The 57671-nt window shown below is 47.5% G+C and carries 47 protein-coding genes (1 of these 47 only partly in view); 24 read left to right on the top strand and 23 right to left on the bottom strand.

Going from position 1 to position 57671, the window contains the following annotated elements:
- Positions 1-10 precede the first annotated feature (10 nt).
- Together nhaA (ACN081_RS05125) and nhaA (ACN081_RS05120) are read right to left on the bottom strand one after the other, a co-directional pair.
- Entirely contained in the window at positions 11-1402 is a 1392-nt protein-coding gene (gene nhaA, locus ACN081_RS05125) for a Na+/H+ antiporter NhaA (RefSeq protein ID WP_419107139.1), read from the bottom strand.
- Between the two features lie 200 nt (positions 1403-1602).
- Complete coding sequence (gene nhaA / locus ACN081_RS05120) at positions 1603-2934, bottom strand: Na+/H+ antiporter NhaA (protein WP_419107138.1); 1332 nt, start codon at positions 2932-2934, stop codon at positions 1603-1605.
- Between the two features lie 346 nt (positions 2935-3280).
- On the opposite strand from nhaA (ACN081_RS05120), the gene ACN081_RS05115 reads away from it, so the two are divergent.
- The 4 genes from ACN081_RS05115 (at position 3281) to ACN081_RS05100 (ending at position 6617) form a co-directional block, all read left to right on the top strand.
- Positions 3281-3808 (top strand): MarR family winged helix-turn-helix transcriptional regulator, encoded by a 528-nt coding sequence (locus tag ACN081_RS05115; protein WP_419107137.1) that lies wholly within the window; start codon positions 3281-3283, stop codon positions 3806-3808.
- Between the two features lie 173 nt (positions 3809-3981).
- The gene (locus ACN081_RS05110; protein ID WP_419102253.1) at positions 3982-4503 is read left to right on the top strand and encodes a ferritin; all 522 of its coding nucleotides are present in this window, start codon (positions 3982-3984) and stop codon (positions 4501-4503) included.
- Between the two features lie 195 nt (positions 4504-4698).
- Complete coding sequence (locus ACN081_RS05105) at positions 4699-5127, top strand: DoxX family protein (RefSeq protein WP_419107136.1); 429 nt, start codon at positions 4699-4701, stop codon at positions 5125-5127.
- 857 nt (positions 5128-5984) lie between these two features.
- Entirely contained in the window at positions 5985-6617 is a 633-nt protein-coding gene (locus ACN081_RS05100; RefSeq protein WP_419107135.1) for a superoxide dismutase, read from the top strand.
- A 97-nt stretch (positions 6618-6714) separates the two neighbouring features.
- On the opposite strand, the gene ACN081_RS05095 is transcribed toward ACN081_RS05100, so the two are convergent.
- From ACN081_RS05095 to ACN081_RS05085, 3 genes are all read right to left on the bottom strand, one after another.
- A complete protein-coding gene (locus tag ACN081_RS05095; protein ID WP_419107134.1) occupies positions 6715-7536 on the bottom strand; it encodes a thermonuclease family protein in 822 nt (273 codons plus the stop codon).
- 24 nt (positions 7537-7560) lie between these two features.
- A complete protein-coding gene (locus tag ACN081_RS05090) occupies positions 7561-8379 on the bottom strand; it encodes an NUDIX hydrolase (protein WP_419107133.1) in 819 nt (272 codons plus the stop codon).
- Positions 8380-8556: 177 nt separating this feature from the next.
- Positions 8557-8880, bottom strand: a complete 324-nt coding sequence (locus ACN081_RS05085; RefSeq protein WP_419107132.1) for a putative quinol monooxygenase — start codon at positions 8878-8880, stop codon at positions 8557-8559.
- Between the two features lie 149 nt (positions 8881-9029).
- On the opposite strand from ACN081_RS05085, the gene ACN081_RS05080 reads away from it, so the two are divergent.
- Together ACN081_RS05080 and ACN081_RS05075 are read left to right on the top strand one after the other, a co-directional pair.
- Positions 9030-9509 carry a polyketide cyclase gene (locus tag ACN081_RS05080; protein WP_419107131.1) on the top strand — a complete coding sequence of 160 codons (480 nt, stop codon included), beginning with the start codon at positions 9030-9032 and terminating at the stop codon, positions 9507-9509.
- Between the two features lie 19 nt (positions 9510-9528).
- The gene (locus ACN081_RS05075; protein WP_419107130.1) at positions 9529-11052 is read left to right on the top strand and encodes an MFS transporter; all 1524 of its coding nucleotides are present in this window, start codon (positions 9529-9531) and stop codon (positions 11050-11052) included.
- An 85-nt stretch (positions 11053-11137) separates the two neighbouring features.
- On the opposite strand, the gene ACN081_RS05070 is transcribed toward ACN081_RS05075, so the two are convergent.
- The 6 genes from ACN081_RS05070 to ACN081_RS05045 all read right to left on the bottom strand — a co-directional run bounded on the left by ACN081_RS05070 (position 11138) and on the right by ACN081_RS05045 (position 21348).
- Positions 11138-11980: an anchored repeat-type ABC transporter permease subunit gene (locus ACN081_RS05070; RefSeq protein WP_419107129.1), complete on the bottom strand. Its 843-nt coding sequence runs from the start codon at positions 11978-11980 to the stop codon at positions 11138-11140.
- On the bottom strand, positions 11981-12727 hold the full coding sequence (locus ACN081_RS05065; RefSeq protein WP_419107128.1) for a metal ABC transporter ATP-binding protein: 747 nt from the start codon (positions 12725-12727) through the stop codon (positions 11981-11983).
- Complete coding sequence (locus ACN081_RS05060; protein WP_419107127.1) at positions 12727-13734, bottom strand: choice-of-anchor M domain-containing protein; 1008 nt, start codon at positions 13732-13734, stop codon at positions 12727-12729. Before ACN081_RS05060 ends, ACN081_RS05065 begins: the two co-directional genes overlap by 1 nt.
- Before the next feature lie 33 nt (positions 13735-13767).
- Entirely contained in the window at positions 13768-15297 is a 1530-nt protein-coding gene (locus ACN081_RS05055) for an anchored repeat ABC transporter, substrate-binding protein (RefSeq protein ID WP_419107126.1), read from the bottom strand.
- 19 nt (positions 15298-15316) lie between these two features.
- Complete coding sequence (locus ACN081_RS05050) at positions 15317-19138, bottom strand: TIGR03773 family transporter-associated surface protein (protein WP_419107125.1); 3822 nt, start codon at positions 19136-19138, stop codon at positions 15317-15319.
- Positions 19139-19359: 221 nt separating this feature from the next.
- Entirely contained in the window at positions 19360-21348 is a 1989-nt protein-coding gene (locus ACN081_RS05045) for a M13 family metallopeptidase (RefSeq protein WP_419107124.1), read from the bottom strand.
- Between the two features lie 106 nt (positions 21349-21454).
- On the opposite strand from ACN081_RS05045, the gene ACN081_RS05040 reads away from it, so the two are divergent.
- Positions 21455-22444, top strand: coding sequence for an aldo/keto reductase (locus ACN081_RS05040; protein ID WP_419107158.1), 990 nt, complete (start codon positions 21455-21457; stop codon positions 22442-22444).
- A gap of 110 nt (positions 22445-22554) precedes the next feature.
- Here the strand turns inward: ACN081_RS05040 and ACN081_RS05035 are convergent, their stop codons facing one another.
- Positions 22555-23982: a sodium:solute symporter gene (locus ACN081_RS05035; protein WP_419107157.1), complete on the bottom strand. Its 1428-nt coding sequence runs from the start codon at positions 23980-23982 to the stop codon at positions 22555-22557.
- Between the two features lie 244 nt (positions 23983-24226).
- Positions 24227-25846, bottom strand: a complete 1620-nt coding sequence (locus ACN081_RS05030) for a thiamine pyrophosphate-binding protein (RefSeq protein WP_419107123.1) — start codon at positions 25844-25846, stop codon at positions 24227-24229.
- Positions 25847-26106: 260 nt separating this feature from the next.
- Here ACN081_RS05030 and speB point away from each other — a divergent pair, with 260 nt between their 5' ends.
- The 4 genes from speB to bsh all read left to right on the top strand — a co-directional run bounded on the left by speB (position 26107) and on the right by bsh (position 30771).
- On the top strand, positions 26107-27186 hold the full coding sequence (gene speB / locus ACN081_RS05025; protein WP_419107122.1) for an agmatinase: 1080 nt from the start codon (positions 26107-26109) through the stop codon (positions 27184-27186).
- Between the two features lie 14 nt (positions 27187-27200).
- The gene (locus tag ACN081_RS05020) at positions 27201-28457 is read left to right on the top strand and encodes a PLP-dependent aminotransferase family protein (protein ID WP_419107121.1); all 1257 of its coding nucleotides are present in this window, start codon (positions 27201-27203) and stop codon (positions 28455-28457) included.
- A gap of 512 nt (positions 28458-28969) precedes the next feature.
- A complete protein-coding gene (locus ACN081_RS05015; RefSeq protein WP_419107120.1) occupies positions 28970-29704 on the top strand; it encodes a glycerophosphodiester phosphodiesterase family protein in 735 nt (244 codons plus the stop codon).
- Positions 29705-29763: 59 nt separating this feature from the next.
- A complete protein-coding gene (gene bsh, locus ACN081_RS05010) occupies positions 29764-30771 on the top strand; it encodes a choloylglycine hydrolase (protein WP_419107119.1) in 1008 nt (335 codons plus the stop codon).
- Positions 30772-30805: 34 nt separating this feature from the next.
- Here the strand turns inward: bsh and ACN081_RS05005 are convergent, their stop codons facing one another.
- Both ACN081_RS05005 and ACN081_RS05000 read right to left on the bottom strand, forming a co-directional pair.
- The gene (locus tag ACN081_RS05005) at positions 30806-31429 is read right to left on the bottom strand and encodes a transglycosylase SLT domain-containing protein (RefSeq protein WP_419107118.1); all 624 of its coding nucleotides are present in this window, start codon (positions 31427-31429) and stop codon (positions 30806-30808) included.
- A 136-nt stretch (positions 31430-31565) separates the two neighbouring features.
- On the bottom strand, positions 31566-32996 hold the full coding sequence (locus ACN081_RS05000; RefSeq protein ID WP_419107117.1) for a hypothetical protein: 1431 nt from the start codon (positions 32994-32996) through the stop codon (positions 31566-31568).
- Positions 32997-33098: 102 nt separating this feature from the next.
- On the opposite strand from ACN081_RS05000, the gene ACN081_RS04995 reads away from it, so the two are divergent.
- The 4 genes from ACN081_RS04995 to ACN081_RS04980 all read left to right on the top strand — a co-directional run bounded on the left by ACN081_RS04995 (position 33099) and on the right by ACN081_RS04980 (position 37598).
- A complete protein-coding gene (locus ACN081_RS04995) occupies positions 33099-33554 on the top strand; it encodes a hypothetical protein (protein ID WP_419107116.1) in 456 nt (151 codons plus the stop codon).
- 48 nt (positions 33555-33602) lie between these two features.
- A complete protein-coding gene (locus tag ACN081_RS04990) occupies positions 33603-34877 on the top strand; it encodes a glycosyltransferase family 87 protein (protein WP_419107115.1) in 1275 nt (424 codons plus the stop codon).
- A 282-nt stretch (positions 34878-35159) separates the two neighbouring features.
- Positions 35160-36221, top strand: coding sequence for a lysostaphin resistance A-like protein (locus tag ACN081_RS04985; protein WP_419107114.1), 1062 nt, complete (start codon positions 35160-35162; stop codon positions 36219-36221).
- Between the two features lie 63 nt (positions 36222-36284).
- On the top strand, positions 36285-37598 hold the full coding sequence (locus ACN081_RS04980) for a M18 family aminopeptidase (RefSeq protein WP_419107113.1): 1314 nt from the start codon (positions 36285-36287) through the stop codon (positions 37596-37598).
- A gap of 34 nt (positions 37599-37632) precedes the next feature.
- On the opposite strand, the gene ACN081_RS04975 is transcribed toward ACN081_RS04980, so the two are convergent.
- Positions 37633-38196 (bottom strand): RBBP9/YdeN family alpha/beta hydrolase, encoded by a 564-nt coding sequence (locus tag ACN081_RS04975; RefSeq protein WP_419107112.1) that lies wholly within the window; start codon positions 38194-38196, stop codon positions 37633-37635.
- A gap of 205 nt (positions 38197-38401) precedes the next feature.
- Here ACN081_RS04975 and ACN081_RS04970 point away from each other — a divergent pair, with 205 nt between their 5' ends.
- Positions 38402-39076 carry a DUF6318 family protein gene (locus ACN081_RS04970; protein WP_419107111.1) on the top strand — a complete coding sequence of 225 codons (675 nt, stop codon included), beginning with the start codon at positions 38402-38404 and terminating at the stop codon, positions 39074-39076.
- A 70-nt stretch (positions 39077-39146) separates the two neighbouring features.
- Here ACN081_RS04970 and ACN081_RS04965 read toward each other — a convergent pair whose 3' ends face one another.
- The gene (locus tag ACN081_RS04965; RefSeq protein ID WP_419102279.1) at positions 39147-40160 is read right to left on the bottom strand and encodes a magnesium and cobalt transport protein CorA; all 1014 of its coding nucleotides are present in this window, start codon (positions 40158-40160) and stop codon (positions 39147-39149) included.
- Positions 40161-40257: 97 nt separating this feature from the next.
- Between ACN081_RS04965 and ACN081_RS04960 the strand changes: the two genes are divergently transcribed.
- The gene (locus ACN081_RS04960; protein ID WP_419107110.1) at positions 40258-41445 is read left to right on the top strand and encodes an MFS transporter; all 1188 of its coding nucleotides are present in this window, start codon (positions 40258-40260) and stop codon (positions 41443-41445) included.
- An 87-nt stretch (positions 41446-41532) separates the two neighbouring features.
- Here ACN081_RS04960 and ACN081_RS04955 read toward each other — a convergent pair whose 3' ends face one another.
- Entirely contained in the window at positions 41533-42825 is a 1293-nt protein-coding gene (locus ACN081_RS04955) for an adenylosuccinate synthase (protein WP_419102281.1), read from the bottom strand.
- A gap of 412 nt (positions 42826-43237) precedes the next feature.
- On the opposite strand from ACN081_RS04955, the gene ACN081_RS04950 reads away from it, so the two are divergent.
- Entirely contained in the window at positions 43238-47137 is a 3900-nt protein-coding gene (locus ACN081_RS04950; RefSeq protein WP_419107109.1) for a S8 family serine peptidase, read from the top strand.
- A 127-nt stretch (positions 47138-47264) separates the two neighbouring features.
- On the opposite strand, the gene ACN081_RS04945 is transcribed toward ACN081_RS04950, so the two are convergent.
- The gene (locus ACN081_RS04945) at positions 47265-47762 is read right to left on the bottom strand and encodes a DUF4870 domain-containing protein (protein WP_419103990.1); all 498 of its coding nucleotides are present in this window, start codon (positions 47760-47762) and stop codon (positions 47265-47267) included.
- Positions 47763-47913: 151 nt separating this feature from the next.
- Here ACN081_RS04945 and nadE point away from each other — a divergent pair, with 151 nt between their 5' ends.
- The 5 genes from nadE to ACN081_RS04920 all read left to right on the top strand — a co-directional run bounded on the left by nadE (position 47914) and on the right by ACN081_RS04920 (position 52297).
- Positions 47914-48738, top strand: coding sequence for an ammonia-dependent NAD(+) synthetase (gene nadE / locus ACN081_RS04940; protein ID WP_419103991.1), 825 nt, complete (start codon positions 47914-47916; stop codon positions 48736-48738).
- A 189-nt stretch (positions 48739-48927) separates the two neighbouring features.
- Positions 48928-50019 (top strand): ABC transporter ATP-binding protein, encoded by a 1092-nt coding sequence (locus tag ACN081_RS04935; RefSeq protein ID WP_419107108.1) that lies wholly within the window; start codon positions 48928-48930, stop codon positions 50017-50019.
- Positions 50016-50690, top strand: coding sequence for an ABC transporter permease (locus ACN081_RS04930; protein WP_419107107.1), 675 nt, complete (start codon positions 50016-50018; stop codon positions 50688-50690). Before ACN081_RS04935 ends, ACN081_RS04930 begins: the two co-directional genes overlap by 4 nt.
- Entirely contained in the window at positions 50687-51346 is a 660-nt protein-coding gene (locus ACN081_RS04925) for an ABC transporter permease (RefSeq protein ID WP_419103994.1), read from the top strand. Before ACN081_RS04930 ends, ACN081_RS04925 begins: the two co-directional genes overlap by 4 nt.
- A 12-nt stretch (positions 51347-51358) precedes the next feature.
- Positions 51359-52297, top strand: a complete 939-nt coding sequence (locus tag ACN081_RS04920; protein WP_419103995.1) for an ABC transporter substrate-binding protein — start codon at positions 51359-51361, stop codon at positions 52295-52297.
- Here ACN081_RS04920 and treC read toward each other — a convergent pair.
- Both treC and treR read right to left on the bottom strand, forming a co-directional pair.
- Positions 52294-53964, bottom strand: a complete 1671-nt coding sequence (gene treC / locus ACN081_RS04915; protein ID WP_419107106.1) for an alpha,alpha-phosphotrehalase — start codon at positions 53962-53964, stop codon at positions 52294-52296. The genes ACN081_RS04920 and treC overlap by 4 nt on opposite strands.
- Before the next feature lie 38 nt (positions 53965-54002).
- Positions 54003-54728 carry a trehalose operon repressor gene (gene treR, locus ACN081_RS04910; RefSeq protein WP_419103997.1) on the bottom strand — a complete coding sequence of 242 codons (726 nt, stop codon included), beginning with the start codon at positions 54726-54728 and terminating at the stop codon, positions 54003-54005.
- A 379-nt stretch (positions 54729-55107) separates the two neighbouring features.
- Between treR and ilvD the strand changes: the two genes are divergently transcribed.
- Positions 55108-56970 (top strand): dihydroxy-acid dehydratase, encoded by a 1863-nt coding sequence (gene ilvD, locus ACN081_RS04905; protein ID WP_419107105.1) that lies wholly within the window; start codon positions 55108-55110, stop codon positions 56968-56970.
- 115 nt (positions 56971-57085) lie between these two features.
- Here the strand turns inward: ilvD and ACN081_RS04900 are convergent, their stop codons facing one another.
- Both ACN081_RS04900 and ACN081_RS04895 read right to left on the bottom strand, forming a co-directional pair.
- Positions 57086-57376, bottom strand: coding sequence for a putative quinol monooxygenase (locus tag ACN081_RS04900; protein ID WP_419107104.1), 291 nt, complete (start codon positions 57374-57376; stop codon positions 57086-57088).
- 72 nt (positions 57377-57448) lie between these two features.
- Positions 57449-57671 carry the 3' portion of a putative quinol monooxygenase gene (locus ACN081_RS04895; RefSeq protein ID WP_419107103.1) on the bottom strand. 86 nt of this gene lie beyond the right edge of the window, so 223 of the gene's 309 nt are visible here — the last part of the coding sequence; the start codon falls outside the window, past its right edge — the gene reads right to left on this strand; its stop codon occupies positions 57449-57451.

Here is a 57671-nt window from a genome sequence, read left to right as displayed (position 1 = left end):
CGTTGTTCGATTAGCGGGTGTTTCGTCGTGACGCTGCCTTAATTCTGTCGATATCATCGCTGAAGACATCCGGGATACCGTCGGCATTCTCATCGATATTTTCTTTAATCTCAATATCTCGGTATGCCTTATTGCGTAGAGATAATAAGATACCGCTGATTAATGCTGCTGTAATAGAGCCGACGAGAATCGCAATTTTGGCGTCTTCTGTATGAGCGGAGCCAGCTGGAAAAGACAGTTCGGCAATGAGAAGCGACACCGTGAAACCGATACCTCCAGTAATAGAGATGCATAGAATGTCTATCCATTGGATGTCGGGGTCGAGATGCGCATTTTTGAGTCGCGTAATCAGCCAAGTTGTGAGGGTAATACCGATACTCTTGCCAAGAACTAGGCCTCCAATAATTCCTAGAGATACTGGGTCACGGAGGGCTTTGATGAGTCCCTCAGGCCCTCCGAAGGAGACTCCTGCTGCGAAGAATGCGAAGAGAGGAATGCAAAGGAGGGAGGATATGGGGCGCATTCTTTTTTCGAGCACCTCTGCTAAGCCTGCGTCGGCTTGAACGGCACGAGCTTGTTGAGTGTATTTTACGGGAATGCAAAAACCTAAAAGAACACCTGAAATGGTGGCGTGAATACCTGATTCGAGGAATAAAGCCCATGTTGCTATGCCAAGAGGTAAGAGGATAACCCAAGCCGCCCATGTGCGAGTGTGGAAGAAATACTCAAAACGATGAGCAATCCACAAATATGCGATTATCGGAATAATTGCAAGTAAAAGGTAACTTATCTTGAAATGATGAGTATAGAAGACAGCGATAATAAAGATAGCAATGAGGTCATCTACTACTGCTAGCGTCAGAAGAAAAGTTCTTAACGCTGAAGGTAAATGAGAGCCAACTGCCGTAATAACAGCTACGGCAAACGCAATATCTGTTGCTGTAGGAATAGCCCACCCATGGACTGCTGTAGGGCTGGAATGATTAACAGCAAAGAATATGAGCGCTGGCGCGATAACACCACCAAAAGCTGCTGCTACCGGAACAATAGCGCGTTGAGGATTCCTCAAATCTCCTAAAACAAACTCTTTTTTGAGTTCTAAACCAGTGAGAAAGAAAAAGACGACTAAGAGCCCATCTGCCGCCCACTGGCTAGTAGGCATCACAAGATGTTCAAACCCTGGGATGTGAAAACCTAATTCAGTTTCTCTAACACCAAAATAGAGCGATGAAGCGGGGCTATTAGAAAGGATGAGTGCCAGAACTGTGGCGCATAACAGTATGAATCCTCCGGATGATTCTCGCTTGAGAATGTGTGCGATACGCGATGATTCAGCGTACGTTCCGCGTGAGAAAACATCATCGGCTTGTTCGTTGTCCTCATCGTAAGCGGAACGTGTCATAGGGGGAGAACTTTCTGAAGAAATGGTGTGATGTGCTGCTATGTACTTTAGCCAATAGCACCAGAAAAACAGTATGTTTACTGATTAATTGCTGCATAATGTGCACTATCTCATGCGGTTTTGATAAGAAGGTCACAAAAAACCCGCACTGTAGAAAATCATTCCACGGTGCGGGTTTTCTCCATGTCTCAGGCGTTAAACTATCCGTCTGAGTCATCGGTGAAGACATCGGGGACGCCGTCACCATCAGCATCTACAGACTCTTTAGCCTCAAGGTTCTTATAGTACTTATTGCGAGATCCGAGAATCGCTGCACCGACAAGCGCTGCCAAGATAGAACCTGTAAGAATCGCAATTTTCGCGTGGTCATTATGCTCTGAACCAATACCAAAGGATAGTTCTGCAATGAGTAGTGAAACGGTAAAACCGATACCACCAAGTGCTGCTAAACCAAGAACGTCTACCCACTTAATATCGGGGTCGAGGTTAGCGTGACGTAGACGGGTAACGAGCCATGTTGCCCCGAAAATACCGATAATCTTACCGCCAACGAGAGCGATGATAATACCTAGGGCAATGGGGTCTTTGAGAGAACTGGTGAAACCGTTAAGACCGCCGATAGCAACACCTGCAGAGAAGAACGCAAAGACTGGAACGCAGAATCCTGCAGAGAATGGACGGACTCGGTGTTCCATAACTTCTGCTAGTCCATGATCTGCATCAGCTGCATGGGTGTGAGAAGTATGTTTTACGGGAATGGTAAAGGCGAGGATAACGCCAGCAATCGTGGCGTGAATACCAGAATTGAGGAATAGTGCCCAAACAATAGCACCAATAGGAAGTAGCACGAGCCATGATGTTGCCGGTTTCAGGTGGAACATCTTTTCACCTTTACGAGCAATCAGCGCGTAAATGATGATGGGCACAATAGCAATCGCTAGATAATGAATCTTCAACTCTGAGGTGTAGAAAATAGCGATAATAATAATCGCCATGAGGTCGTCTACTACTGCAAGAGTGAGGAGGAATGTTCGTAGCGCTGCCGGTAAGTGTGTACCGATAACAGCAAGAACAGCTACTGCAAACGCAATGTCGGTTGCAGCGGGAATTGCCCATCCACCGAGCGCTTCAGCACCTGAATTAAGGTTGATGAGGGTGTAAATGATGGCTGGAAGCGCTACACCGCCGGCTGCTGCCGCAACGGGGACAAGTGCCTTTCCCGGGTTGCGTAAGTCGCCAATGACAAATTCCTTTTTGAGTTCAAGACCCGCAAGGAAGAAGAATACGGCAAGGAGAGCATCTGCAGCCCAATGCCCTAGGGATAGCTTGAGGTGAAAGTCCCCAATGTCTTGACCTAGTTTGGTGTCTCGCAGGTTGAAATAGAAATCTGCAGCTGAAGTGTTAGCGAGAATCAGAGCGAGGACTGTAGCTCCGAGTAGGATGAACCCGCCAACAGATTCTTTGCGAAGAATCTCTGCAATGCGCTGTGACTCTTTGTATGAGCCGCGCGAAAGGACGGTCTGAGAAGACATATAGCTCCTTGTGCATGTGTGGTGTGACTTTGATACATTCCGTTTCGATAAGGGTTGTATGGAAACGAGCCGACCAGACTTCCCGGCACACCATGCTCTTGGGTGGATAGTTGGTATGAGCTTTTCAGCGGTATTATCCACATAGAGTGTTAGGTAGCAAGCTTATCATAGGAGAGAAAACGTCATAAATGATGACTTCTGTTAGTCTGGGCACCGCTACCATGAGAAAAGTCCACATATATGCCTCAAATATTTATGAAACAGACATAATGTCTTAACTAATCACTAAAATAGAAAAGGTTAGATTTTTTAGACTTCGGCCATTGGAAAGAACGGAGGCTTGAGCATGAGTACACCCCCATCTGAAGTATGTTCTCAGGACGCTGATACCGTAGCGTGGTTATCTGAAGAAGAACGCGAAGGCTGGTTGTTCCTTGCCTCTGTGATGTTTAGCCTGCCGGGAAAACTTGAAGCACAACTACAGCGAGATTCTGGTTTGAGCTTCGTCGAATATATGGTTTTAGCAGTCTTATCAGAAGCTTCTGAACAATGCCTAACCATGACTGAGTTGGCACATCAGACAAATACTCTATTGCCTCGGCTCTCTCGCGTTGTAACCCGTTTAGAAAAGAACGGCTATGTTACTCGTTCTTTGTGGAGTAAAGATCGTCGGGTATCGATGTGTAGGTTAGAGGATAAAGGCCTGAAGAAAGTACAAGACGCTGCACCGGGGCATGTTGCAGAGGTTCGTCAGCAAATTTTTAATAATTTAGGTCCTCGCCAGATTAAACAATTAGCCAAAATTGGTGAATCGGTTTTGGGGGATAAGCCTTCTGACGTTATTACGGTTAAACGTTCTATGCTCTTGGGCTAGCCTTAGTTGGGTGTGAGTGCTTTAGACTGAGATGTAATAGCTCGGTTTGAGGGGCTTTATCTTGTATCAGTCCTGATAGGAAGCTATTGATATTGCAGATTTGTCGTGTAGCTTTTCTGCACATAAAAACATGCCTTGGGTGCATGTGAGCCAATATATAAGGAGATTACCTAATGGCTAAGAACTTTTATGAGCTTCTCAGTGAACAAATTGGACATGAGTTCCACGCATCTCACCAGTATTTAGCGATGGCAGTATGGCTTGATTCTGAGGACCTGCCTCAGCTTGCTCGCCATTTTTATCGTCAGTCTTTAGAAGAGCGCGGGCATGCTCTGATGATGGTCCAATATCAGCTAGATCGTGGCCAAGAAATTCAGATTCCAGGTATTCCTCATGTTGAAAATAATTTTTCGAGTGTTTTAGAGATTGCTGAGCTTTCTTTGCAACAGGAGAAGACGGTTACTGAGCAGATTGAGGCTCTTTTTGAAGCTGCTCGCGCTGAGAACTATGCTTTGGGCGAGCAGTTTATGTTGTGGTTCCTCAAGGAACAGGTGGAAGAAGTTGCTTCAATGGAAACTTTGGTAACTATCTGTAAACGTACAGATAACCTCTTTGATATTGAGAACTTTGTGGCTCGTGAGTTTGGTGATGACCATGGTGTTGATGATTCTGCACCAACTCCTGCTGGCTCCTAACTGTGAAACGTTAGTTTCTGTGTAGGGAGACCCTGATAACGGTGGGGTATGGCACTGGTTTTGTGTCATGCCCCACTGTTGTTTAAGCATCATCTTTGCAATAGTGCTATAAATCACCATAAAAAGGCATAATAAATGTTACTTTATACGTCTAGGAACTTGTAATGGAAAGTATTTCTAGACGAAGATAAAGTTATGGATATTTTAAGAAATACACCTTCATCTTCTGTAGGGCTTTTGGTTCTACGCCTCGGTCTAGGTATTGCAATGATGTTGCACGGCTGGCAAAAATACAGCGAAAAGACCATCAGCGGTGTTACCGCAGGATTTGAGAAACTCGGGATTCCTGCCCCTGAAATCTCCGCAAACTTCACCACTTACGTTGAACTTGTTGGTGGACTGCTGATTATTCTTGGGTTAGCAACTCGCTTGGCGGCACTTCTCACAAGTATTGTTATGTTTGGCGCTATTGCGTTTGTTCATATCTCAAATGGGTTCTTTGCAAGTGGTAGCGGCTTTGAGCTTCCTCTCAGCTATGCGGTCATGGCAGTGGCTCTCGTCCTGACAGGACCTGGCGCTTATGCGGTAGACCGAATTTTTGCTCGAGGAAAAGTTGCTGCTTAGTCTTTAACTAATATTCTTTTTTTGAAGGGTTCATCATTGAGTTATCAATGATGAACCCTCTTTTTGTGCATTTTAAAGGTTATGCACAGATTTTATCCACAGCAGTGGAAAACTTACACTCGTGTGATTACACCGCTGTGACAAGGAAATGAGCTGCAATTTTTGGGTAGACTCTCCTTATAAATAAGCTTTTGACATGCTGTTTTGTGAGTTTCTCAAGTATTGTTTCACTGATAGAAAGAAAATCTTAGTTGCGCTCATCTAGCGAGCCTCTTCATTTATCCCCATTTGTGGATAAGTATGTGCACAATTTCCACTTAATGGAGATTTCTGTACTACTCAATGTGGAAAATCTGCAAATAGGTGGCGTATAAAGCGGGGAAGATGGTGTTTTAATATTAGTTATACACAGGTTTTATCCACAGGGGTGGAAAACTTACACCACTGTCATTATCGAAGATTAATACGATGATTTCTGAAATTATTCGAAATTCATAGAAAAATAAGCAATTTTTATTCAAAATAAGCCAATATAATCGCTGATATTCGAACATTCCACATATTTATCCACGAGTTGTGGAAAACTTTGTTCACATTATCCACAATATTTTCTTGAGAAAACAATCTGGGGGAGTGAATCTCTAAAGCTCCCCTAAAACCCACTTAAAGTGTCTCTGACGTGAATAAATGTATTCTCAATAGAACAAATATAAGAGCTTGAAAGTACTCAAAAACCTCAACTGCAAGTCGAACTGTAGTTCCCCTTGGAAGACAACCCTACTTTCAATGCGTAAACTGTACATGAAACCAAAAAATCACGATACAAAACAACACAACTTGTGAAAGGAACTCTCCTGATGGCAGAGAAGTATGTTCTTCCGGACCTACCCTATGACTACGCGGCACTTGAGCCACATATTTCCGCACGCATTATGGAACTACACCACGACAAGCACCATGCAGCTTATGTCGCTGGCGCAAACGCAGCACTAGAGCAGCTTCACGAAGCACGCGAGAACAATTCCTTTGGTACTGTCTCAAAACTCTCCAAAGACCTCGCCTTCAACCTCGGCGGACACACCAACCACTCCATCTTCTGGCAGAACCTCTCCCCAGAAGGTGGCGACAAACCCACCGGCGAACTTGCTGCTGCAATCGATGAATTCTTCGGATCCTTTGACGGATTCCGTAACCACTTCACCAACGTAGCCACCACCATCCAAGGTTCAGGTTGGGCTATTCTCGCATGGGACACCGTTGGTGAACGTCTCGTCATCGAACAGCTCTATGACCAACAAGGCAACATCTCTGTCGGTCTTATCCCACTACTACAACTAGATATGTGGGAGCACGCTTTCTACCTCGACTACCAAAACGTCAAAGGTGAATACGTCAACGCATTCTGGAACATCGTTAACTGGGCAGACGTCCAAGAACGATTCTCCCGTGCAGTATCCCAAACTAAAGGACTCATCATCCCTAGCGCATAAAAGCGCATAAGGACACAGTCTTTAAATGCTGGTGGGGGAGACAACACATGTGTTGTCTCCCCCCACCAGCATTTAAAGGTTATAAAAACAGCTAAAACTAGCTACCAGGACGAATCGGCTCATTCGCCTCAGACTGCTTTTCACGTTCACTCTTACCCTGAACATCATAATAGTTCTTGCCGAGAGCATTCTTAAGCTCTTTGAGCTGGTCCTTAACTGCATCAAGAGTCACAATAGAACCAACCCAGGTGTCCGGAGATTTCGCTTCAGACATCAATGTGTTATAAAAGTTTGATGCGGACTTATATAGGCCGACACGTTCTTCCTCATTCTGAGAATCATCTGCCCGATGAACTCGATCGAGATGGAGCTGGATAGCATGAGGAAGAGAACACTCAACATCTTTAGAATAAATGCCGCGACCCTCACGAGCAGCTTCTTGCTGAGCCTCAGAAACAGGGGCATAATGCTCATCCCTCTGAGAAAGGAACGTTGTTGTCGCAAATCCCTCACGGACAACGTCAGCATTAATCAAATCATCACCAACATAGACGGCAGCTTCAAGATATCCCGAAGAACCCACCCGTGAATCATCAAAGTCCAAGGTTACTTCAGTGCCCTCAGGAAGTTTCTGCTTTAAAAATTCTGTGGACTCAGGAACTAAGCATGACCCCGAAAACTCATTATTATGTTCGGTTGGCGCAACAACATTCAACAAACGAACTTCCTTAGTTCGTCCATCAACATCAACAGTAATAGTATTTGCTGTTTCAACAGAAAGAACTTTAGCGTGCAACCCATCCGCATAAGAAATCTTGCTAGAAGACGGTGACGGCTCAGGCTGAGGGGTAGCAGAAGAACAACCTGAAAGCGCCAAGAGAGCTACCCCTGAGAGAACAAAAGTGCGAGTGATTTTCATAAAATTCCTTAGAGGTTAAAAAGGTTAAAGGTTATTTGCTGCATGCTCTGCAGCACGATACATACCCAACGGCCCTTGATCAGCAAAAGCTTTGGAATGATCATAACGATACAAACGCGGAGGACGATGACGAGTTCCCTCAACTCGTTTACCCGTATCAATAATAGATTTAGATGCAGCAATTTGACGACGGAAATTCGCCGGATCCAAAGGACGCCCCAAAATCGCTTCGTACACCTCACGCAATTGAGCTAAAGTGAATTCCTCGCCCAAGAAAGAGTGAGCAATACGAGAATACTCCACCTTATTCTGCAAACGATACAACGCATACTCAATAATCTCGTTATGGTCAAAAGCCAACAACGGTAACTCATCAGCAGGGAACCAACGGATATTCTCGTGGATTCGGGTATGGCTCACTTCCGTCGCAGGAATAGACGCCCAATACACAACAGAGACAGTGCGTGGAGTATCTTGGGTGTCCGTTGTCGGGACAGGTAGAGAACCACCATCACGGTGCACACGATAATCTGGTGTTCGATGAACATCACCAAAAGCATAGAGCTGCTCAAGATAGCCAGGAACAAGCCCCGTTGCTCGTTTCAACGTGGAACCAGCTGCCTGCTCCAAAGACATATCATAAGGTAACGGGCCGCCAGGTAGCGCCCACTGTCCCTTATAAGGTTCACGCAAACGACGTACTAATGGGAGCCATAGAGAATGCTGTGATTCCCCCTCCTTCGCACGCAAGGCAAGAATAACAGTAGACACCGCAAGCTGAGTAGAAGGGCAATTCACTCCCTCTGCAGCATTGTTTTCTGTTTCCTGTGGGTTCACAGTCATTAAGGAATCTCCCATAGTTGGTTTTCATAGACGGGTTTACACTATCCACACTTATTCTAGTGAAAATTATCCGCACTAGAGCCAAGAAGACTCAGAGAAAATGCTATTACTCTTAGAGGTGAGAAAACATAAAACATATTCTCTGAGTCTTCCCGTAAAAACTTATGTTAAAGCTTCTTAGCCTTCGACTTTAAGCTCTCCCATTTCATCCCAATCATGACCCTCAATAACACGAGAAATAATCTGAGGAGTACGAGTAAGAAGCGGTTGCAAAGTCTTCATCGCTTCACGGAAATGATCAGAATTAACATGAGCTTCAGCAGCATCTTCTTCAAAAGCTTCAACAAGGACAAACTCACAAGGATCTTCTACACTACGAGACCACTGGAACCACTTATTACCCGGTTCTGCACGAGTGGCCTCAGTGAACGGAGTGAGTTTTTCAATGAAGCTGTCGGCTTCTTCTGGTTTGACGGGGAACTTAACGACAATAAAAATCATGGGAAGTACCTCTCGAGGATTTAAACTATTTAGAGTAGAAACCACTGTAAAAGTAGATACTCTTATTTTGACACGTCAGCACAACAGCCCCAAGTGCGCGGTAAGAAATATTTCCCATGAAGATAAAAACCTAGGATAGAGTACAGCATATGACTCAACCTGTGGTGCAATTCTTAAAAACTGACCCTGCGGTTATCTGCGCAGAAACAACACTGAACGCAGATATCCACAAGCTCTATGCTTTTATCGCAAACCCCGCAAAACATTGTGAGCTTGACGGTGGCGGAAGCGTTCAGAAACTACTCTCTCAACAAACTCCAGAACTTAAAACAGGAGACCGTTTTACAGAGAAAATGTTTTTATTGCTCCCTTACCGTATGACACTGACGGTGACCCGTGCACAGAAAAATCAATTCATGACATGGCGTCACCCCGCAGGGCACGAATGGGGATGGGAACTCATAGACCACCACAATGGGTCTGTTACCGTACGAGAAACTTTCGACGCCCGAGAAGCACGATGGGGGAGATACTCTCTTCACCCAATATATAAAGTATTAGGCATGTACAGCAGGAACCGGAAAAATATTGCGCTATCCCTTGCAAAACTGCATCGAACCTTCAAATAGGAGAATCTTTAGATAACTCGTGAAAACTGCCCCTAACACCATCATCTCTAAAACCCAACCAACCATAAGCGCACGTCGTCGCTGGTCAGCGCTAGCCGTGCTCATGCTACCGGTACTGCTCGTATCCGTAGACAACACCGTACTCGCCTTTGCGATGCCATCCATTTCCCAAGCATTACAACCGACCGGCGTACAACAGCTATGGATCATCGACGTCTACTCTCTCGTTCTCGCAGGACTACTCGTACCCATGGGAAGTTTCGGAGACAGAATCGGACGTAAAAAACTATTACTCATCGGATCAACAGGGTTTGCGCTCGCTTCAGCCTTAGCCGCTTTCTCACCGAACGCTACGTGGCTTATCATCGGGCGAGCAAGTATTGGATTCTTCGGCGCGATGCTCATGCCATCAACACTCTCGCTGATTCGTAATATTTTCACCCATGACACCGAACGAAGAACAGCAATAGCTATCTGGGCAGCAATGTTCTCTGGAGGGGCCGCACTAGGACCTATCGTCGGAGGATTCCTCCTTGAACATTTCCAATGGGGTTCTATTTTTCTGATGGGCCTCGTGGTTCTTTTACCCTTTCTTGCCCTTGCACCATGGGTACTTCCCGAATCTCAAGACCCCAACCCCGGAGCCGTTGATATCCTCTCCATCTTCCTTGCAATATCAACGATGACGCCCATCGTCTATGCCATTAAAGCAGTTGCAGAATCAGGGCTGACACCTCTGAACCTTCTCACAGCAACAGCAGGACTCATCTGCGGTGCACTCTTCATCCGTAGACAGCTTAAACAACCTATCCCCATGCTCGATGTGCGACTTTTCACCAACCCCACCTTTACCGGCGCTATCTTAGGTAATCTCCTCGCCATCTTCTCCTTGGCTGGGTTCATTTTCTTCGTTTCACAACACCTTCAGCTGGTCCGAGGAATGTCACCCATGGATGCCGGAATTTTTCTTCTACCGGGGCTGACGGTTACCGTCCTTGCAGGGTTAGCTGTCGTAAAAATCGTCCCCAAAATTAGCCCCGGCACAGTTGTCGCTGGCTCTTTAATGCTTGGAGCCGTCGCCTATGGTGTAGTAGCAATCTCTGATAACGCTGCCACAAACTTAGGGCTGATGATTGCATTCCTCATGCTTGGCTCTGCCTCTGGCGCAGGAGAAACTATTGCAAATGATCTTATGCTCTCCAGCGTCCCATCCGAAAAATCTGGGGCTGCTTCAGCTATTTCAGAAGCATCATACGAATTAGGCGCACTCCTTGGAACAACAGTTCTTGGCGGAATCATCACAGCGGTATACCGGTCACAGATTCAACTACCGCAAGGTCTCAACGCCGACGACGCACATCATGCCCAAGAGACCTTAGGTGGCGCTGTGTCCGTGGCACAACACCTAGAACACCACGGAACCGAACTGCTCACCTCCGCACAACATGCCTTCGACTCTGGTGTGGTGTGGACAGCGGTTATCTCCGCAATACTGATGGCCCTCGCCTCAATAATCGTCTACCGTCTCTTACGTCAAGCATAAAAACGTATGAGTAAACAAAAGAGTGTTTTCTTGAACCCTTCCGATTCAAGAAAACACTCTTTTGTTTTTTTGGGGGGGGCTACGCCTAGGCTGCACGTTGCGTTTTCAACGATGAGAATACCCACGACACTAAGAAGCCAGCAATCATCGTCAAGACAATAGTTCCACCCACCGGTAAATCAAAAGCCCACGAAAGATATAAACCAACTGTTGAACATGTTGCACCAAAGATAGGGGAGAAGAACATCATTCCTCGCAACGTAGAACACAACATGCGAGCAGCAGAAGCTGGCACAACAATTAACGAAAGAACCAGTACGTTACCCACCGTTTGTAGAGAAATAACCACCGAAATAGTGACTAAAACATACAAAATAATATCCATGAGTAAGACCGGAATGCCGAGTGCTCGGGCAGACTCTTTATCAAGGCTCACCGTAACAATCGGACGATGAAAAACAGTTAAGACGAGAAGAACAAGAGCGCCAATCAGTGCAGCCGTCACAACATCTTGTGTAGAGATACCAACAATAGAACCGAAGAGAAAATCTTGCACCGATCCCGAATACCCCGGTTGCAAAGAAATGATGACAATACCAAGGGCAAAAGAGCCAGCAAAGAAAATACCGATCACCGAATCTTCACGTAACTTTTGATTCTGACTAAAAATAGCCACCAAAATAGCAGTAACGATACCGGCAACCATACCGCCAAGCATCAAATTAGAACCAATGACAAAGGCAACAGCCAAACCAGGGAAAACTGAGTGAGCAACAGCATCACCAATAAAGACCATTCCACGCAAAACCACATGGTTTCCAATAATTCCCGTGACAACTGACGCAATAACAACTGCACCAAGAGCACGAAGCAGAAAACTCAGATGGGGGTTAAAAAGATCCTGAATAAAATCTAGAGGGGTAATCAACTATGCCTCCCTGAGCCAACGATGAAGTTCTTCAACACTTATCTGATGTGCAGGAACATCTAAGGCGAGATCCCCCCGAACACCACAAATACGAGAACAATGCGTTAGTGCCGAGAGCATATCGTGAGTAGACATCACAATGCCCAGTCCCTCTTCTGTCAACGACGTATACAACTCATTGAGAGAATCCTGTGTCGGAGCATCAACACCAGTGAAAGGCTCATCAAGGAGCAATAGAGAAGGATCTGACGCTAAAGCTCGGGCAAGTAACACCCTTTGGCGTTGCCCACCAGAAAGCTCACCAACAACCCGATCTTGTAAATGAGTAATTCCAGAACGCTCAATAGCACGGAAAACACTCACCCAATCATCCGTTGACGGGCGGCGAAACCAACCAATAGCCCGAGTCCTACCCGTTAACACGGCGTCTTTGACAGTAATCGGAAAAGACCATTCAAAATAATGTTTTTGAGGAACATAACCGATTTTTTCGCGTGCAGCTGCCGGCGACTGCCCCAGAATAGATACACTGCCTGAACTAGGAGAAATCAACCCCATAAGAGTTCTTAACAACGTGGTTTTTCCGGCACCATTTGCACCGACTAAGGCAATAAACTCTCCAGCTGAAACCGTCATATCCAGACCTGAGATAATCTCACGATTACCATAACGAACCCGAACACCTTCAGCTGATACCAACGCAGTTCCCATATCAGAACCGTGAATAGAATGACTAGAAGAATACATCAACGAAGACGCTCCTGCGCTTCTTGCTGGGCACGCTTACTCTTACGAGAGAAAAAGTACAGGGCAACGATAAGAACTGCCCCAACGCCCACAAACAGCGCTATAGGAAGAAGGGAAGAACCAGCGTCCTGAGCATCTTGAGCTGAAGTATTCTGCGTAGAATCTGTGGATGTATCTGATGAAGGAGCCGACTGCACACTATCTGAATCTGAAGAATCTTCCGGTTTTGACTCAGCTTGAGCAAAAACTTCTTGCGGGTTTAACGCGCTACCAACAGCAAATTGTAAGCGTGCAGTATCTGAAACTTTGGTGCCATCAGCAAGAGTTGCATGAGCCTTAACCGTCACAAAATATGCGCCGGGTTTCGTAAACACCCAGTTCGCATGAACATGGCTATTAGAATCAACCCAAATATCTTGAGCTTGAGTATCTGCAGAATTCCAGAGCACCTGAGGAGCACTGAAATTACCGTTTTCGAGGTAGAGGCTCATCTGGCCTGGGCCTTCAACCTTCTCTAGGGTGAGCGTCATGCCCTCACCAAGACGTGAAACTACCTCTGGGTCTTGACTGTTCCATCCAGGCCACACAACACCAGAACGTTCGGTCTGAGGAATAACATAGACATCTTCACCAGCAGAAGCCTGCACAAAAGCATAGCGCGGGTCATCTGGTACTGGAAGCTTAGCGTCATCATTGCCCTGAAGGACGACATCAGAAAGATGCCGCCACACAGGAGACTGACCGTGATCGTCATGAAGCATCAAACGCCATTGACCATCAACAAACTTTGGGCCCATATCAACATGCCCTTGTGGAATGACTGTCTTCTCTGTGCCAATGGGAGAGTCAGCGCTAAGCGTCTGCTCTAACGCCCTTTCTTGTACCGAAACATTAGCATCGTGGTGTTCTGTACCAGTCTCATCTGCCATAGCAGGAGCAATAGAAGTTCCACTGCCTAAAAACAATAGGGTACATACGGCTGCGGTTAAACGAGGAAACTTTTTCATAGAACTTTCTTCTCTTAAATACCTATCTGTGAATTATTTTCCTGAAGAACAGGTGCGTATGGTGTGCGCATTCGCCAACATCATGTCCAAATAATGTGGTGCTTGAGTATCGAGAGTGTCCGCATAAAGCTCACATACTTTTGTGCCTGTATCTGCGGCAACTTCTGCAAGAACACTTGTCCGCTGAAGTATTCCACGCTCTAAATAAAGTGCTGGAACATTGAGATCTTCAATGGTTCGACGCAAACGCGCTCGCTGTTGCGCACTTGGTTCTGAGCCGGCGGCAGGAGTCACAAAACCTACCACTTTGAGCTGATATGTATCGGCTAGATACCGGTAACCGTCATGAGTGGTGATGATATTTCGTTCAGACTCGTTGAGGGCCCCATATATTTCGTGTAACTTTTGGTGCCCTTTTGAAAGTTCTTTAACGTATTCAGAAGCATTGCGTGCGTACTCGGTAGCACCTTGAGGGTCTGCTGCGCTCATGACATCACGAATAACAGAGACAGCAGCTTGAACGTTGGGAATGGAATGCCAAAAATGAGGGTCAGTATCCCCATGAACATGTTTTCCAAGAACAGCTTGAGCTAAGAGATACACCTGTCCCGTATCGTTATGCAAAAAACGGTAGTGACTACCTGAAGGTATTTCTTGCAAGGTGCGGGTCGGAACTTCTATAAGGGTCTTGTCGGGGTCTAAGTACTCGATATTTTCGTGTGAATCGGTACGTAGAGAAATCTTGCCGGTATCAATATTTGCAGTAATATCTGCGTGTCCCGCATCGAGAACTTTCACCTCTGAACCAAGTTTTTGAGCAAGCTGGGCAGAATCAACACCAACAGCAAAACGAACAACTTGTTCTTGTGTGGTTTTTCCTTGATGGTCTGCTGCTTGGACCGTTATCTCATAGAGACCAGGTTTTGCAAAACTCCACGAAAGGTGGGTATGAGCTTGTGCCGGCAATTCTACTGATCCTAAAACACCAGTCGAGACTTCTTGCCCATTTAAATCTGTGCGAGTTGCTTGGGAAGAATGAGAATCTGAAACAGTGTCAACAGCACCGAAAGTTTCTGTAATAAAACTTGCGGATTGTCCGGGGCCTACCATCTTTGTTGTGTTCAGATGAACTGGCTCACCAGCATGTCCACCTTCAATACGTACACCGAGCCAGAGGGAATCTAAAGATGCGTCTTCGACAATACGTTGGAGTTGCCCACCGTATTGAGAGATATTTTCTGCAACGGGAACGGCTTTTACTGCTTCGGGGAGGTTCGCATCAATAGTCCGAATGAGCTTATTTTGTTCTAATAAAAGACCGTTAGTTAACGCGACATGAGCGTAGGCAATATCTCGAATATCGCGTAAAGAAGGCTCATATGAGTGGGGGTTAGCACCGGGGGGAACGAGTGAGGTAACGTGCGCGCGTGAGCCTCCAACAGTTTGTGCTAAATCTGCCAGGATAGGCGTGGAAGCCACCACCTGCAATGCTTGGTTGCTGGTGGTGGCTGCAGGGGGCGTACACCCGGTCAGTGCAAGAGCAAAGACCGGGATGTACGCCAATATGCGCGCTATGCGCGATTTACGCATTCTTGCGACGAGCGATAGTCAACGCGCCCGCGCCAGCTACGAGAAGCAAAGCTGCGAAACCGAGATATGTTCCGGTTTGCGAACCTGTGTATGCAAGTTTGCCGGCTGCAGATTCTTTCTGTGCTTGTGCAAGTTCTTGCTGAGGTAGTGCGCAATCTTCTCCGTCAGCGGTTTTTCCAACGATGCGAACTTTCGCCCCATCAGGACGTGTGACGATACCTGTTGCGGTATCAACAGTGCCTCGTTGGGTTTCTTGTGATTTTTGTTGTGGAGTTTTTTGAGGAGTCTGTGCCTTAGGGGCAGAAGCTTTTTCTTCTGCTTGGCTCTTACCCTCTTGAACGTCTCCTACTTGGAAGTTGAGGTCGGCAGAAGTTGTGACTTTCTGTCCATTTTTCAACGTTGCGGTGAAGGAGATGTTTGCGGTGTAGTTGCCGGGTTCAGTAAATACCCAGTTGCCGTGTTGGTGGGTGTTTACTGGAACGTCAAATGATCCTAATGTGTTGGAGTCAAAGACCTTCTGCCCAGCAGAACCGAAGTTTCCGGAGAGGAACACTGCCATTTTTCCTGGACCTTTGAGGCTGTTGAGCTTCATGGTGACAGGACCTTGAGCGTTCTTGACAAGTTCTGGATCTTGAGTGTTCCAACCTAGCCATGGAACTCCAGCTTCTTGGGTTGCGCCAATCAAGTACACATCGCTACCGGCTGGAGCGATGTCACTCATACCAGCAGGGAGTTTTTTCTGTGCGGCGTTACCCAAGACGAATTGCAATGAGGTAGGTGCAACCCATCGAGATGGGCTAACGCGATCGTCCTTGACAGAGGCTGAGAGTTTTCCTCCGCTAAGTAGCGCGCCGAAATCAAAGTGTCCTTCGTGAACTTGGTCAGCTGAAGTATTGACGACGGTGCTCGTCTGAACAGCTCGCTTGATAGCCGGTACAAATGAAGCGTTAGTAGCGTGATGTGCGTGATCATTGTGAGATGCGTGGGCAATCACTTGCTCTTTGGGGTAACACTTCTTCTGTGCTGGTGCTGTTGCTTTAGCGTGTTGAGCAGATGATGGTGTTTGGGCAGTCGGTGCTGGAGCTACACCGTGGGTGTGCCCATGCTCATGATGCCCATGATGGTCACCGTGCTCATGATGGTCACCGTGCTCAGCCTGTACAGGGACAACAACCTCAACGACAGGGTCTGTGACTTCTGGAGCTGGGGTGTCTTCTTCTGAGGATGGTGGCATCGTTGCTTCGGGAGCTTTATCCTCTACTTCAGGAGCTTCAGGAGCTTCAGGAGCTTCAGGAGCTTCAGGAGCTTCAGGAGCTTCAGGAGCTTCAGGAGCTTCAGGAGCTTCAGGAGCCTCAGGAGCCTCAGGAGCCTTATCCTCGACTTCAGCTGCAGTCATGCAAGAAGTAATAGCTTCTTCTCCAACAGCAAAAGAAAGCTGCTGCTTTTCGCTGCTTACTTCAGTTCCATCCTTGAGAGTGGCAGTGTAATACGTCGTAAATGCATAGTTACCTGCCGTAGAGAAAATCCAGTTCGTATGGGTATGCGTTGCATAGGAAATATCGATAGTATCGAGGTTCTTTGTTGAGTCCAAAAGAACTCGATTCTGACCGAAAGCATCGCTAAGGTACATACCAAAAGTAGCGTCTTGAGGCATCATCGTCGGTTCAATGTGCAATTTAACGCTGCCGTCAATCTTTGAATAATCAATTTCTTGAGTGTTGTACCCTGGCCAGATGGTTCCTTGAATTTGAGTCTGTGGCAAAGCGTAGAAAATTGATCCCTCTTTACCGACGAAGCTATCAAGTTCTTCTCCGCCCATGAGCGCTGTGCGGGTATGACGGGCATGGTCACCAACAGTAAAGACAATATCATTGAGGTTTCTATCGACAGCCTTTGAATCGATTTGGCCAGTTTCATCCTTGAGAGCTAAGCCGAGGCTTTTTTCTGAAAGGTTGAGCGTGCCTTTAATGTCGACGTGTCCATCACTTAGGATTTTTTTACCAATAAATGGTGTTGCCACACATTGGTCTTTAGTAGGCTCAGCCGGAGCAGGAGTCACAGGCTCAGCCGGAGCAGGAGTCACAGGCTCAGCCGGAGCAGGATCAACAGGCTCAGCCGGAGCAGGATCAACAGGCTCAGCCGGAGCAGGATCAACAGGCTCAGCCGGAGCAGGATCAACAGGCTCAGCCGGAGCAGGAGTCACAGGCTCAGCCGGAGCAGGATCAACAGGCTCAGCCGGAGCAGGAGAAGCTACGGAATTCAGCTTAATTTCTGAATCAGCAGCATAAGAAGTACCACTCTTATACTTATCGCTTAGTACAAGAGACGATGCATAAGCATCAATATCTGGATGAGGGAAAATCTTAACAATCAAATGATCGTTGTTAATCCAAGAACCATCATCGCTATAGTAAGCCGTTGCTTCACCATTAACAAAAGGCGCATCAAAAGCTGTATCTGGGTACGGAGAATCAGCTTTAAAGTAGAAACCTCCGCCTAAGACTCCTCGGAAATTAGGGTCATCAAATTTAACTTTGACTTTCCCGTATCCTTCAATATCTGAAGGAAGAACCTCAACAGAATATTTACCGGAAGTCATAGAATAATTCTCGGTTTTAAGGGTCAGATTATCGGGATCTGACACTTTTTCAGGCCAAGAGCTCTCACCCTCGGCGCTAGTGACACTACCAGAGCCGCCTTGAGTGTAAGACAGCGGTTGTGAAATCCAACGAACACCCTCAGAACCTTCGTTTGGAGTGAATACTGCCTGAATGTTTGTAGCTGATGTGCCAAAGAGCTCATCCCATTGGGACTGTCCATCGACAACATCTAAATCAGTCAGGAAATAACCGTTATTGAACAAGGTAAGTTTTCCGTTGACCTTGCTATCGGCACGGAACGTAAGAGTTGTGAGTAAATCATCTCCATCACGTTCAACTTTTTCCTTAGGAGCATAGGAGAGCTCGTACTGAGCCGTTGTTACATCACCAGAAGGTGCGGTATCGTAGCGGTTTTGAGTGTCATTCTCGTTCGCTTGAGCTGCTCCGCTACCAGAGAGCGGGCGTTGACCGCCTACCTGCCATGTAACGGTTGTTGGCTTGGACTGAATAATCGTTCCATCTGTTGCACGAGCAACAGTGCGATAGGTGAATTTATAACGTCCAGGAGTGGTGAAACTCGTGTAATTGTGAGTGTGGCTTCCTTGACGCAAGAGGGAAGATTGATAACCGTTGTCTGTTGAGCTAAGAAGACGGCGGAAAGAGGTGGGGGAGTTGCTTCCGCTGTACCCAAAAAGCTGAACCTCTCCGGGGCCGTCTACGTGGAGTAAATCAAGGTAGAACGTTGCATCGCGGAACTTTTCAACAGGAATATCAGAATCTGCACCAAAGCCAACCCACGCAGGATCATGGTTGAAGTTTGGAAGCTGAGGTGCTGCATAGAGAACATCGCCAGGATTACCTAAAAAGCGTGCTGCTTCAGAATCTGGCACTACGAAAGCGTACTGATTGGCCTGTCTAAAGTCTGAGCCCCAGCCTTTACCAACCCAAATAACAGCATCGTTTGGGTCATAGTTTGCTGGGCCAGTGCCGTCTTGTGAAGGTGCTTCAGCATAGATGGCGAAGGTGTTTTGATCTTCATCCCAGAAACTCTTGGGGGTGTCGATATGTGCTTGAGTGGCAACAATTTTGCCATCATCAGGTCCAGCCTGTGCTGCTGGTAGAGCGGCGAAGAGAGAGCTAAATGCTAAACCTGCTGCTAGCGTGCAACGGGTAATAGGGTGCTTTGATGCACCAGATGTGGGTGTAAACATCATTGCCTTTCTAGTGATATGCATTCAGCATCATAACTTAATAATGAGAATCGTTATCAGTATATGGCTAAAAAATTTTCTTTTCATGTCGTTCCACAAAAACAGCACCTCACAATAAAGAGTCGTGTGGGTGTTTTCAAAACGAAACCTTGAAAACACCCATACGACTCTTATCTAAAAGAAAAATATCACTATATGGCTAGTATATATTCCATTTAAGTTATCTACCAGATGCGAACTCTATCCTCCGCAGAAAGATACATCGGGCTACCTTCTGGAACATCAAAAGCATCATAAAAATCATCAATATTCTTTACAACACCATTAACACGGAACTCATCCGGAGAGTGTGGATCCGTTGAAAGCAACATCTGCGCCTGCTGAGGGCGAGTCTTCGTACGCCAGCCCTGCCCCCACGCAATAAACACACGCTGTAAAGCCGTAAAACCATCAATAACAGGTGCCTGACTAATATCGTTAACACCAGCTTCTTGAAGCGCAATACGATACGCCTTCAACGCAATAGATAAACCGCCTAAATCACCAATATTCTCACCCAGAGTCAGCTCACCGTTAACACGGTATTCACTAGCATCCAGTCCGCGAGGAGTGTACTGAGAATACTGATCAACAAGAGACTGTGTTCGACGCCCAAACTCTTCACGGTCTTCATCAGTCCACCAATTATTTAACGCACCAGTGCCATCATACTTAGACCCTTGGTCATCAAAACCATGGCCAATCTCGTGGCCAATAACAGCACCAATACCACCATAATTAGCGGCGTCATCAGCCTCAGGATCAAAATAAGGTGCTTGCAGAATCGCCGCAGGAAATACAATCTCATTTGCCGGAGGCATGTAATACGCATTAACCGTCTGAGGGGTCATTAACCACTCATCCTTATTCACCGGTTGCCCGATACGGTCAAGATGGAATTGCGTCTCAAAAGCATAAGCACGACGGATGCTCTCACACAATTGACCAGGCACAAGCTGCAGAGAAGAATAATCACGCCAGCTATCGGGATAACCAATCTTAGTGACAAACTGACTCAACTTCTCAAGCGCACGATTACGAGTCTGCTCTGTCATCCACGGTAATTCACTAATGGACTGGTGATACGCCTTAATAAGATTCTGCACCAAAACGAGCATTTTCTCTTTATGCGCCGGTGGGAAATGCTGAGCAACATACTTCTGCCCCAACTCCTCACCTAAATAGCTTTCAACCGCAGACACTCCGCGCTTCCATCGAGGACGTAACTCCTCCGTACCCGACAGAGTCCGACCAAAGAATTCAAAATGAGCCTGAACTAACTCGTCATTAAGATATGAAACGCGAGCCAGAAGCACCTGCCATAGTGAGTACAGCTTCCATGACTGAAGATCAACACTTTGCCACAGCTGAGCCACCTCGCGAAGATACGAAGGCTGCCCCACAACCACCGTTCCAAATTGCTCAGCCGAAGAACCAAGAAGCTCAAACCAACGCGAAAAGGCAAAACCAGGGAACTCACCCTCTAGCGCAGAAGCCTCATACGGGTTATAACGTTTATGAGCATCACGTAACGTGACTTTATCCCAATGATGAGACGCAATTTTAGTCTCCAAGGACATAATGCGCTCAGCAATATCCGCAGCCTCAACGCCAACACGCTCATCGAGGGCGCTAAGAGAAAAAATTTGACGAATATGCTCCTGATATTGGCGACGAATCTGCTCATACTTCTCTTCGCGATAGTAGCTCTCATCCGGAAGCCCTAGACCAGACTGCATTAGATACGCAACGTATTTTTCAGGATTCTGAACATCGATAGAAGTGTACCAACCAATAAAAGAGCCAACCCCCACACGCGAAGCACGAGCATTAACATCAAAGAGTTCTTCTCGAGTTGACGCTGAAAGAATCGGATCAATTTCACTCAGAATAGGAGAAATGCCGTCTTTGTTAATGGTCTCAGTATCCATGAATGCCTGATAGAGGATGCCGATACGACTCTCTGGCTCCTGCTGAGCTGCCTGCTCGATAATCTCACGGACGTTTTCTTCCGCCTTATCTCGCAGAGTATACATACCGCCATCTTTAGAGCGGTCTGCAGGAATAACATGGTTGTCAATCCAACGTCCGTTAACGTGGCGGAAAAAATCTTCTGAAGGGGCTACCGACTGGTCAAAATATTCGGTATTAATTCCTGAAATTTTAGTACTCATACAACCTAAGTCTAGAGGAGAGTCACGTGTAATTGCACTTAAAACATTGCAGAACTGCTACCGCAGCAAACATGAATATGCGTACCCTAGAACTATGCAAAACACCATGGAATACCGTCAATTAGGACAATCTGGGCTCACTGTCTCCGCCATCGGACTAGGATGCAACAACCTCGGACGTGCAGGAACACCCACAGAAACTCAAGAAGGTACTAATACCGTCCTCCGTTCAGCACGAGAAGCAGGAATCAACCTCTTTGATATTGCTGATATTTATGGAAAAACTCCGGGGGCAGCTGAAACACGCTTCGGGCAAGCACTCAAATACCTTGGGACTCAAGAACGAGAAAACATGGTAATCGTCTCTAAATTTGGGATGAATATGAATGGCGCTGCTGGTGCAGATTACGGCGCCCGCGGTTCTCGCGCGTATATTATGCGAGCAGTAGAACATTCCTTGACACGACTCGGCGTAGAGCACCTTGACGTATACATCTACCACACCCCCGATGGCATCACCCCAATTGACGAGACGCTTCGTGCATTAGACACCCTTATCGCACAAGGAAAAGTACGCTACATCGCTCACTCTAATCAGGCTGGCTGGCAAATAGCTCAAGCCGAATATGTTGCTCGAGAACTAGGATGTGAACGCTTCATCGCAGCAGAAAATCATTACAACCTCATTGACCGTCGAGCAGAACTGGAAGTTATCCCTGCAGCGCGAGAACTACAACTTGGGGTACTGCCATACTTCCCACTTGCAAACGGTCTACTCACAGGAAAATACCGTCAACATCAGCAAGCGCCAGAAGGCTCACGTCTTTCTCACTCACGGAAAGAATATCTACGACAAGCGCCGTGGGAACAACTTGAACAGTTCTTCACTTTCGCCCGTGAACGAGAACTGCCAGAAGCACAAATTGCTCTAAGCTGGCTTCTAGCTCAAGATACCGTCAGCTCTGTGATTGCTGGAGCAACGACACCAGAACAAATACACATGAATGTCCAATCAACCCAAGTGGCACTAAACCAATCTGATATTGAGGAACTAAATCATATTTTCCCTGCCCCACCGAAAATTGCCCTATTCTAAGGGGTAAAACCTGCACATTGTGTAGATATGTGCACGATATAACAATGGTGGGTGTGTTCAATACGTTCAACGTATTGAACACACCCACCATAGAGATGCTCTAGTGATAGCTACGCACCTTGACGGATACGCTCTTGCCATCTCTGCGCCACTTGAGGATCAGTGGGCTTTGTGAGAAGTGAAGCAACGATATAAACGATGAAAGAAGCAACCAGACCGATATAAATCGGTTCATTAGCCATCACACCGTATATCACCATGCCAAGAATAACGCCGATAGAGCCGACTGCCATGGATAATGCTGCTGCCGTTCCGGTTCCACGCTTCCAAAGCAACCCACCAAGAATCGCAACCAAAAGACCGCCGACAAGAATGTCATAGGCAATCGTCAACCCTGTAATAGCGTCGGTGAGGAAGAGTGCGATAACAGTGGTAATTACACCAAATCCAAGAACATACCAGCGGTCTGCGACAAGAGCACTATCAGATGATTCATCGGAGTTCTGCAAAGAATCTTTTCCTAACAGGAACGGTACAACATCTACGCGGGCAACAGTTGCTGAGGCGATAAGTGAACCAGAAGCTGTGGACATCATGGCAGCTACACCAGCAGCTAGAACAACGCCACCGATACCAATTGGTAGGTAGTTTTGGGCGAGGGTGGCAAAGACGTCGTCACGGTGTTCAATATGAGGTTCAATGACGCGTGCACACATACCAATGATTGCGCCAGCTACAGAATAGATAATGACGTAAATACTTGCTGCGGTACCGCCCCAACGGGATACTTCTGGGGAGCGAGCAGTAAAGACGCGTTGCCAGATGTCTTGTCCAACGAGAAGTCCGAATGTGTAAATGACGAAATAGGTGATGATAGATTCGGTGCCGATACTGCCAACGGCAAAGAACTCTGCATCAAGGCGCTGATGTAGGCCGTCCCAGCCTCCTGCATGATGTAAAGAGAAAGGGAGGAGGAGGAAAAATACACCGACGGTCATGAGGATAAATTGCATCATGTCGGTGAGGGTAATGGACCACATGCCACCAAGCATGGAATACCCGATGACGATGATAGCGCCGAGAAGAATAGCCCATGTGCGGTCTACATCAAAGAGCACGCGGAAGATGGATGCGTATGCGGCGGTAGAAGTGACCGTGAGCATGACGGTGTACGCGAGCATCACGATAGATGATATTTGGGTGGTGCGCACGCCATACCGCAAGGTGAGTACCTGTGAGACGGTATATAGCTTAACGCGGGTAATGACAGGTGCGAAGATAAGGCTCAACAGTAGCATTCCGACGCCGATAGCTGTCACTAGCCACATTCCTGAGATTCCGTAGGTATAGCCGAGTCCTACACCGCCAACGGTGGATGCTCCACCGAGAAGGAGTGCACTCATGGTGCCGGTGTAGAGAACAGGGCCGAGTCTGCGTCCTGCTACACGGAAGTCTTCTGCATTATGTGCTCGTTTTTTGCCGAGGTAGCCGAACGCTACGAGTGCTATGAGATAGAGGACGATAATGAGGATGTTCATAAGAAGTTCATTTCCATAGGTCGCAGACACTAAATGTGGTCTGAGTAACGTGCAATGTATATAAAGTATGCACTAATCTGTATAACGATTCAACCAGGTGTGTTTCTGTGTTCCCTCAAAAATGACTCACCGCTCAAAATGGTGCGCTCGTCACCCATAAAAACCATTCCCATAAAAAACAACAGGAGGGAAACCCTCGCGGGGATTTCCCTCCTGTATCCAGCGCCTTGCGCGTACCCAAAAATTAGCGCAACGTCTCACTAATCTTCAAGTGAACTAATGAGGGACCAGATGTCTTGAGAGCTTCTGTTACTGTGTCTGCCAAAGAATCAACAGTTGCAGAAAACGCGGTAGCACCAAATGCTTCAGCTAACTTAACCCAATCTGGCTGAACCAAGTTAACCGCAACATCTGAAATGCCACGATCACGCTCATTCTGACGAATTTCTCCATACCCGCCATTGTCTACGCAGATAATTGCAATATCGAGGTGCTGCTCGACTGCCGTCATGAGTTCCTGTATTGCAAACATGAGCGCGCCGTCACCGAGTAAGCAGACGACAGGACGTTCAGGGGCTGCAACTTTAGCTCCAATTGCTGCAGGTAAGCCGTAACCTAACGTGGCGTACGTTGCCATATAGAGCAAAGAGTGAGGTTGTGGTGCACGGTAGAACGTTGTGGTGCCCATATAAGTGACCTGAGAAGAATCGCCGGCAATAATGGTGTCTTCAGGAAGAACTTCCATAATGCGTTCGTTGAGTTCTGCAAGCTCTGGTGCGATAGCACGCCCCTCATTATCAAGAGCGTCAAAAACTTCTTGTAAATCTCGTTGTTCTCGGGTGCCTTGGGTCACTCCACGCTCTTTGAGAGCTTCTAATAATTGGGGAACTACTGCTGCAGAATTACCTGGTAATTCAATATCAGGTGCGATATTGCACAGCATTTGAGAACGCTCAATATCAACGCGAATCACAGGCCCTTGTGGGTGGATATCTCCATCCCATAATTCTGCTTCACCAATTTTAGAGCCAATGATGAGCATGGCATCGGATTCACGACAGAAAGCGTGTGCCGCTGATAGACGGAGGTCTGCGCCTAAGGATAGGCGGTGTTTTTCTGGAATCGCGCCTTTGCCGTTGACTGATGTGATAACTGGTGCTTCAAGAGCTTCAGCTAACGCCAATATTGATGTTGCTGCTGGTAGGGATCCGCCACCGGCTACGATGAGTGGGCGTGAAGAGTTCGCAAGAATATCGGCAGCTTTCTCAATATCTTCTACGGGTGCTGGTTGTGGGCTTCCCAGTGGGCGCGCTTGGAGTAGTGCGTCAGGGAGGTCAACGTCTTGTTCGAGGATATTGAGGGGAACCTCAATGTGAATGGGGCGGGGGCGTTCATGTGCAAAAGAACGAAATGCGTTATGGATAATGTCCACAGCTTCTTCGGCAGAGCTGACTCGACGGCTAAATTGCACGATGGAGTCTACTGCTCCGGTGGGATTTTTTGTTTCGTGTAGTGCCCCAATATCACGGTATTCTTGGCCGACAGGTCTGCCGGGGGAGAGGATAATCATAGGGCGTGATTCTGCGTAGGCGGTAGCTGCGCCAGAAAGAGAGTTGAGTAATCCTGGCCCGGAGGTGGTAATGACAACCCCTGGTAATCCTTTGATTTGTGACCAGCCGTCAGCGCCGTAGGCTGCACCTTGTTCGTGTCGGGTGGTAATAGGTGTGATGTTGAGTTCTTCTAAGTGTCGGTAGAACTCAAGGTTGTGCGTTCCGGGGATGCCAAAGACGGTGTCAATACCGTAATTTTTGAGAGTGGCTAGAATGGCGTAGCCTGCGTTGTGGCGCGGGGTTGTTGTGGTCACAAACAGCTCCTTGGTGACGGTGGTTGGGTCTTTGAAGTAGATAGTTTTTGTGGAATATCGATACAGTGTATTGAAGCAAGTGTATAAGTACGCTGATTGTTTATGAGGTATTTAGCCTTATGAAAAGTTATCCAGCTCACCAATAAATATTCACCAATGAATAAAAACCTATGGGGTAGTTCACAACTCCATCAATTTATTGCATAGTGGGAAAGACAGAACCGCACCACACAACACCACAGACACCGCCAGGAGAAAACATGACAGACCAAACCAACATCCCCGCACAACCCTCCTTCTCTGCACAAGCAGAACGCGTCATCGCAACAGGCGCAGACGGAGTAGAACGCATCGGGCCCATCAACGCCGCACAAGTACCACGCTGGGCAGGGCTCGGCACCTTCGCCCGCCTACCACGCCTCGACGAAACACCCAACGCAGATATCATTATCGCCGGAATGCCCTGGGACTCAGGCGTCTCCTACCGCCCCGGCGCACGATTCGGCTCAAACCACGTCCGCGAATGCTCCCGACTCCTACGCCCCTTCAACCCCGCCGCCAACATCTCACCGTTTAAAGAAGCACAAGTAGCCGACGCCGGCGACATCATCGGAAACCCCTTCAACATCGAAGAAGCACTGGCACAAATGGAAGCCGGCGCACAAGAACTCACCAAAGACGGGGCAAAACTCATCACCATCGGCGGAGACCACACCATAGCACTCGCAAACTTACGTAACATGCACCGCCAACACGGAAAAATTGCGCTACTACACTTTGACGCCCACCTCGACACCTGGGACACCTACTTCGGAGCAGAATACACTCACGGAACACCCTTCCGTCGAGCATTTGAAGAAGAACTCCTCGACACTGACGCCCTCTGCCACGTCGGAACCCGCGGACCACTCTACGGAACAGAAGACCTCGACGACGACCGACGCTTCGGATTCGGTATCGTCTCCTCCGCAGACGTCTACTACCTTGGAGTGCAAAAAGTCGTTGAACTCCTCAGAAAACGCATTGGAAACCGACCACTCTACATCTCCATCGACATCGACGTACTAGACCCCGCACACGCACCCGGCACCGGAACACCCGAAGCCGGAGGTATCACCAGCCGAGAATTACTCGAAATACTGCGTGGACTACGCGGACTGAACATCGTCGGCTCAGAACTTGTCGAAGTATCCCCCGCCTACGACCATGCCGAACTGACCGGAATAGCAGCAGCCCACGTCGTCTACGAATTTATTAGCCTCCACGCACTAGGCGCCAACGCCGGAACCGGAAAACCAGCCTACGGCGAAGCCCCCATCAGCTACGGCGACAAAGAATAGGAAAACCCACCCCCATGGTAAAAATTCACGAACTACTCGACGGCGCAAACACCGAAGAAGCACGACTCATGCAACACTTTGCCGAACGTGCCGGAGGATTCCGCCCATCAGCAGTGCGCGACGTCTTCGAAGTCGCAATGCGCCCCGGCATGATATCCCTCGCTGGAGGAAACCCCGACCTGAACCTCCTACCCCTCGAAGAACTCGGTGAAAGAGCCTCTCGCATCATCATCGAAGAAGGTTTAGAAGTCCTACAATACGGTTCCGGTGCTGGTCTCGAACCCCTCGCAGAACTCATCTGCACCCTCATGAAAACAGAAGGGGCAAGCCCAAAAGTCTCAGACATCCAAATCACCGCAGGCTCCCAAATGGGGTTAGACCTTGTAACAAAACTCTTCGTCAACCCACAAGACGTCATCCTTGCAGAAGGACCCACCTATACCGGAGCGCTCGGCGTCTTTGAAGGATACCAAGCCGATGTTCGCCAAATTGATGTAGACGAGAACGGGCTTGACCCCCACAACGTGAAAGAAATGGTGCAAACCATCCGCGCCGAGGGAAAAGACATCAAATTCCTCTACACCATCCCTAACTTTCAAAACCCCACAGGAGTCTCCCTCTCCGAAGAACGACGTCAAGAACTCACCCGTGTATGTAGAGAACTCGACATCCTCATCGTCGAAGACAACCCCTATGGGCAGCTTTCCTTTGATGGAACACGACGTCCTTGCCTCTACTCATATGACCCAGAGAACGTGCTCTATCTCGGAAGCTTCTCTAAAGTCTTCTCTCCCGGTGTGCGCGTCGGCTGGATGGTCGCCCCAGAACGCATCCGTAAATTCTTACAGATTGCAGCAGAAGCAGTCACTATCTGCCCCTCCGTGCTCTCACAACGTCTCGTCTTGAGCTTCATGAGCGACGGACTCTGGGAAGAACACACTCGAAAAACCGCATCACTTTACCAACAACGATGCGAAGCAGTCCTGAACGCCTGCGAAAAATATATGCCTGAAGGAACCCGCTGGAGCACCCCAAGCGGAGGATTTTTCACTTGGCTTACATTGCCTGAGAACAGCCCATGGAAAGATGCAACAGAAGCCCTAGCCCCCGCAATAGATAACGGCGTTGTCTTTGTCCCCGGAGCCGCCTTCTACGAAACCGTAGACGGAAAAAACCCTGGAGCAAACCAACTACGTATCGCATTCTCCTCAGTAGAACCTGCAGTACTAGAAGAAGGGGTACGACGCTTAGCAGAAGTGCTCAACCGATAAACCTCGATAGTGCGCTCTACCTCAGCAATACCAAAGATAAGGTCATGTTGCGGTGGAGCGCACTATTTTTTTAAAAACCTTCCCAAAAAATCTGCACCTCAGAACAAGAGAACCTCACACTGTCACCTAAACTACGTACAAAAAGACCGTAGGATAATATCTCAGATTCAACTACCTTAAGATAGTTGGATTCTTTGTATATCCCTAACGGCAACCCTAAGCCGTTTCAATGAATCATCAACCTTTGCAGCCCATCTGCGCGGATGGTCTAAGAAGCGTCAAGCTCACGTCCTAGGGAACAACATTCAGAGCGAATATTTCACCTCTGCTCAAGTTGACAACACAACCGGTGAAACAACGCGACCTAAGACGTTTATATAAAACCACACACGCATGCAAAGACGAGCAATGCCCTCCTTCACGCCACGAAGGAGGGCATAAAACGTTAAACACTAAAAATAGATGCTCATAAAAACTTCTCTTTTCCGGCAAAAACTATGTACTCTGTCACTATGGCTCGTATTTTTGCCCACCGTGGACTCTCTGGAATTGCACCCGAAAACACCCTCAGCGCTATCAAAGCATGCTGTGAACACAACGTGACATGGTTCGAAACAGACGTCGACATCCTCGCCGACGGAACACCCGTACTCATGCACGACACCTCACTAGCACGCACCACCAACAGCACCAAAATCCTCTACGACATCACCCAAGAAGACCTCAAAAACATTGACGCAGGCTCATGGTTCAACGAGAAATACCGTGGAGAAAAAATACCCACCCTCGCCGAACTCATTGATCTCATGAACACCGAAGGCCTTAACGCCAACATCGAAATTAAATCCAATGAACAAGGCGCAGAAAGAAGCTACCAGCTAGTTGACGCCGTCATCGCAGAACTTGAACGACTCAACCCCGAACGAGAAGTCCTCGTCAGCTCTTTCAACCACGTGCTTCTCAATGAATTCTCGCGTCGTTCCCCCCGACATAAAACAGCGGCGCTCTTTACCGAACAAATGCTACAACCAGACTGGCTATCGGTAGTCCAAATGCTAGAGGTAGACGCCATCCACCCAGAAGATAGCGTCATGACAGAAAAACTCACCCAACAGATGAGAGACGCAGGATACGATATCAACGTATGGACCGTAAACTCCCGCTCTCGCGCTAACGAATTAGTGAACTGGGGAGTAACCGGACTCTTTACCGATTACGCACACCTCATGAGCGATTTCTCGTCATAAACATATGCACCACTAACATCTCTCACATAACGTCTTAAAATCTTCAGGAGACAATAGCCATGTGTACGGCCCTCACCTTTTCCGTCAATGGAGAGACCTATTACGGGAGGAACCTAGACCTAAATTGCGGATTTGGCGAAGAAGTCGTCATAACTCCACGAAACTACACTTTCAACTTCACCGACGGTTCTTCCTCCTCATCGCATTACTGCATGATTGGTATGGCCACCGTTGTGAACAACTACCCTCTATACGCTGAAGCAAGCAACGAAAAAGGTCTCAGCATTGCTGGACTAAATTTTCCGGATAATGCACATTATTTTGAGCCTCACCACGAGAAAACTAATGTTTCACCTTACGAGCTAATTCCTTGGGTTCTTAGCAGATACGCAAGCGTAGATGAGCTAAAAGTTGTGCTGCCAAACCTGAACCTCACCCATATTGCTTTTGCGCAAAATATGCCGTTAGCACCCTTGCATTGGATGGTCAGCGACTCACAACAATCAATAGTTATAGAATCCACCGTTGAAGGGCTAAAATTTTATGATAATCCCTTCGGTGTCCTGACTAATAACCCGCCATTTCCTTACCATCTTGAGAACATCAAAAACTATATTAATCTCACGCCGGAATGGCCTGCCAATAATGTTGCACCAGAACAACCCTTGAACCCTGTGGGTGTTGGCTTCGGCGGTTTTGGACTACCTGGCGACAGCTCACCAGCATCACGGCTCGTCAAAGCTGTTTTCTTGCGATCTAGCACGTTGAATCATCTAAAAATATTGCAAGAAACAGCAGAAAACCAGCAAGAAACAGTGGCTGTAAGCCAGTTCTTCCACATTCTCGATAACGTCGGCATGGTTAAAGGTTCTTGTTTTAATGAGCAAGGAGAATGCGAATATACGGTGTATTCGTCGTGTTGTAACACTTCCCGTGGTATCTACTATTACAAAACATACGACAATAGCTGTATCAATGCTATAGAGATGTCTTCCTGCGATACCGATGGCACAGAGCTCATTCAATACCCTCTTGTGCGGGCTCAAACTATACGTTACGCACACTAACGGTTAAGAAGATACTGGAGGGGGTGAAAAGTATCTAACGATATTTAAGCTTCTCAACAGAATAATGTGGATCCGGGTCACAGGTAACCTTGTACTTTGATGAAGCAAGTTTATTAATACTCTTCACATAATTTTGAGTCTCACCATATGGCGGGATTCCATGATATTCTTCGACGGCTCCTGGGCCTGCGTTATATCCAGCAAAAACAAGATCTTGAAGCTCTTGAGGTGTCTTAGCCAAAGGAGCAAGACGATCTTTCAAATACGCAAGATACTTACCTTGAGCGCGCACTGAATCATGAGGATTAGATATATCGCCCTGACCCCAAATATCCCAAGTATCAGGCGTAAACTGCGCTAACCCCTGAGCGCCGGCATGAGAAGAAACTTCTACTCGCCAATGAGACTCTGTCTCCAACTGAGCCGCAAGAAAACCCGTACGAATACCAGATTCTTCAGAAGCACGCTTAAGATCTTCACGAATCACCGCAGGAGCATACGTCAAATCAGTCTTACCACAATAATCTGTATATGTTGCGGCAAGACCAGCCACACCGCCGGCTAATAAGCCCGCTGAAGCAATAACCTGCCAATGGGCGAGCACACCGGAGAAGATGCGGACCATAAAAGAAGAACGTGAAGTTTTATCTGCAGTCATCGGATACTAGACTAACCTAAAATTCAAGGTAAATCTCTTTAGATACGCTAACCCAAATTATCGTGAGCGTTTCTCCAACGTACGACGAGGAAGAACCACGCCGGAAACAAAACCACCACGAATCAGAACTAGACGCCTATAAAAAGAATAACCCATCGACAACAAGCGCAAACACCACCAGTGCAACACCCACAGACACTTCTCGACCAATAGCCGGAATCTGCTGAGTCGTCTGCTCCACGCTAAACTGCACTTTCTCACCGCGAGACTGAGCCTCAAGAAGCCGAGCACGCCCCCTAACCGACGCCCTCACCGAAAGAACCATTAACGGAATAAAAGCGCAAAACCCTAACACCCCTAAAATCGCCGTCAATGGAGGAAGAGGACGCCCAACATACTCAAAACCAACAGAGACCAATAACGCCAGATTAATAACGCTAATGCGCACCCACGCATAACGATTAAAAACAGCATTGGCAGAACGCACCACAGAAGGACCGCCACCAATCTGCACCGGAAAAAGATACGTCATCGAACCAAGCAGAACCTGCAATAAAAACCCTGCAACAAATATGGGCGTCAAAATGCGCATCTTGACATCAGCAAAAGACGAAGCATTCAACACCAAAAATGACGCCACAACAACCGCAACCAACAACCAGAACACCGCGCACAACACCGAACCAGTAGAATAATCAACCGGCTTTTTGACAGTGCAAGTTTGAACCATCAACACCAGAACCAACCCAATAGCCACAGCATAAAGAACAAACCCAGCCCCCGAAACATAGTGCACACCGATGAATGCACCCAACAAAATGATGAGCACCGACAAGCTCATCATCGCTAAAGCGACCAGTGACCAACGCACCGCCTGCGGGTGCATTCTGGTGCGCAACATCGTCGGCCATAACGTCATCAACGTACCAACAACGGTAATACCCACAAAACCAAGAATATTAATCGCCTCATGAGCAAGAAGTAACTGAGCGTACCCATGACGAAGAACCGGAGGATAGGTCAATAAGGCGCCGCATAAAGCACCAAAAGGAAGGGTCCACGCCGCCACAATATAAAAATAAACAGTAGACCTAAAGCGTGCGGGCAGAGCCTTCTTCAGCTGCCATAGTAAAGAAAAACCATGGCAAGCAAGAACAACGCCGACTGCTAAAGAACCTATAAAAGTCAGTGCAAAGACACTGTTCAGCATCCCCGCAATAATGACAAAAACTGCCACGGTCAGCGCGTAAATACGACGCACCTGCCATAGTCGAGCTGACTCAGGCAAACGATTCTTCAGCAACGCCTCCGTAAAATGCTGACTCCACACCATAATCGACGTTGTAATAAGCCCCAACGTCACAATGTGAACAACAAGCCACGAAAAGGATGGAACCCAAGGTTTTGCAAGAAGCACGAACGGCAAAACTAGCAACCAGAATGTTACTGGCCGACCAATTTTACGATGCCACGTCGCTCGACCTGACGCCTGATCAACAAATTCTTGAGGAATCGGGCGAGCCCCCGTGAGAAAAGTTCGTGCTGGCTGATTACCGTGATGTGTCAACGTCTCATCCTTTATACCCAAAAGTGGTGACTCTACTTGCGATTATAAGGCTCCTAAAAAAATCAGAGCGCAACCTCGAGTAAAAGATGTAGACTAGCCTGCGTGAAATCTTTGCCAGTATCCTTACTTCTTGTTGCCACACTCATCACTCAAGCAATGGGAATGTTCTCGTACACCAATGACTCTATGGGAATTACAGGTCAAGTATTCTTCCCCATTATCTTTATCCTGCTACAAAGCTATCTTGTCATTCGCAATCCTCAAGCTGCCGATAAATATAAAATTGGGCACTTCACCATACTCGGCTTAGCGCTCTTAACTCTCGTGGCAACAGTCGTAGGATTCGCTACAAGTTTCACCAGCTTATACCCCTCACCCTACCTATACTATGCTGCGCTACTGCTACTAGCGATAGAAATCGGCCTTATTATCGCAGCGCTACCACCTAAAGAAAATAAGCCACCTAAACCACCAGCACAAAAGACCCCACACCGTCATGGAAGCACCCGTTTAGTAGCAACTTCAACAAAAAATAACTCCTCAGAAACTACTAAATAACGGTAGTATGTACTCTTTATATCGTTACCTTTAGGAACCAAGAACACCATGAAAATATCAGCCCGAGAAACTTCATCTAATACACACAGGCTACAGTTATGCGCATACGCAGCGTTAGCTGTCGTCTGTATCGGTAACCTCATATATTCGCTGACTATCGGCGGGCTAGACTTTTCGGTGTACCGTTCTGGTGCCATGACCATTTTTCATAATGAAGGCTTCGATAAAGAACTCTACGTCATTGACCTATTGCGTCTTGGACCAGATTTTGCGTTGCCTTTCACCTACCCTCCCTTTGCGGCACTTTTGTTCCTACCCTTTGCGTTCTTACCCCAAAAAGTAGGCATTTTCCTGATGATGATACTCGCCTACGCTGTTGCATGGTGGGTTGCAACCCTTATCTACAACTATGTGCAAAAACGAGGGCGTACCTTACCTCTTCAACACCGCCTCGGCCGATACGGCACCATCGCTTTGCTTGCTGCCATCATCTTGCTTTCAGGCCCTTGGCGTCGTGGGCTAGGGCTCGTTCAGATTAACCCGCTCATTATGCTTCTCGTTCTTTGGGACTTTATCCGCCCAGCTACGCGTATCCCTCGCGGACTATTTATCGGCATAGCCGGTGGTATCAAACTTACCCCTCTGGCTTTTGGGCTTATCCTACTGATGCGCAAAGATTTCAAAGGCATTATGACCTTAGGCGCAAGCTTCCTAACAACTATCATTATTGGTTTCATCTTCCTACCCCAAGAAGCTATCGAATTCTGGACCTCAGCGGTTTCTGACCCCTCCCGTGTCGGAAACACGAACTACCTCGATAACATCTCCATTCAGGGCTGGCTCATGCACTTTGGGCTAAGTTCGGGGATACTACTCAAAGTTTTACACTACGGGCTTATTGCATTGCTCATGGCAGGTACAGCATGGCTTATCTACCGTCTAGAACAACGTCAACTGCTCATCTCACAGATAGCACTCAACGCCTTCTTAATGGTCTCTATCTCTCCCATTAGCTGGTCTCACCACAACACCTGGTTACCGCTACTAGCAATTGCTCTATGGGTGGATGCATTCCCCCTATTTATTGATCAGATGTCCTCAGCCATTCGAATGAGCGCGTTAGTGTTCTCCTGGGTAGGTGTTGTTGGACTTTATATTTCACCGATGTGGATTGGTATCGCTGTACACGGTTCCCTTGACCGTCTGGAAGATATTGCACCGCTAGGGCTTATCCTCTCGGCAATTCCCATTACGGCACTCTTTAGCGCCGTACTGCTTTGGATATACAGTTCTCTAAAAACTACCAATAAGCCACTTGTATAACAGTCCATAACATTAAATTAAAGTGGTGCATTCATGACAGTGAACGCACCATTTTTTGTGCCTCAAATATCTTCAAAGAATATGGCATCGTCGTAAAAGAAAAGGCTGCACTCTCCACACAACCGTAACATTCCAAATCAGCTATATACCCAACTCACATACAATAAAAACCTAAAAACAGAAGAATAACAACCTCGCAATAGGGAACACAACACGCCAATAAAACGCTTTATACTCCCTAAGGCTGATGAAAAAACACACAAGGAAAATTAGGCTAGAAACATGGCAGTAGAACAACAACCTCATCCAGAGAATATCCACATACCCTGGCAACAAAAAAACCAGCAGGAAAACTCACACAAACCAGCACCACAGCAAACACCCCAGCCCGCTGTCGGACAACCTTTTATCTACCACATACCGGTAGAAGAACGTACCCTCGCATACCACCGTCTCTCTCACGCCGACCCCCGTACCCGCTGGTGGTCACCCCTTGCAGAAGGCCTACTCGGCGGACTCTTCTACCTCGGATTCTCCATAGCCCTCGGCATAGCCTTTGCTTCTATCCTCGGACCGCAAAACATCACCCTTAACCTGCAAAGCCTACAAAGCCTTACACTCAAAGACCCCCTCATCTTTGCGTTAGTCTTCGGCTCTATCGCGCTTCTTTATCCCTCCATGTTCTTAGCACGGCTCGTAACCGGACCAAAACCTTGGGGGCTAGTACATTCCGTCTACGGAAAAATCCGTTGGAGCTGGATGGGCTTCTGCTTCGCTATCGCCATCATCGGATACATCGTACTGCCCATGCTCATCAACGCATTAGGCGAAAGCGTCCAAGCCCCAGACGTTGAATCTCCTGGTAAAAACTTTGTATGGCTCCTTCTCCTCATCTTTACGATTACCCCCATCCAATGCTACGCAGAAGAACTTGTCTTCCGTGGCTACCTCATGCAAACCCTCGGACGCTGGATACGCAACCCCATCATCGTGATTACGCTCCCCGCCGTGCTCTTCATGTTCGGTCACGCATACGATTTTTGGGCGCAAATGTCCGTGCTCACCATGGGCCTAGCTGCCGGATTCATGACATGGAAAACTGGTGGTCTTGAAGCAGGCATCGCGCTACACGTCGTCAACAACCTTTGGGTTATGTTCATGGGAAGCCTAGGGATAGCTGACCCCTTCGCTCAACAAGGCTCCACCGCAGGAGACTTCCTCGGAACCTTGATCATACAACTCATTATCGTGCTCATTGTGATACTCTCAGCACGCAAAATGGGTATCCACAATACACAAACATTCAGCGTTGCTATGACTCACGGAAAATCTATCCCACGATAGATCTTCCTCTGAGAACAACGGGCAAGATCCTCTCTGAAGTATTAGTAGTTATAGGATAGAACCATGACTGTTGATGCTCGTACAAATATAGATGATCTTGCCCGTTTTGTTGCTGCTTCACCAACTAGCTTCCATGCCGTTGAACAAGTTGCCTCACGCCTTAAAAAAGCTGGTTTCTGCGAACTCTCAGAGCAAGAAACCTGGCCAGAAAACACTGCAACAGGGCGATTCTTCGTCATCAGAGATGGCGCCATCATTGCTTGGGCTGGCGGACAAAAGACACAACGTAGCCAATACCGTATTCTAGGCGCTCACACAGACTCACCTAGCTTCAAAGTTAAGCCGCAGTCTTCGGTGTCAACACTAGGTTGGAACCAAGTCGGCGTTGAAGTCTACGGTGGTGCACTTCTGAACTCTTGGCTTGATAGGGAACTCCGTCTAGCTGGACGTCTAACCGTCAAAGACGGTTCCTCCATCCGAAATGTTCTCGTCTCAACCGGTGCGATGGCACGTATTCCACAGCTAGCCATACACCTTGATAGAGACGTTAACCAAGGACTGCAACTCAACAAACAACAGAACCTTTACCCCGTATGGGGAACCGATAAAACCGAGAATGATGTCCTCGGCTACCTCGTAGAACACGGCACAGAGGAAGACATCGCTACAGAAGATATCCTTGGCTACGATTTACTTTTTGCTGACTACCAACACCCTGAAACCTTTGGTGTCAACAAAGAATTCCTCGCATCTGGACGTTTAGATAACCTATCTTCTGTGCATGCAGGATTATGCGCACTCGAACGTTACGTAACCGCTGGGTACGACGAAACAGCTGAACATACCGTCATGCTGGCAGCGTTTGACCATGAAGAAATCGGTTCAGAAACACGTTCTGGTGCTGCGGGCCCCTTCTTAGAGGACGTCATTAAACGTATTTCACAGACACGTGAAGAAACTCAGGAAGAATATCTGCGCTCTATCGCAAACTCAGTGTGTCTATCTTCTGACGCTGGGCATCTCGTCCACCCAAACTATAGCGGACATCACGACACTCAGGTGCGACCTCAACCAGGGCACGGGCCACTTCTCAAAATCAATGCTAACCAACGGTATGCAACAGACTCCATCGGTGCCGGTATTTTCGCGTTAGCTTGCCGTCACGCAGAAGTGCCTTATCAGGAATTTGTTTCGAATAATAATGTTCCTTGTGGAAGCACTATCGGGCCTATTACGGCAACCCGTCTAGGTATCCGAACCGTCGACGTGGGAATTGGCTTGCTCTCTATGCATTCTGCTCGAGAAATGTGCCATATAGATGATATGGCATATATGACACGAGCTATTGAAGGGTTCTATACTCTTCCAACTCTCTAACTCACACTGACCAGTTACGCCCGCATCATAGCTATTAGTTGTGCGGGCGTAACTTTTGCCCAGAGCGTTCTTCAATCAAATGTGCAAGATACGGCCACTGCCCAAACCCGTCAGGCGTATCTAAATGACCTCCATCTTTGACGAACTCTAAAGTTGTTCCCCAACGTTGGGCAAACTCTTTGGAGCGTTCGATGGTGGTGTTGGGGTCATTGGTTGAAGCAATGATATGGAGAGGTAAGGGGAGTTTTCCGCTAGGTAATGGTGATTGGGCTTTAATGTCGGGGTATAGGGTTGCAGATTCTACATCGGCAGGAGCGACAAGGATACCGCCAAAGACAGGGGCACTATGGGTTTCTTGCCCGTATTCTTCTGCCCATTGGGCGATAAGTGCACCACCACAGCTATGACCAATGAGGAATAATGGCTCTGCGATATGAGTGATGGTGTGGTGAAGTCGTTGTAACCACTGTTCTCGGATAGGGTGTGCCCAGTCGTCTTGTTCTACTGTGATGAAGTCTTGGTACGTTTCTGAGAGCCACCGGCTCCAGTGCCCCGGTGTGCAGTTCATATATCCGGGAACGAGTAGAAATTTCATCATTATTCTTCCGACAGCCAGTAATACGGGACCAGTATTTTAGAGATGACGTGATGTCATCACTAACGGTTTAACACCATTCTATGAAACCAGATTTTTCTGATGTGTACAGAGCGGTTCTTTTTATGTTCATATCGTTGTAGATTAAATAAAAATTAAGTTTTGTTGAGTTTGAGTCATTATTTTGCTGGTGGAGTGGGTGTTCTGATTGTCGTTTAAAAGCTGGCTGGTTCGGTCTGGTGTTGTGCTCTGTATTGGTTCTTTAGCGTGCGGGTGTTCGACAATTCTTCCTTCACCACCATCGGCATCTTCTACTGCTGTTAGTTCTTCGTCGCTGACTGATACTAACGAGTCTGGTCTGACGGTAGAGGAACAAAAGAAAGTTGATGCTGGTGAGTATGTTGCGGCTTCTGTGAAGCATCGTGCGTTTAATGTGCCGAAGCCTGTTTTTCCTGAGGCTGCTCGTGAAGAGACTTTAGAAGGTGCTGAGGCTTTTATTCGGTATTGGGTTGAGGAACGTAATTATGCTTCGAGTACGGGGGATGTGGATGATATTTCTCGTATTACTGCACCGGATAATGATTATGAGCAGGACTTTTATCGGGATCTTCGGAGATGGTATAGCAAACGTGAATGGTTAGTTGGACTTACTATGAAAGTAGATTTTGAAGATAACGATTTTGTTTTAGGACAGGATGGCTTTTATCGTTTCTTGGTTCGCCCATCTGTTAGCGAATCCAAATATTGTAAAAATATTGATTACTGTGCCAGAGATAGCGGCGATATGTTTCGTGGTAAGCCAGGTATCGTTGGACTCTACTACGATGAGGGGTGGGTCTTTGGGCAGCTGATTGGGGTAGAAGGCATTAACTATGAAGAATAAGAAACCTTGTCAATATAAGGGTTTAGGTAGACAACATTATCTAACACCTACCAAATAAAAAGAATCGTTTTTATAACCAATCTTTACGCTTAAATAACCCCCACAAAAACATGGATATACCAAACATTAGTGCAAGAGAAAACGGGTAACCATACTTCCAATGAAGCTCTGGCATGTTATCAAAGTTCATGCCATAGATAGCTCCGATAATCGTTGGAGCAACAAGAATTGCCGCCCACGCTGAGATTCTCTTCATATCATCGTTTTGTCGTTCTGCGACAAGGGTACTATTGACCTCTAAAGCGTTTTGTAACGAGTTGCGTAAATCGTCAAGACGTTCATTGACAAGAATGGCGTGGTCGTGCACGTCTCGGAAACGGCGAAGAATTTCTAACTGTTCTTCAGAATCATCACGGTATCGGAGCATTCTGAGCCTGCCCATTAACAGGTCAAGAATTGTTGTCATAGGTTTACATGCACGTTTAAAGTCTGCAACCTCGTTGAGTAGTTCATAAATACGTTGTGAGATTTTAGAAGAATCTACATCTTCACGTGAGAAGAGACTGTCTTCAATTTCGTCACCATCATTCTCTAAACCATCAATAACAGGGGTGTAACCATCAACTACGGCGTCAAGAATGAGGTGCATCATGTCCCATGAGCTGTCTTGCCCACCCATTTGCCCTGCAATTTGAGCGAAGAGCTGACGAATATCCTGCTCTTCTCGTAGGTAGTCTTTGATGATACTGACAAGAAAATTTGGCCCCATGAATAAGTGAATTTCACCGAGTCGAATCTCTTCTTCACGGTCACGGTACACTGCCGGTCGTAACACCAAAAAATAGCTGTCGCCATAACGGTCAATTTTGGCTCGTTGATGACCTTCCATCGAGTCTTCTACTGCGAGCTCATTCATCCCAAATTTTTCAACGAGACTTCGCATCTCTTCAACGCTGGGATCTCTCATTCCAATAAACGCTACAGACTCTGGCTGTTCACGTAATAGTGAATGCGTGTTCTCTAAAGAATCGCTACTAGTTGAAGAACCGTCGGGCAGGTTGATGGTGTTGACGAGAATAGGCATAGCAACAATCGTAAAGCTTCTGTAGATATTGTTTTGGAGTGATACGCTAGTTTGTCGGTGTTTTTGCCGACAGTTACTCCTCTGATAGAAAGAAAAGATGCAAGAGAACGTTCTTCGTATGCCCGGCATGGTTCCTATTCTTGCCACCTTTGCTGCCGTGATGAGTAGCTTATCAATACTTCTTCCGGCGTCTCCTGCATGGGTTACTGCTGGAGGTGCTGGTGCTTCTGGGGCGGGCTTAGTAACAGCAACGCTCATGGGTGTTACTGTTCTGACTCAGCTGGTTGCTGTGCGCAGAATGCTGACCTATATCGGCTGGCCCGTCACAGTGTGTGCAGGCACTTTATTCATGGGACTCCCTTCACCATTACAGGCTCTTAGCTCAGACCTATGGGTGGTTCTTTTAAGTTCTGCTTTGCGCGGTATTGGTTTTGGTATTGTGACGGTGTGCGGCTCAACAGCGTTGTCTATCCTGATTCCTAGCCATCGCCGAGGGACTGCTGTTGGCTTATATGGTTTAGCTGCCGCTATTCCGCAAGTTATTTTTACTCCTCTTGCGCCGTGGCTTATTGAGGTTCTTGGGTACGGTTTTGTGCTCAGCAGTGGGCTCATCGCGGTTGCGGGTGCACCTTTTGCATGGAAGTTAGGTCGTCTGGTAGAGGAGCATACTTCTGCTGAGCCTTCTGTAGAAGGTGTAGATGGTCTTGGTTCAGTGATTCTTAGAATCTGGCCGGCTCTTTTGACCTTGACGTTAATTACTGCCGCTGGCGGAGCATTCTTTACGTTTGCAACTGAACTGGGATATACGCCGGCACTGGCAACATTGGCGTTGTTATGTTTGACGGCGGTGGGGGTTCCAACCCGTTTATACGGTGGTTCTTTGACTGACCGTTGGGGAACACGTATTTTGATGACCCCTATTTTGGGTGCTTCTTCGGTGGGTATTGCTGGTATCGGTATTTCTGCAGGCATGGAAGAAGGTTCTTCTCGTGCCACAGTTTTTATTGTCTCCACCGTTATTTTAGGTATCGGTTATGGGTTCTTACAGAGTGTTTCTATGGTGCGTGCCTTGGCAGATGCTGGGTCTAAAAATGGTGCTGGTGCGGCTGTGCTATGGAACTCAAACTTTGATATTGGTACGGGGTTAGGCGGTTTAGCTGTTGGTGCGATGGCACAAGTAGCTGGTTTCCCCGTTGCTTGGTGGATTTGGGCGGTACTCGTCTTAGCTGGTGCCGTGGTGATGGGACTTGGTGATATGAAGAGTTCCGGTTCGCGTCGTTCATAAGGTCGTTGTTAATATGCCAAAGGGTGGCGTGTTGTTCCGTGAGAAATGGGGAACAGCACACCACCCTTTGACATAGTGGACGGAATATTAGTCGTTGTCGATAAGATCTCGGACGACGATGGTGTTATCGCGGTCGGGTCCAACACCGATGGCAGAGATACGGCAACCAGAAATTTCTTCAAGTTTTTCGACGTATTTGCGGGCGTTCTCGGGGAGGTCTTCGAGGGTTTTTGCTCCGGTGATGTCTTCATTCCAGCCATCAAAATATTCGAAAATGGGTTTTGCGTGGTGGAATTCAGATTGTGTCATGGGCATTTCGTCGTGGCGTACTCCGTCGACGTCGTAGGCGACGCAGACAGGAATTTTTTCGAGACCGGTAAGCACATCCAATTTGGTGATGAACAAATCGGTAAACCCGTTAATGCGCACAGCTTGGCGTGCGAGAACGGCATCGTACCAGCCGCAGCGGCGAGGACGTCCGGTGTTAACACCGAATTCTCCGCCGGTGGTTCGGAGGAAGTCTCCCATTTCGTCAAAGAGCTCGGTGGGGAAGGGGCCCGCACCCACACGAGTGGTGTAGGCCTTTTGGATTCCGATAACTCGTGAAATGCGAGTGGGCCCGACTCCTGAACCGACTGATGCTCCGCCGGCGGTGGGGTTTGAGGAGGTGACGAAGGGGTATGTTCCGTGGTCTACGTCGAGGAAGGTCGCTTGTCCACCTTCCATGAGGAGGGTTTTACCTTCGTCGAGTGCGTTGTTGAGTAGTTGGGTGGATTCAACAATCATGGGCTTGAGCCGGTCTGCGTATTGCATGAAGTACTCGACGATTTCTTCAACTTCTACGTGTCGGCGGTTGTAGACCTTGACGAGGAGTTCATTTTTTTGGCGGAGTGCGCCTTCAACTTTTTGACGCAGGATGGATTCGTCGAGGATGTCTTGTACGCGGATGCCGAGGCGTCCTACTTTATCCATATAGGTGGGGCCGATTCCTCGTCCGGTGGTGCCGATGGCTCGTTTGCCGAGGAAGCGTTCGGTTACCTTGTCCATGGTCTGGTGGTAGGGTGCAACGAGGTGTGCATTTGCGGATATTTTGAGTTTTGAGGTGTCTGCTCCGCGCGCTTCGAGTCCGTCAATTTCTTCGAAGAGTGCTTCGGGGTTGATGACGACGCCGTTTCCGATGACGGGGGTTGCGTTTTCAGAGAGGATACCGGCGGGTAGGAGTTTTAGCTCGAATTTCTGACCGTTAACGACGACGGTGTGTCCGGCGTTGTTTCCTCCGTTGGGTTTGACGACGTAGTCGACTCTTCCGCCGAGGAGGTCAGTTGCTTTACCTTTACCTTCGTCGCCCCATTGAGCGCCGACGATAACTATTGCTGGCATATTGGGTCATGCTCCTTTGAGTGCTTCACCGTTCGGATTTCACGAACAGTGCGGTGTGTGCTGTCCATAGTGTAGTGGCGTTGTGTTTCTCAAAGTGTTTTGAGGGTTGTTAGCTTTTTGATACGGCTCAGAAAACACACCATGTACTAGAATACAGTGATTTATTCGGCTGGCTATAGCTTTGTGGTGCGACTGTGTGTATTCGGTGGTGGCGTGTTAGTCAGTTTGCTTCTGATGGTGTTTGTTTTGGGTGGTGTTGGCATGAGGTCATTTCTACCCAAAATTCCATATTGTGGAATTACTAGGCGTTTTAATAGGCAATTAACTGTTTCTTACTTGACCTGCACCGTAATGCTAGGGAACATGAGTGTTACGTGTCACTCGCGTAATGTTGAATTCACAGGAGTTTTCTATGAAAAACCACCCTTTCGGTAGGAAAGTGGCTCGCTCATGTATAGCTACTGTTGCCGGAGTCAGCATGGCAGTATCCATGCTCCCCGGCGCACAGGCAGTTATTACTGAGTCCAATAGCCAACCGCCTATCACTAACTTGAAGGATGCAGCAAACGAAGTTTTGTCTGAATCCATGAAAAAAGCTGAAGGAAAAATTGCAGCTTTTGTTCAGTTCAAAGGCCAAGGCGCATTCGAACTAACACAGCCCGCTGAAGTTCTCAACGGCGATAAAGCACCGGTAGAAGCTAAAGGTCGCGTGCAGTCAATTGCCTCTGCCGTTGAATCTCAAGGGCAATCTGTCGCTCAGAACTCTGACGCAACATTGCTTTACACCACTCATAACACTGTTCGTGGTGCAGCTATTCTTGGTGACGCTGAAGCTATTCGACAGCTTGCAAAACGTAAAGACGTTGAGCGCATTACTCCTATTACCCAGAAATTCCCTGCAAACTCTGTTTCTGACGTAGACACTAAAGCACTGGCTTCATGGGTTAACACCGGAAAAACAGGTAAAGATGTCACCATCGCTGTGATTGATACCGGTATTGACTACACCCACACTGATTTTGGTGGACCTGGTACTGAGGAAGCGTACCAAAAAGCAAAGAACGCAACATCTTTGCCTTCTAGCCGTTCTGGTTTGTATAACCCTCAAAAATTTGTGGGTGGATATGACTTCGCTGGTGACGACTACGATGCTTCATCCCCAGCAACTAGCATCCCTAAACCAGATAACAACCCTATCGACTGTAAAGCAGCTGGACACGGAACCCACGTAGCAGGTACTGCTGCCGGTTACGGTGTTAACGCTGATGGTGAAACCTTCCAAGGCGATTACAACAAGCTCACCGCAGACGAAGTTCACAACATGCAAATTGGCCCTGGTTCTGCACCAGAAGCAAAGCTTGTTGGTCTACGCGTCTTTGGCTGTGAAGGTAGCACCAACCTCACAGGGCAAGCTCTTGACCGTGTTCTTGACCCAAATGGTGACGGTAACTTTGACGACATGGCACAAGTTGTCAACATGTCTCTAGGTTCTGATTACGGCCCCATCGACGACCCCGAAAATGCAATTGTTGAAGCACTAACCCGCGCTGGTGTGCTCTCTGTTATTGCAGCTGGAAACTCCGACGACGTATACGCTATTGGTGGTAACCCCGGAAACGCTCCAAGCTCATTGACCGTAGCAAACTCTGTAGGGTCTATCGCTCACGGAGATAAGATTGTCGCTACGGTAGGTTCTTCCGAACCAATGGATCTCATCGGTGATTACAGCGTAAACTTCGATTACGATGCAGCTGACCCTGATGAATTGATGGGCGAGGTCGTTATGGCTCCCGCCGATAATCGTTTTGGTTGCAACCCATTCAACGGCGTAGATTTTGCTGGTAAATGGGTCTGGATTGACTGGGAAGATGAGCCAGGCTCCTTCCCCTGTGGTTCTGCAACACGTTTCAACAATATTGAAGCTGCTGGCGGTAAGGGCGTTGTTCTCGCTGGTGCTGTAGAAGCAGAAAATGCTGGCATCGCTGGTAACCGCACTATCCCCGGCGTACGTTTGAACAAGTCTAGTGCAGCGAAAGTTCGCGATGCGGCTGCAGCAGGAACTCTCAAAATTCAGGTTAATCCTGAATGGCGTGGCGCTATGCAGTTCGAATCTGGCAACTTTGACACTTTGAACACAAGCTCCTCCCGTGGCGACCACGGAAGCTACGGAAACGTTAAACCAGATGTTGCTGCACCTGGTACGAGCATTGTCTCTGCTGGTGTTGGCCTCGGAAATGGTTCACTGACCATGAGTGGTACATCTATGGCGACCCCTCACGTTGCAGGTATTGCTGCTTTGGTGATGGAAGCTCACAAAGATTACACTCCTGCTGAGGTTAAGAGCACTATCATGAACACCGCTACTCATGATGTTCGTGATAGCGAAGGAAACATTTACTCTGTTGAACGTACCGGTAGCGGCCGTGTTGACGCGCTTGCTGCTGTTAATAACAACGTTTTGGTTTATAACACCGATTCACCTCAGCAGGTTTCTGTATCCTTCGGTGTTGTTGAGATTACTGATGACACCGCAACTTTTGCACGTAAGCTCACCGTCGAAAATAAATCTGACGCTCAGCGCACGTTCGAAGTTTCTTATGAGCCAAGCGTTGATATGCCCGGTGTTGAGTTCACATACCCATCGTCTGTCACCGTTGGTGCAGGTCAAAAGACTGACATCGTCATCACCGCTCACATTGACCGTGACAGCATGGAAAAAACTTTCGACAAGGCAACTGTTGAAAAACAGCTTGGAGAATATGCTCGCCAGTTCATCGCTTCTGATTCTGGACGTCTTGACCTACATGATGCGCACTCGAAGCTTCGTGTACCACTACACATTGCTCCTAAGCCTTCTTCTACCTTGAAGGTTGATGGCGAGAACATCGACTTTGGTCGTTCTCTTAACAAGGAACTTTCTCTGAGCGGTAAGAACCTTGATTTGAACGGTTACCGTGCTGGTCTTGGCGCTTTTGAACTTGGCTACAGCAGTGGACGTATTCACACCGGTGACCTCAACGGCCCAACGATGCAGTCTGCAGACTTGCAGTACATTGGTACATCCTCTAACCTTCCACAAATCCTCGCTGAGGGTGGAGACACAAGCCAAGCAATGCTAGGTATTGGAATCTCTACATGGGGAACTTGGGATTCGTTGACTCCTTCTGACGCATCATTTGAAGTTTCCATCGACACCAATGGTGACGGTACCACCGATTACACCGCGTACACCTTCATGGCGAAGGGCCTTGACTACCCGCTAGTAGCACTTCGTGGACCTAATGAAGCAGGCGCAATTGATGTCCTTGACATCCAGCCCGTAAACGGCGCATTCGGTGACCTCGATACGAATACCATGGACAGCAATACTCTTGTCTTGCCCATCAGTTTGGCAGCATTGGGTATTGACGGTTCTGCTCCGGTAACTATCAATTACCAGGTTACGGCTATGAGTAAGTACCTCAGCAGTGTTGATCCTGAAACAGGAGATAGCACCCCTGTTGAGGTGAGCGATGTGATTACCTACAACCCTGTAGCACCTGAGCTATGGTTTAGCTCTGAAGATTACCTCACCCCTGTTCTTTTTGAGGCGGGAGATAAACTTCAGGCACACCGTAACGGAACTAACGAGGACGTTAAAGCTCTCTTCATCTTCACCCACAACGCAACCGGTAACCTCTCCGGTATTAAGAAGGGTGTTCATGGAGACCGTACACAGGTTCTCGCAGTATCTGCAGAAGAGCCCATTAACGCTTATGATCCTCACTTCACGGACGTAGATCCAAGCCACCCCTTCTATGAAGAAATTTCATGGTTGGCGCAACGCGGTATTACTCGTGGTTGGCCAGATGGCACCTTCCGTCCTTTCACTCCTGTGAATCGTGACCAGATGGCAGCGTTCTTCTACCGCATGGCAGGATCCCCTCAGTACACTGCACCAAGTGTTTCCCCCTTCAAAGACGTTCCTACGGACTACGTCTTCTACAAGGAGATTGCATGGATGCATGAACAGGGCATTACTCGTGGTTGGCCAGATGGCACCTTCCGCCCCATGACTCCTGTGAACCGTGACCAGATGGCAGCGTTCTTCTACCGCATGGCAGGATCCCCAGAGTACACTGCACCAAGCGTTTCTGCTTTCAGTGACCTCTCCACGGATTACATCTTCTACAAGGAGATTGCATGGATGGAAGAACAAGGCATTACTCGCGGCTGGCCAGATGGCACCTTCCGTGCCCTCTCACCAGTGAATCGTGACCAGATGGCAGCGTTTATCTACCGTTACGATCGTGGAGTTCTCTCCGGACGCTAAAACAATCTGTGGAATATCATTCCACTAGATGACAAGAGTCCTTGTTGGTGGCGCTTATATGCGCCACCAACAAGGACTCTTTTGCTTAAGGAATATTTAGGAGAATTAGTAGAACTGGTTACAGAAATTATTTAAGAACACGAATCTGTAGAGGATACTCATAGATAGTGCCTCGGTGAGCGGCAAGAGCACCAATGGTATGGAAAATCAGCAGCATCAAAGAGGTAACTATTAATGTAATGAGCAACATAAAAATGGCTATTCCGAAGGTGAGAAATGACAGAATAATTGCCACAATATTGATGCTTATCAGTGTGAGATTGAAGTTAAAAGCGCGGGCTGCAGATGCTGAAGCGAACCCATAGTCTGGTTTGTCTTGATAGATAAACCAGATGATAAGAGGAGAAAAGATACTGAGAGTGCCGGCAGAGAGAAAAAGAAAAATAATAGGAAGAACATGCGATAAAACGGCAATGCTTCGTTCTTTATCGCTGATTTTTACACCTGAAGCATTATAAAAATTCCCTGAACCGTGTGGCGCCTGATGCGCGTAGTTGCCATAAAAATCCATGGGTGCTGTTGTGTCGGTTGGAGGGGCCGACTCGGAGGAGTGCTGGTTGCTCATAGTGTTGCTCTTTCTCATGAGAATCTGAGAGTTTTCGATGATAACCATGGTAGCTATCTCATCATGAGGGTGGGGGGAGCTGCAGAATAAATCATCCTTTAGGAGGATAAACCCCTATGGTTGGGATAGGCGCACGAGTACGATAGGGACTATGCGCGATATACAAGCAAAAATTATTGAACAGATGGGCGTCAAACCCAGCATTAACCCTGCAGAAGAGATTCGCCAACGAGTGCAATTTCTTTGTGATTACCTCAAAGCAAGTCATACTCGGGGCTTTGTCTTAGGTATTAGCGGTGGCGTAGATTCTACCCTTGCTGGAAGACTATGCCAGCTCGCTGTCGAAAAACTAGCAGAAGAAGGAACTCCCGCAGAATTTATTGCGGTACGACTTCCATATAAGGTGCAATTTGATGAAGCTGATGCTCAACAAGCCTTAGAGTTTATTCAACCTCAGCAGAGCATCACCTACAATATTGCTCCCGCAGTAGATGGCTTTACTCAAGAGTTTGCTCATGCGTTAGGGGAGAACTCCTCCGATTTTAATAAGGGAAATATCAAGGCTCGCTCACGCATGATTGCCCAATATGCTCTCGCCGGCCAGAAAAATCTTTTAGTAGTTGGAACAGACCATGCCGCCGAATCTATCACGGGATTTTTCACAAAGTTTGGTGACGGCGGCGCTGATATCCTTCCTTTATACGGTCTGAATAAACGTCAGAACCGCGAATTACTTAAAGAATTAGGTGCACAGAAGCGTCTGTGGGAGAAAGTACCCACTGCAGATTTGCTCGACGGAGTGCCTGGACGTGCCGACGAAGATGAACTCGGACTAAGCTACGACGATATTGATGACTACCTTGAAGGAAAAACGGTCTCTGACGCTGTAGCACAGAACCTTGAACAGCGTTTTATGCGCACTCGTCATAAGAGAACTATCCCTGTCACGATCTTTGATACGTGGTACCAAGATTAGTTAAGGCTAGCCGCGTCGAAGGCAGAACATCATCATAACGTCAAGGAGGTGGGGTTGCTCAGTAGTATTTTCAGCAACCCCACCTTTCTTGATGGGCAGGGAATAATTTTCTAGATTGTACTGTTTGACATATCAGATGATTGTTACCCTCATCTATGCGAAAACCCTCCATTGAACACAAGGACAGCTGTGGGACAATTACACCACGAAACACACTCTACTCATCAGCTCAAGAATGCTATTGAGTTTCGTAACGTCACCAAAAAATACGGTGAGGTTACCGCTATTAACAATCTCAATTTAAGTATTCCTGAAGGAAAAATCACGGTTTTTGTTGGCCCCTCTGGCTGTGGAAAAACTACATCATTGCGCATGATTAACCGCATGATTGAGCCAACCCAAGGAGAGATTCTTGTTCATGGCGAACCAAACCACAGTATCCGTGACTATCAGCTACGTCGTTCTATGGGATATGTGTTGCAACAGGCAGGGCTGATGCCTCATCGAACTATCGTCGATAACATTGCAACAGTTCCGCGCCTTAACGGTATGCGTCGTTCGCTTGCTCGCACAAAAGCGTGTGAGCTCATGGACACGGTGGGCTTAGACCGTTCTTTAGCGAAAAGATACCCTTCAGAACTTTCTGGCGGTCAAGCGCAACGCGTTGGTGTTGCTCGTGCATTAGCAAATGATTCTTCCATCCTTTTGATGGACGAACCGTTTTCTGCTGTAGATCCGGTGGTGCGTAAAGATCTTCAAGATGAGTTATTGAGGCTTCAAAAGACCTTGAATAGAACCATCATCTTTGTAACGCATGATATTGATGAGGCAATTCTTCTTGGCGATTATATTGCTGTGTTTTCTGCAGGGGAGTTAGCGCAAGTTGGTTCTCCAGAGGAAATTCTTCGCGAACCAGCTAATGATTTTGTGGCTTCCTTTATTGGGCGTGACCGTGGCATGCGACGGTTAACCTTCGCCTCAGGAGAGGGGCTCAAAGTGTACCCTCTCGATAGTCTCAATACCCCATGGCAGCGGTGGAAACTTAACGTTGAGGACGGAAAACCCGCCGGATGGTTTATCGACAACAGACTTGTTGCAGGCGGTTCGCTGTATCGTGAAGGTGGTAACTTACGTGACGCTTTAGATTCTGTTCTTTCTTCACCTTCAGGTTGGGGCGTCGTTGTTGATGGCGAAGGCTACGTTAAAGGTCTTCTAAACTCTGATGATGTTCTTGACGCTACAGAGGCAGAACGCCACCGACGCTATGGGGTGAGTGTGTGAGCTGGCTGATTTCTAACAGCACTTATGTGTTACACCTGCTAGTCTTACATCTTCTTCAATCGGTGATTCCGGTTATTGCCGGAACTCTTATAGCCATTCCTTTAGCTCGTCTTGCTTTAGGTCGTCGTCGAGATGGACGTTCCACAGAAAAGAGCACTCGTTGGGGGAAGGTTCGACGTTCATCGGTCGTCAACTTTGCTGCGTTACTATATACCATTCCTTCTCTTGCACTTTTTGTGGTGATGCCGTTGATTTTGGGCACTTCTATCACATCAGTGCTTAACGTCTACGTGGCATTGACGTTATACGTTATCGCGATGATGGTGCGTTCGGCTGTCGATGCTTTTGAATCAGTGTCTCCGGTAACCCTTGAAGCTGCTACTGCTGTGGGTTATCGTCCTATATCTCGTTTCTGGTTCGTAGAATTACCACTTGCTATTCCGGTGATGATGGCTGGTTTACGTGTTGCTTTAGTATCAAATATTTCCATGGTTTCGGTGGGAGCTATTATCGGTATTCAGTCTTTAGGAACGTTATTTACCGACGGTTTACGTCGTGACTTACCAGCTGAAATTTGGACAGGAATTATTGGAACTCTTCTTTTGGCTCTTGTCTTGGACCGTTTATTAGCTAGCGCAGGCGCACTGCTGACACGGTGGAGGAAGCTATGAATATTTTTGATAAAACGTGGGCATGGTTTACTGCTGAGGGTGCGTGGACAGCTCCTGGCGGTATTTGGCAGCGCATCATTGAGCACCTGAGCTATTCGGGGATTATTCTGCTCATTGCTGCGATTATCGCCATACCGTTAGGTTTGTGGGTCGGTCATACCGGTAAGGGAGAGTCTCTTATCGTTGGGATAACTGGCGCTTTACGTTCTTTGCCGACTCTTGGTTTGTTGACGTTATTTGCATTGTGGCTTGGTATTGGTTTTACTGCTCCGGCGTTGGCTCTGATTCTTCTTGCGTTGGCTCCTCTACTGGCGGGAACCTATGCCGGTATTTCTTCTGTGGACGCTACAACAGTGGACGCTGCTCGTGCCCAAGGTCTTACAGAATGGCAGATTCTGTGGCGGGTTGAGGTGCCACTGGCATTACCCGTAATTTTTGGTGGTATTCGTAACGCCACGTTGCAGGTAATCGCTACGGTTACGGTGATGGCTTATATCAATCTTGGCGGGTTAGGGCGATACCTCATTGATGGTTTAGCTGTTCGAGATTACACCCGTATGGTTGCCGCCGTAGTTCTTGTTGCTGCTTTAGCGTTTCTTGTCGATATTCTGTTGAGCTTGGTGCAACGGCTCGTTACTTCTTCTCATATTCGTTAGGACTTTGTTGATATGACTTCTTCTCTTTCTCGCCGAAAAATATTTGGTCTTGCTGGTGTGGGTGTTACCTCGTTGGCGCTTTCTTCGTGCGGGCTTTCTGGAAATACTGCTTTTGGTACTGCTAGCCCATCTGAGACTATTGTGGTCGGTTCAGCAGATTTTACAGAGTCTCAGATTATTGCTCAGATTTATGCAAGTGCCCTTAACCTTCGTGGACTATCGGCTCAGACACAACCAGCAATTGGTGCACGTGAGGCGTACCTTGGTGCTTTAGAAGAAGGAACTATTAGTGTTGTTCCCGACTATTCGGGTAACCTTCTTTTATATTTTGATGCTCAAACGTCTGCAACATCTCCAGAAGAGATACTTCAAGCGTTGCCTAAGGCTTTGCCTTCTTCTTTAGCCGTTTTACAGGCTTCGCCGGCAGAAGATAAAGATACTCTGGTGGTAACAGAGCAGACCGCTCAAAAATATGGGATTCGTTCTCTTGCTGACCTCGCTCAACATCAAGATCAGCTCTCGATTGGTGCTCCTCCAGAGTTCTCTGAACGTTCTTATGGGTTAGCTGGTATGAAAGAAAAATATGGTTTCACTCCCGCCTCGTTTAACCCTATTAACGATGGTGGTGGTCCGTTAACCGTTCAAGCGTTATTAGATAATCAAGTGCAGGTTGCTAATATTTTTTCCACCGATCCGGCAATTGCTCAGAATAATTTTGTGGTTCTTGATGACCCCAAAAATAATTTCTTAGCTCAACAAGTGATACCCGTTATTAACGCTCAACATGTTTCGTACGCTGCAGCGCAAGTTCTTGATGAAGTGTCTGCACTGTTGACGACGGACGACTTAATTCATCTAAATAGTCGAGTCTCTGGGCAGGAGAAAGCAAACCCTTCACAAGTGGCTCAAGAGTGGGTGGAAGAACACTTCTCCTCGAAGAAGAACGATTAGTGTTCTTTATCTGCTGAGTGCGAGTAAAGAAGCACGAGAGCTTGATAGGGTTCAAGAGTAATTGTTGATTGGGTAAGCTGTGGTTCTTCTTCACGGTTATTGAGTAGTATCTGCGCGTGAGAGAACTCTTCAGGTACGCTAATGGTGCTGTTTTTGCCGTAGAAATTGGTGAGTACAAGCATACGATGTTTGTGGTCTTCACGGAAGAATGCGTAAATGTCTGGGTGCTCTAATTGATAGGGGGCATACGTTCCGCGGGCAATAACCGCGTATTGTTTACGCAGTTGAATGAGCTTCCGATAATAGGGAAGGATTCTTCCATCACGTTCTTCTTGAGCAACATTAATTTGCTGTGCGTGGGTGGGCATGAGCCACGGTTGTACGTCGCTAAAACCACCATAGGTGCTGTGATCCCACGCCATAGGTACGCGTGAGTTATCTCTTGCCTTGGTACGAACAATGTTGAAGGCTTCCACGTCGCTGAGTCCTTGTTCTCGTAGGCTCTGATAGGCGTGGTGTGCTTCAACATCTACATATTGGTTTATCTGGGAGTATGTTGGATCGACCATTCCGATTTCTTCACCTTGGTAGATATAAGGTGTGCCTCGAAGCATGTGCGTTACGGTCGCTAACATAGTGGCAGATTCTTGGCGGTACTGTTGTGCATCACCAAAACGGTTGAGTGCTCTGGGCTGGTCATGGTTGTTGAAGAAGAGAGCATTCCAGCCCCCACCATCTTGCATGCGAAGAGCCCACTCGTTGAGAGTTTCTTTGAGCAACGCAAAATCAAAACGAGTGTTAGTCCACTTTTGTCCTTTGTCGTAGTCCACTTTGAGGTGGTGGAAGCTAAAGACCATCGATAATTCGTCTCGGCTAGGTTTGGTGTACCCAATAGAATGTTCGATGGTTGTTGAGGACATTTCACCTACGGTGATGACGTTTTGATATGCTCCGAAGGTTTTTTGATGTAGCTCTTTGACCCATGAATGAACGTGTGGGGTATCGGTGTAGAGTGTCTTATCCACGACACCAGCTGGTGCGTCGCAGAGCTGTTTATCTTTGCCGATGACGTTGAGTACGTCAAAGCGTAATCCTCGTACTCCTTTGTTGAGCCAAAAGTTGACGATGTTAAAGAGTTCTTCACGCACATTAGGGTTGTGCCAGTTGAGGTCTGCTTGGGTTTTATCATAGAGGTGCAGATAGTAGAGACCGGTTTTTCCAAAGGGTTCCCATGCTGGTCCACCAAATTTAGATTCCCAGTTGGTCGGTAGCGAACCGTCTTGTTGTGGTGCTTGGATGTAAAAGTAGTCGTGGTATTTTTTCTCTCCAGCGAGTGCTTTTTGAAACCACGGGTGTTCAGTTGATACGTGGTTGAGCACCATATCAAACATGACGTCAATATTGTGTGCTTTGAGTTTTTGGATGAGTTCTTCAACATCGTCCATGGTGCCCATGTTTGGGTCGATATTGTAGTAGTCGGAGATGTCGTATCCGTTATCGTGTTGTGGGGAGACGAAGAACGGGTTAAACCACACCATATCGATTCCTAATGACGCGATATAGGGTATTTTTTCGATAATTCCGCGGATATCTCCGATACCGTCGCCGTTACTATCGTAAAAAGATTTTGGGTATATCTGATAGATGGTGCGTTCTGTCCACGGCATAGTTAGTGGTATGGCGAGGGTCGCCTACTCCTTAGCGGTTAGTGGTGGAATCGTTGTCGGCGTGCAAAGTCTTGGTACACAAATTTATCGGCACGGTGGCGTGATTCGGTGAATTGGAATGTTGTGGTGTCTTCAAGGCTTGTGACCGTTGTGGTAACACCGACGTATTCTCCGGCGGCTAGGTTCAGGCGTTCGCGGTCGTCAATGGTTGCCGGTTCGATTTTGATTTGTTTACTGGCATAAGAGATAGCAAGCCCTAATGTGTCTTCAAGGTAGGTGAAGAGGGATTCTTCTGCAACGTTGCGCGGAATGCTCGGCACTACCGAACACAGAATATAGTTTCGGTCAATAATGGAGGGTTCCCCATCAATATAGTGCACGGTTTCGAGGTAGTGATAGGGGCCGGCGGGGAATGATGGGGTAATAGACTCAAAGATATGTGGAGGGTGGTGTACTTTTTCGCCGCACGATATAACTTTGCTAGAGAAGCTAAAACCGCTGATATTCGCAAGTTCTTGGTAACTGGCGATAAAGGATACTGGAAGCGCATATTGGGGTCGGTTAATGACGATAGACCCTTTACCCATAACTTTTTGAATGTATCCTCGGTTGGTCAATAACGCTAAGGCTTTACGGGCGGTTTCGCGTGAAACGCCGTAATGTTCTGTGAGCTGTTTTTCGCTGGGTAGGAGGGAGCCTACCGAGTAGGTGCCGTTATCAATCTTTGTTGACAGGTCTTGATAAACGCGCTCATATTTTCCCATCGATTACCTCTTCATGGTGTGTATGCGTCAAAAACTGCTACTGGCACTCACATTAAAAGGTGGGAAGGGCATAGCTATGAGTGCTTGGCAGTACAGCACAAGTCTAGGGGCGCTTTATAAGAGTGTCTATGTGTTAACAAAGCGTTACGCATTTTGGGGAACATGAGATTTTTTGACGTATTTTTTTCATTTTAACGCAATATTATGCTATAGGTACGGACAACTGGAGAGGTGCTGTATCCTCAACACATACTGGAAGACAAAATTGGCGCAGCAATATTCTCGGAATATGAATACTTCACGGGTAGAAATTGAATGAGGACCTAGAAGCAGGCGTACACTTGAGGACAGTCACCACAGAACATAAGGAAGAATAGTTATGCCGGAATTACGTTCACGTACTTCGACTCACGGTCGTAACATGGCTGGAGCGCGCGCACTATGGCGAGCTACCGGAATGGGCGACGAAGACTTCGGAAAACCAATTATTGCTATCGCAAACTCCTTCACACAATTCGTTCCAGGGCATGTCCACCTCAAAAATATGGGACAACTCGTCGCCGGAGCTATCGAAGAAGCCGGCGCTGTCGCAAAAGAGTTCAACACTATTGCTGTAGATGATGGAATTGCCATGGGACATGATGGAATGCTCTATTCCCTTCCCTCACGAGACCTCATCGCAGACTCCGTAGAATACATGGTTAACGCGCACCGAGCAGATGCCCTTGTCTGTATCTCTAACTGCGACAAAATCACCCCCGGAATGCTCCTTGCAGCAATGCGCCTGAACATCCCTACAATTTTTGTCTCCGGCGGACCGATGGAATCAGGCGAAGGAATCGAAGACATCGTAGAACACCGTCTCGACCTCGTCGATGCTATGGTCATGGCTGTTGACGAATCAGTCTCCGATGAAGCTCTCGCCCAAATCGAAAAGAATGCTTGCCCCACCTGCGGGTCTTGTGCCGGTATGTTTACCGCAAACTCCATGAACTGCCTCAACGAAGCCATCGGACTAGCATTACCCGGTAACGGCACCACTCTTGCGACTCAAATTGCTCGTAAAGAGCTCTTCCTCAACGCCGGAAAAACCATCGTTGAACTCACCAAACGCTACTATGAACAAGACGATGACTCCGTTCTACCGCGCTCTATTGCCACCAAAGAAGCTTTCGAAAACGCTATGGCATTAGACGTTGCTATGGGTGGTTCAACCAACACCGTCTTACATATTCTTGCTATTGCCCACGAAGCAGAAGTGGACTTCACCCTCGACGATATTGACGCTATCTCACGGCGTGTCCCGTGCTTAGCAAAAGTAGCCCCAAACTCCACCAAATACCATATTGAGCATGTTCACCGTGCTGGAGGAATTCCTGCTCTCTTAGGTGAGCTCTATCGTGCTGGGCTACTGAACACCGATGTTCATTCTGTTCATTCTGACTCTCTAGAACAATGGCTTAACACATGGGATATTCGTTCAGGAAAAGCAAGTGAACAAGCGCAAGAACTTTTCAAAGCTGCACCTGGTGGCGTCCGCACAACAGTAGCATTTTCTACCGCAAATCAATACGAATCTCTCGAGTACGATGCGCAGAACGGGTGTATTCGCTCTGTTGAACACGCGTACACCAAAGACGGTGGACTTGCTGTACTACGTGGCAATATCGCCCAAGATGGAGCCATTATCAAATCTGCTGGCATTGATGAAGAACTTTTCCACTTTATTGGTAGAGCCTTTGTCGTTGAATCTCAGGATGAAGCAGTACGAGAAATTCTTTCAAAGAATGTTCAAGCCGGCGATATCGTGGTCATTCAATATGAAGGCCCTAAGGGCGGCCCCGGTATGCAAGAAATGCTCTACCCCACCTCGTATCTTAAAGGTCTTGGATTAGGAAAAACCTGTGCCCTTATCACAGACGGAAGATTCTCTGGCGGCACATCGGGTATCTCTATCGGACATGTTTCTCCTGAAGCTGCAGCAGGTGGAGCGATTGGGCTAGTGGAAACAGGCGACGAAATTGAGATTGACGTTTCTCGTCGCATTTTGCGTGTTAATCTTTCGGACGAGGTTCTTGAACAGCGTCGCGCTCGCAAGGGTGCTGTTCCGTGGAAGCCTTCAAAACTGCGAGAGCGTCGCGTATCAAAGGCGCTTCGCGCCTATGGCATGATGGCTGCTTCTGCTGATAAGGGTGGTGTGCGTATTCTTCCGCCGGAGTATAGTGACGAGACTTCTGTCTAAAAAATATTTTTAGCTCAACATAAAGGGGTGGGGTGGCACAGACATAATATCTGTGCCACCCCACCCTTACTCTCTGTTCTTTCATCGTTGAAAGGGACAGATGAGTGTTGAGCTTTTAGAAGTCGTAAACGCTGACCTGTAGGGGCTCTGCGAGATATTCTTCCCACTGACCAACAGCGGTGGTGAAGTGTTCTTTGCCCATGTGCTCTTTGAGTGCGTCATGAGATTCCCAGCGTTCGATGAATGCGTATTCGCCTTCGGTGCCTTCTTCTGAGAGAGTTCCAAAATCGTAGCTGACGAGTCCGTTATCGTTGGAGCGTGTTGCTTCTACGAGGGCTTGTGCAGATTTTTCGAAGGCTTCGATAGATTCTGCTTTGATGGATACTTTGGCAAAAACACCAATCATGGTTTTGCTCCTAACATGAGAATGGTTGGGATGTGGCTCATATTATGTGGTGTATTTAGAGCCTAACAGTAGTTAGGACGCTGTGGGAAGCTCATAGATAGTAATTTGCATGGGAGATGCAAGAAGGTGCTGGCATTGTTGGTCAGCTTTTTTGAAGTGCTCAGTATCCATATGAGTTTCGAGGTCTTCGATGGATTCCCAACGTTCGATAAACGCGTATTCGCGGTGTTCTGCTGGTTGTTCGTCGGTGGTGAGCGACCCAAAGTTATAGCTGACCATACCTTGTTCTTTTTGA

The organism is Rothia sp. P13129 (assembly GCF_048512865.1).
Taxonomy (GTDB): Bacteria; Actinomycetota; Actinomycetes; order Actinomycetales; family Micrococcaceae; genus Rothia.
This window is presented reverse-complemented; position numbering and strand designations above follow the sequence as displayed.

Bases quoted from the DNA above. Each gene is read 5' to 3' on its own strand.
- nhaA (WP_419107139.1), bottom strand. From the start codon at position 1,402: ATGACACGTTCCGCTTACGATGAGGACAACGAACAAGCCGATGATGTT.
- nhaA (WP_419107138.1), bottom strand. From the start codon at position 2,934: ATGTCTTCTCAGACCGTCCTTTCGCGCGGCTCATACAAAGAGTCACAG.
- ACN081_RS05115 (WP_419107137.1), top strand. From the start codon at position 3,281: ATGAGTACACCCCCATCTGAAGTATGTTCTCAGGACGCTGATACCGTA.
- ACN081_RS05110 (WP_419102253.1), top strand. From the start codon at position 3,982: ATGGCTAAGAACTTTTATGAGCTTCTCAGTGAACAAATTGGACATGAG.
- ACN081_RS05105 (WP_419107136.1), top strand. From the start codon at position 4,699: ATGGATATTTTAAGAAATACACCTTCATCTTCTGTAGGGCTTTTGGTT.
- ACN081_RS05100 (WP_419107135.1), top strand. From the start codon at position 5,985: ATGGCAGAGAAGTATGTTCTTCCGGACCTACCCTATGACTACGCGGCA.
- ACN081_RS05095 (WP_419107134.1), bottom strand. From the start codon at position 7,536: ATGAAAATCACTCGCACTTTTGTTCTCTCAGGGGTAGCTCTCTTGGCG.
- ACN081_RS05090 (WP_419107133.1), bottom strand. From the start codon at position 8,379: ATGACTGTGAACCCACAGGAAACAGAAAACAATGCTGCAGAGGGAGTG.
- ACN081_RS05085 (WP_419107132.1), bottom strand. From the start codon at position 8,880: ATGATTTTTATTGTCGTTAAGTTCCCCGTCAAACCAGAAGAAGCCGAC.
- ACN081_RS05080 (WP_419107131.1), top strand. From the start codon at position 9,030: ATGACTCAACCTGTGGTGCAATTCTTAAAAACTGACCCTGCGGTTATC.
- ACN081_RS05065 (WP_419107128.1), bottom strand. From the start codon at position 12,727: ATGTATTCTTCTAGTCATTCTATTCACGGTTCTGATATGGGAACTGCG.
- ACN081_RS05060 (WP_419107127.1), bottom strand. From the start codon at position 13,734: ATGAAAAAGTTTCCTCGTTTAACCGCAGCCGTATGTACCCTATTGTTT.
- ACN081_RS05050 (WP_419107125.1), bottom strand. From the start codon at position 19,138: ATGATGTTTACACCCACATCTGGTGCATCAAAGCACCCTATTACCCGT.
- ACN081_RS05045 (WP_419107124.1), bottom strand. From the start codon at position 21,348: ATGAGTACTAAAATTTCAGGAATTAATACCGAATATTTTGACCAGTCG.
- ACN081_RS05040 (WP_419107158.1), top strand. From the start codon at position 21,455: ATGGAATACCGTCAATTAGGACAATCTGGGCTCACTGTCTCCGCCATC.
- ACN081_RS05035 (WP_419107157.1), bottom strand. From the start codon at position 23,982: ATGAACATCCTCATTATCGTCCTCTATCTCATAGCACTCGTAGCGTTC.
- speB (WP_419107122.1), top strand. From the start codon at position 26,107: ATGACAGACCAAACCAACATCCCCGCACAACCCTCCTTCTCTGCACAA.
- ACN081_RS05020 (WP_419107121.1), top strand. From the start codon at position 27,201: ATGGTAAAAATTCACGAACTACTCGACGGCGCAAACACCGAAGAAGCA.
- ACN081_RS05015 (WP_419107120.1), top strand. From the start codon at position 28,970: ATGGCTCGTATTTTTGCCCACCGTGGACTCTCTGGAATTGCACCCGAA.
- bsh (WP_419107119.1), top strand. From the start codon at position 29,764: ATGTGTACGGCCCTCACCTTTTCCGTCAATGGAGAGACCTATTACGGG.
- ACN081_RS05005 (WP_419107118.1), bottom strand. From the start codon at position 31,429: ATGACTGCAGATAAAACTTCACGTTCTTCTTTTATGGTCCGCATCTTC.
- ACN081_RS04990 (WP_419107115.1), top strand. From the start codon at position 33,603: ATGAAAATATCAGCCCGAGAAACTTCATCTAATACACACAGGCTACAG.
- ACN081_RS04985 (WP_419107114.1), top strand. From the start codon at position 35,160: ATGGCAGTAGAACAACAACCTCATCCAGAGAATATCCACATACCCTGG.
- ACN081_RS04980 (WP_419107113.1), top strand. From the start codon at position 36,285: ATGACTGTTGATGCTCGTACAAATATAGATGATCTTGCCCGTTTTGTT.
- ACN081_RS04975 (WP_419107112.1), bottom strand. From the start codon at position 38,196: ATGATGAAATTTCTACTCGTTCCCGGATATATGAACTGCACACCGGGG.
- ACN081_RS04965 (WP_419102279.1), bottom strand. From the start codon at position 40,160: ATGCCTATTCTCGTCAACACCATCAACCTGCCCGACGGTTCTTCAACT.
- ACN081_RS04960 (WP_419107110.1), top strand. From the start codon at position 40,258: ATGCAAGAGAACGTTCTTCGTATGCCCGGCATGGTTCCTATTCTTGCC.
- ACN081_RS04955 (WP_419102281.1), bottom strand. From the start codon at position 42,825: ATGCCAGCAATAGTTATCGTCGGCGCTCAATGGGGCGACGAAGGTAAA.
- ACN081_RS04950 (WP_419107109.1), top strand. From the start codon at position 43,238: ATGAAAAACCACCCTTTCGGTAGGAAAGTGGCTCGCTCATGTATAGCT.
- ACN081_RS04945 (WP_419103990.1), bottom strand. From the start codon at position 47,762: ATGAGCAACCAGCACTCCTCCGAGTCGGCCCCTCCAACCGACACAACA.
- nadE (WP_419103991.1), top strand. From the start codon at position 47,914: ATGCGCGATATACAAGCAAAAATTATTGAACAGATGGGCGTCAAACCC.
- ACN081_RS04925 (WP_419103994.1), top strand. From the start codon at position 50,687: ATGAATATTTTTGATAAAACGTGGGCATGGTTTACTGCTGAGGGTGCG.
- ACN081_RS04920 (WP_419103995.1), top strand. From the start codon at position 51,359: ATGACTTCTTCTCTTTCTCGCCGAAAAATATTTGGTCTTGCTGGTGTG.
- treC (WP_419107106.1), bottom strand. From the start codon at position 53,964: ATGCCGTGGACAGAACGCACCATCTATCAGATATACCCAAAATCTTTT.
- treR (WP_419103997.1), bottom strand. From the start codon at position 54,728: ATGGGAAAATATGAGCGCGTTTATCAAGACCTGTCAACAAAGATTGAT.
- ilvD (WP_419107105.1), top strand. From the start codon at position 55,108: ATGCCGGAATTACGTTCACGTACTTCGACTCACGGTCGTAACATGGCT.
- ACN081_RS04900 (WP_419107104.1), bottom strand. From the start codon at position 57,376: ATGATTGGTGTTTTTGCCAAAGTATCCATCAAAGCAGAATCTATCGAA.